Raw genomic sequence first — 56,142 nt, 5'->3', positions numbered from 1 at the left:
CCTCGGCCTCAACTGGGCCACCGGATCGGTCGCATTCCTCAAACGGCATATTCGTGCCATCAACCTGTTCGGCGGTGTTCTGCTCGTCGTCATCGGAGTACTCATGGTGAGTGGCATCTGGAACACCTGGCTCCTCGATTTGCAAGGGGTGATTGGCAACTTTGTCCCGGCCATCTGACCATTACGATTCCCGCCGCGAGGCGCCGCAGGCCGGTGTCGTGCAGCCCAAGCTCGGCCTGACCGGCTGGCTGCGCTGGTTCTGGCGTCAACTCACGAGCATGCGAACGGCCCTCTTTCTGCTGCTCATGCTCGCCATCGCGTCCATTCCAGGTTCGCTCGTGCCGCAACGCACGAGTGACCCGAACGGGGTCACCCAGTACTTCACCGACAACCCCGACCTGGCGCCGATTCTTGACAAACTGCAGGCTTTCGACGTCTACACCTCGGCCTGGTTCTCGTCGATCTACCTGCTCCTGTTCATCTCGCTTATCGGCTGCGTCATTCCGCGCACCAAACATCACTTTCAGGCCCTGCGCGCCAAGCCGCCGACCACGCCGGCTCGCCTCGGACGCCTGTTTGGTTTCACCACGCAAGACGCGCCGGCGCACACGGATGCCCGCGATGCCATCACGCACGCCCGCACCGTCCTGAAATCCAGCGGCTACCGCGTTGCGCGCTTTGATTCCGACACCGAGTCATCCGTTTCGGCCGAGCGTGGCTACCTGCGGGAGACCGGAAACCTTGTCTTTCACGCTGCGCTGGTGGGTATTCTGATCACCGTTGGATTCGGTGGCGGCTATGGTTTCAGCGGCCAGCGAGTGCTCGTCGAGGGCCAGACCTTCGTGAACACGCTGCTCGCCTACGACTCTTTCAACCCGGGACGATTCTTCGACGACACCACTCTCGACCCGTACACCCTGAGCCTGGATGACTTCTCGGTCTCCTACGAACAACGGAACCTGCAGGCCTACGGCCAGCCGATCGACTTTACCGCCGACGTGACCGTCACGCCCAAGGCCGAGGCGGCTGAGCCCGGCGCCGTCAAGGTCAACGGACCGCTACGCACCAACGGTACGAGCATCTACCTGCTCGGCAACGGGTACGCACCGACCATCCAGGTGACGGCCCCCGACGGTACCGTCGTCTTTTCAGACTCGGTGCCATTCTTGCCGCAGGACGCCAACCTCACCTCGCTCGGCATCGTGAAAGTACCCGACGGACTGGCGGAGCAGCTCGGCATGATCGGCTTCTTCTATCCCACTCAGGACAAAGCGGCCTCCGGCGCGAACTTCTCCAGCTACCCCGACCTCGAATACCCGCTGCTCACGCTGAACGTCTATACCGGCGACCTCGGTCTCAATGCCGGCGTGCCGACATCCGTTTATGCCCTCGACACCGACACCCTGACGCAGCAGACCGGCGGTAAGACCGATGTTGCCTCGATCGAGCTCAAGCCGGGAGAATCGGCCGCGCTGCCCGGTGACCTCGGCACCGTCAGCTTCATCGACAACAATCCGGCGTCCTCGGCGGCCGGCGATTTCACCCAGTCGGTCCCGCGCTTTGCGAGCTTCGACATTCACCACGACCCCACACAGATCTGGCTGATCTCCTTCTCCATGCTCGTATTGTTCGGCCTGTTCACCGGGCTGCTCGTGCCGCGTCGCCGTGTTTGGGTGAAGGCAACGACCCGAGCCGACGGAACCGTACACCTCGAATACGCGGGCCTCGCCCGTGGCGATGACCCGGCCCTCGAGGCCGCCGTCAGCGCGGTGGCCACGCGTCATCTCAAGCTGTTGAAGACCCACCAAACCGTCGTCGCCACCCCCGAATCGACTTAGGATTGCACTGTGAATCTGATTGACTCCGCGCTGCTCAACTCGTACTCGCTCTATGCGCTGTATTCGGCAATGGCCATCTACGCCCTCGCTTTCATCGCTTTCGCAGTCGACCTCGCGCGTCGTTCGAGCGCCGTGGGTGCGATTGAAGCCGCCGACCTGGGCGAAACAGATGCTGCCTCCTCGGCCGGGTTTGCCGCGTCCGCCGGCAGCACCGTCACCCTGAAGCGACCCGTGCTGTCGCGCATCAGCGCCCGCATGGACGACGACGCGGCGCTGCCGTACGGCCGCTCGTCGAGCCTGCGCGTGGGAGTTGCGCTCACCGTACTGGGCTGGGCGTTGCACCTCGCGGCTACCATCATGCGCGGCTTCGCGGCCGACCGGGTGCCGTGGGCGAACATGTACGAGTTCGCGCTGACGGGCACGCTGCTCATCATGACGGTGTTCCTGATCGTGCTGATCCGCGCCGACCTGCGTTTTCTCGGCACCTTCGTCACCGGTCTCGTGCTGGTACTGCTCGGCGTGGCAGCCCTGCAGTTCTATGTGGAAGTTGCTCCACTGCCGCCGGCACTGCAGTCGGCCTGGCTAGTCATCCACGTCTTCGTGGCGTCGTTGGCCACCGGGATGTTCGCGCTCGGCTTCGCGCTGTCGACCGTGCAACTGCTGCAGTTCCGTCGCGAAAACAGAACGCTCGAGGCCGCCGCGGCGCGCTCGGCTGTGGCATCCGGTCGGCGCCTGCGTTTTCTGGCCACCTTGCCGTCGTCGGCGACACTGGAAAACCTCGCCTACCGCATCAACATCATCGGCTTCATTCTGTGGACCTTCACCCTCATGGCTGGTTCGATTTGGGCCGAACAGGCCTGGGGGCGGTACTGGGGCTGGGACACCAAAGAGGTGTGGACCTTCATCATCTGGGTCATCTACGCCGGTTATATCCACGCTCGCGCAACCCGCGGCTGGCGCGGATCGCGTTCGGCCTGGCTGGCGATCATCGGTTTTTCCGCGGTCATGTTCAACTTCGGCATCGTCAATGTGTTCTTCAAGGGCCTGCACGCTTACTCGGGCCTGTAGCCCTTCGGTTGCCGCTACTCAGCAGCGAGCAGTGCGTGCGAGCGCGCGAGGCGCGCGAGCCACCAGTCGCGACGCTCAGGACTGGCCGCGTGCTGAGTGAGGAGAGCAGCGTCTGGCACGACGCGGCGTACCGGGATGGCCCCCGCGACCGGGAGCAGCGGATTGTCCGTGACATCCTCGGCGAGCAGTGAGGCGGTGCCGAGACCACAGTCGAAGTACAGCCCAGGAACGGATGCCGCGAGGTGCGCGCCCATCGAGAGTCCGATCGACGTGTCGAGGGCGCTGGAGACCACGACAGGCAGCCCGGTCTGACCGATGATCGACAGTGCGGCGCGGATGCCCCCAAGCGGCTGGGCCTTGATGACGAGAATGTCGGCGGCGCCGGCCCGCGCCACGGCGAGCGGGTCGCCGCTCTTGCGCACGCTCTCGTCGGCGGCGATCGGTACGCTCAGGTAGGTTGTGCGCTGGCGAATCTCGGCCAGTTCGGGCACGCTCATGCACGGCTGTTCGACGTATTCCAGGTCGAAAGCGCTCAGTGCGTGAATGGCGTGTTCGGCTTCGTCCACGTTCCACAGGCCGTTCGCATCGATGCGGATACGACCCTCCGGACCGAGCACGCGACGTACCTCGGCCACCCGGGCTACGTCGTCGGCCAGGGCTTGATCCGGGCTGGCGACCTTGACTTTTGCCGTGCGACAACCGGGAAAACGTGCGAGCACTTCGGCGACCTTGCCCGCTGGCACGGCCGGCACGGTGGCGTTGACTGGAATGCTCGTACGCAGGGCGTGCGGCGTGCTCTGCCAACCGAAGTCGATCGCGGCGCGCAACCAGTTGGCGGCCTCGGCATCATCGTATTCCACGAACGGGGAGAACTCAGTCCAGCCCTCCGGGCCTTCCAGCAGCAGTGCTTCCCGATTGTCCAGCCCGCGAAACCGGTCGAACAATTTCAGGGAGACGACGTGCGCGGAACCGAGTAACTCATCCAGTGAGGGCAACATGGACCCAGTGTGTCAGTCTCCGGCTGGGTAGACGGCCAGAGCCTCCTCATCCCGCCCGTACAGCTCGGCGCCATCGATCTCGATCTCGACCTGGATCGATTCGATGGAACGGTCGCTGGGCGAACATGATTTCTTGTCGCACACGGTGTCGATGCGGTCTAAGGCTCGTCCTTCACAACGCCCGGCTGCACTGCCGGAGAGCCGGATTCCGGAACGATTTGCAGCCCGCCGGAGGAATTTGCCGTCGCCATGAGCGCTTCGATCCACTCGCGGTTGAGCGTGGGCGCACGGCTGCCAAAATACTTGTAGGCGACGGGGATTCCTGGGTGAAGCCAAATCGTGATGCGTCCGTCGCCAACCTGCGGCTCGTCGCGCCACGTGAAGTAGAACGATTCCCCACGGCGCAGCTTGGCACCGATCACGACCTGTATATGGGCGAGCACGCGATCGTCAAAGTCTGCGGTAAGGGTCGAGTCGTAGGTTAGTTTTCCCATGTCGCGCTCCTGCTGGCGTGCAATCGATACGGTCGGCGCTTAGTCCCGCAGATAATGCTCCAACCGTGGCACGTGCAGCAGGGCGAGGGCACGCTTCTCAATCTGACGCACCCGTTCCCGGGTGACGCCCTCAGTGTGGGCGATCTGGTCGAGGGTGCGCGGTTCATTACCGTCGAGGCCGAACCTGGCGCGCAAAATAGAACGTTCCCGGGGCGGCAGCGTGTCGAGAAAGTAGCGGATGTCTGCCGCCCGCAGCGTCAGCGTGGCGTGTTCGTCGGGTTGGGGGAGGTCGTCATCAATGATCAGTTCGGCCATATCGCCGGCGCCATCACCGACCGGAGTATGCAGGGAGATCGGTTCGTTGTCGTATTGCAAGAGACGCAGCACGTCGCGAACGGGAAGCTGGGCGGCTTCGCCGATTTCACGTGCCGTGGGGTCACGGTCGAGCATGCTGGTCAGGTCGCGTCGGATGCGCTTGATTTTGTTGAGCTTTTCGGCGGTGTGCACCGGGATGCGGATCATGCGGGATTTGTCGGCCATGCCGCGGTGGATTGCCTGGCGAATCCACCAAGTGGCGTAGGTGGAGAATTTGTAGCCGGTCATGAAGTCGTACTTTTCGACGGCACGAACGAGCCCCATGTTGCCGTCCTGCACGAGGTCCATGATGGGCACTCCGCGGCCGGAATAGTGCTTGGCAATGCTCACGACCAAACGCAGGTTGGCCTCGATGAACTGATTTTTGGCGCGGCACCCGTCGTGCACAAGCCAGGACAGTTCGCGCTCTTCGGCCGAGTCACGAGTACTGGCACCGTCGCCCTGCAGCAGCCTGGCCTCAGCGAAGAGTCCGACCTCGATGCGGCGCGCCAGATCAACTTCCTGCTCGGCGTTGAGTAAGGCCCCCTTGCCGATGCGGCGCAGGTAGTCGCCGAAAGCATCCGTCGACGCGGCGGCGTAGTTTCCCGGCGAGGCTGATCGGCGAGGCGACGCGGGGGTCGTTCGTGGTTCCTGAGCGGTGGTAGTCATCGTTACGAGCCCCCGCATGTGGTTTTCGTACCTCGCGTGATGTTCATGGCGACCTCCCCGTACTTTCCAAGTCATTAGTACACCCCCGAACGGGGTGGACGACAAGGGGTTGACTTCTTGCTTATTCCACATTACCTGAGGTTTTTTCGTCTTCTCAATCCCCAATCTTACGAGTTGGAAAATTCGAAAAGTCAATGCTGGCGCCGCGTAGGCTGGCACTATGAGTGAACGGGTGCATGATTTCTCCTCCGGGCGCCCAAGCGACGCAGCAGCGCCGTGGTGAAGCCGCTGCGGGCTCTCGTGCCGGAGGATCCGCCCGCCTTTCTCGCGGCGCTGAGGGATGCACTCGCGGGCAACGGACCGGCACTGATGCCGATGCCGACAGGTGGTGGAATGGTTCTCGAAGACGTGCCGATACGGGTCGCGGTTGTGATCGAAACCTCCGGGTCGACCGGCACGCCGAAACGGGTCATGCTCGCCACCAACGCACTGCTGGCCAGCGCCGCAGCCTCGGCTGTTGCCCTCGGCGGGACCGGACAATGGCTGCTCGCTCTACCCGTGCACTACATCGCCGGGGTGCAGGTGCTCGTGCGCTCGATCGCCGCCGAAACCAATCCGCTCGTGCTTCCGCCGGGCCACTTCGATCCGGAGGACTTTCTTCGGCTAGCCGAGACCATGACCGAGCCCCTGCGCTTCACCGCGCTGGTGCCGGTGCAGCTGGCCCGCCTGCTTGACGCAGCGGATGACCCGGCACTGCTGGCTGTGCTGCGTCGCTTCACCGCTATTCTGGTCGGCGGGCAGGCGATCAGGCCCGATCTCATTGCGCGGGCAGCTGAGTTGAACGTGCCAGTCGTGCGCACTTACGGGTCGTCGGAGACCGCTGGCGGCTGTATCTACGATGGTATTCCGATCGGTGACACCCTCGTGCGGGTTGTCGACGGGCAGCTCGAACTATCGGGCTCCGTGCTCGCTGAGGGCTATCTCGGCGATGAAACGCGCACCGATGAGCGCTTTCTGGTGGAGCACGGTGTGCGCTGGTACCGCACCGGCGACCTCGGCGAAATCGACCCGATAACCGCTCGGGTCACGGTTCTGGGTCGCGCCGACAACGTGATCATTTCGGGCGGCGAGAAGGTGTCACTCGATGCCGTCGAAGGCATCGTGCGGTCCTGCGCCGGTTTCGAGCAGGCTGTCGTGATCGGGGCCGACGACGACGAGTGGGGGCAGGTTCCGGTCGTAGTGACCGGGGGCGACCCCTTGAACTTTTCCGACGTGGCGGCATCCGTTGTGGCGGCGCTCGGGCGTGCAGCCCGGCCTGCACGCGTCGTGCTGGTGGCGGCGATCCCGTTACTGACTTCGGGCAAGCCCGACCGGCGCACGCTGGCCAGTACTGCGCTGCCCAGTAACATGGGGGCGTGGCACAAGGAGCTCGGCCGGTCAGGCCCAAACAACAACGATTGAACCCCGCGGCGAAGCTGGCTGGTCTTGATCCCGCCAGAAAGACCAGCGGCAAATCGGGCCATCCGGCCATCAAAAACGGACCACCCCGCAAGGGACCGGCCGCGGTCAAACCGGCCACCGCCGCCGACTGGGTATCGGGCGCACGCCTGCGCACTCTGCCGCTCGCCGTTGCTCCGGTGCTGCTCGGTACCGGCGCCGCCATCGTGGCGAGCGGACCCGGCGTCTACCATCCGGTGCGCGCGCTGCTCGCACTCGCCGTGGCGCTGCTCCTGCAGATCGGCGTCAACTATGCCAATGACTATTCCGACGGCATTCGAGGCACCGACGCCTTTCGGGTCGGACCAGCCCGGCTCACCGGCGGCGGCGTCGCCAATCCGCGCACCGTGCTGCGCGTGGCCCTGATCTTCTTTGGCCTCGCTGCCGTGGCTGGCGTCACGCTCGTCATCCTGACCCAGTACTGGTGGCTATTGCTCGTTGGCGTCGTGGCCCTCGCCGCGGCGTGGTTCTATACCGGCGGCAAGAAGCCCTACGGCTACCAGGGTCTTGGTGAAGTGTTCGTGTTCGTGTTCTTCGGTCTCGTAGCCACCGCGGGTACGACCTATGTGCAGGTGGGCGACTTCACCACCGAGAGCGTTCTCGGTGGTGTGGCGATGGGGCTGATCGCCTGTGCCGTGCTCATGGTCAACAACCTGCGCGACATCGTGCCAGACAAGGCCGCCGGCAAGCGCACCCTCGCGGTGCGAATCGGAAGCACGGCCTCCCGGGTCGTCTTCTCCATTTTCTTGCTGCTGCCGTTCGTGATCGCGGGTCTTTTCAGCCTGATCTATCCGCTCGGAATCTTCACCTTCTTCGTGCTGCTGCTGGCTCTGCCGGCCTGCCTCATCACGATCACCGCCACGTCCGCGAAGGAATTCATCCTCGCCCTCAAGCTGACGAGCCTCGCGGCGCTGGCCTACGGCCTGCTACTGGGACTTGCCTTCGCGTTCTGACTTGACACGTTCCTGGGCGCTCATCAGCGAGTCCTCGATCTCAGAATCCGGGTTGGCGGTCTGCTTGTCGGGGTGTCGCGCGTGGTAGAGGTCGCGGGCAACACTTGCGCGGGACTTGCCCAGCAGAAGGTAGGACAAGCACAGGCCGACCAGCGCGGCGATCACAGCGGACGCCCAGGGCCAGAGCCCCAGGGCCAGGAGGATTGCGAGCGGTACGACAAACATTAGGACGCGCAATATGGAGTAGTGCAGCCAAGGGGGCAGGAATTTCATAGATCAAGCTTAGAATGCCGCGGCTGAGTAGGCGCACATGTCTCTCACGGTCAAGCGGCTTACAATCTAGGTATGCCCAAGCTCTTGATCGGACTAGGACTGGCCCTCGTCATCCTCACCGTCTATACCCTTGTGGACTGTGCAATGTTCGACCGCAAACGCATTCGCGGATTGCCGCGCTGGGTCTGGATCTTCGTCATTGTTCTCGTGCCGCTGATCGGCCCATTGCTGTGGCTCCTCGTCGGCCACGGACGCTCTACTCCTGTGACCCGGTCCTTTCGTTCGGTGGCGCCCGATGACGACCTAGAGTTTCTGCGCGGACTGAACAGCGATGGTCCTGACGGCGCCGGTCTCAACGGCGGCAACGCGAAATCCGACACCGGCCAAAACCGTCCCTTCAACGAGAAAGACCAGCAGGAACGCATTCGCCGTATGGAGCAGGACCTCGCGGACCTCGACAAGAACGACCCAACTCCCGGGGAAACGACGAAGAAGAAAAAGAAGAACGAACCGGGTGAAGGCGAGCAGCCTGGCCGGCGGGATGCCTGAAAGCCTCAAGAGCAGCCCGGCGACCGATTTCAGCTTCGCGCTTCTGGACGAATTCGTTCGGCTGGGGGTTCGTGATCTGGTGCTCTGTCCCGGAGCGCGCTCGCAGGCGCTCGCCTTGGCCGCGGCGGCGCTGGAACAGGCCGGGAGCATCCGCTTACACGTGCGCACCGACGAGCGCAGCGCGGGCTTTCTCAGCGTGGGCCTTGCCCTCGAAACCGGCCTGCCAGCGCTCGTTGTGGTGACGTCGGGCACGGCGGTCGCCAACCTGCACCCGGCCGTGCTCGAGGCGCACCATGCCGGGGTGCCCATGATTTTACTGACGGCCGACCGCCCGGCCGAGCTGCGTGGCATCCGCTCGAACCAGACCACCGTACAGTCAGGCCTGTTTGGGGTCGCCACCCGGCTGTGCCTCGATGTTCCGGCGCCGGTCGGTGAGCCCGATGAGGAGGGCATCGCCGTGGCGCTGGCACGGCAGGCAATGGATGCTGCAACCGGCGGTTCGACCGCAGCTCCCGGCCCGGCACAACTCAACCTGGCCTTTCGCGAGCCGCTGTCGGCTGCGCGGCCTGCCCGCCCTACCCTGATGGCACGCTCTATCCGCGTAACCCCGTCTACATCAAGTGATGGGCCGGCCATGCTCCTCGCGCCGGGACTACGCACGGTCGTCGTGGCCGGCGATGGTGCCGGACCTGAGGCCGAAGAGCTGGCCCACGCCGGTGGCTGGCCGTTGCTGGCCGAAGTATCGAGCGGCGCTCGGTTCGGCCGGAATTTGATCGTGCACTACCGGGAACTACTCGCTGCCGCCGATCTCGGCGGCCAGGTGGAACGGGTGGTCGTATTCGGCCATCCCACCCTCAGTCGGGAGATTCCGGCTCTCATCGCCCGTGACGGTGTCGAGACCATCATTGTCGCAACGACCGGACTCGAATGGTACAACCCGGCCCATGCTGCACGCGCTTTCACCCGTTCGATCGGCGCGGACGCTGAGTGTGTGCTGGCGGCCCAGACGCCCGCGGCACGGGAATGGCTCGGCCGCTGGGTCATGACCAACAGGGCTCTTGCAGAGGCCGCGGCTGATGAAGGCCGGGCACCGATCGATAAGCGCGGCATAACCCGCGCTGAATTGGCAATTTTGCGAGCCCCGCTGACGAGGACGCTGCTCGTCGACGCGGTCTGGCGTGCATCGTGGCCGCACGACCGGCTCGTGCTCGGCGCGTCCCGGCTGATCCGGGAGGCCGATAAGCGCGTCCCCGGCAAGAAGATCACCGTGCTGTCCAACCGTGGACTGGCCGGTATCGACGGCACGATTTCCACCGCGCTCGGGGTGGCGCTGGCCAGCCAGGCCGAGCCCGAGCCGCGTTCGGTCGGCGTGACCCGGGTTCTGATGGGCGACCTCACCTTTCTTCACGATGTCGGTTCGCTGCTGCTCGCCCCGGGCGAACCAGAACCCCGGCTGCAGGTCATCGTCGGCGTTGACGGTGGTGGCAGCATCTTCGACGGCCTGGAGGTCGCCGCGACGGCTTCGGCCGCCGCGATGGAGCGGGTGCTCTACACCCCGCGCAGCGTCGATCTGAAGGCGCTCGCCGCCGCCTACGGCTGGGACTATGAAATTGCTGCCACGAGAAGCGAGTTGGAGCGCGCCCTCACCGGCGCCCCTACCCGCCCCAGCATCCTCGAGGTTCCGCTAGTTCGTTAGCGGCTCGAATCAACCGAAGGCTTCGACGATGGGACGGAACTTCATTTTGGTCTCGGCGAGCTCCCGGTCGGGGTCGGAGTCCAGCACGATGCCGCAGCCGGCGTACGCGGTGATGCCGCCGGCGGGTACTACCTGCGCGCAGCGCAGCGCAATCGCCCACTCGCCGTCGCCGTCGGCGCCCACCCAGCCGACCGGTCCGGCGTAGCGGCCACGGTCGAACGGTTCAAGTTCGCGAATCAGGGCCAGAGCCGCGTCGGTCGGGGTTCCGGCGACTGCAGCAGTCGGGTGCAACGCTGCGATCAAATCGAGAGACGTCGACCCGTCGCTCAAGGTACCTTCCAGATCGGTCGCGAGGTGCCAGAGATTGGGGAGTTTCAGCGTGAACGGAATCTCGCTCGTGGCGAGCGCCGAGGTGTGCGGGCGGAGCGACTTGAGCACGCTCTGCACGGCAAATTCGTGCTCGTCACCGTCTTTCGAGGAGGTCGCCAGGGTGAGGGCCGCCTCGCGATCTTCCTCGGCATCCGCTCCCCGGGAGATCGTGCCGGCCAACACGCGGGCGTTGACCGAACCGTGGTCGGCGCGAATAAGAGTTTCGGGGCTCGACCCGATGAGGCCGTCGACGGCGTAGGTCCAGCAGTCCGGGTAACCCAGCGCGAGTTTGGTGATGGCGCGGCGCAGGTCGGACTCGGCCGGCACCCGCCCGACCAGGTCGCGAGCGAGCACGACCTTATTGACCCGTTGACTTTGAATCCGCGAGACGCCCGAGCTGACGGCTGTGCGAAAATCCTCGGGGGGCAGCGTGCCGGGCAGCAGGGCGATGCGGTACTCGTCGCCGAGTGGATGCAGCGTCAGCGGGTTTTCGGGAGCGCTCTGCCCGGTCTCCCAGATGCGCGTCACCCAGCAGTGGCCGTCTTGGCGGCCGACGATGATCTCGGGAACGATGAGCACGCTGGTCTCGGCAGACGTCTCATCGAAGGCGAAAGCACCGAAGGCGAGCAGCCCGCTCCCGGCGCGGGCGAGGGGGTCTGTCACGGTGGCCAAGGCGACGACCTGTTTCCAGGCGGCCGCGGCATCCGTCATGCGGGTCGGGCCGGAAAACTCGAGTCGCAGCGCGCAGCCGATGCCGGCCAGGCCCTGGTTGCGACGCATCCAGAGTAGGGGCGTACGGCGATCGAGTAGCAGGATCAGTTGGCGGATATCGGCCATCGGGGAGGTTTCGACCGTCAAGGCCCGCACATTCACTTCTGTAGCCTACGCCCGCACGCGTATGCCCCGGCAACCGTGCAGTTTCGGCGGGCCTATGCATCCTAGAATGATGGGGTGAATAGAGCAGACCTGAACAAACGGCCGGCGCAGGTGGCTGCCATGTTCGACGAGGTCGCCGCCCACTATGACCGCACGAACACGCTGCTGTCGGTCGGCAACGCGTCGCTCTGGCGCATGGCCACCACCAAGGCAGTCAACCCGCAACCGGGCGAACGCATCCTCGACATCGCGGCCGGTACGGGCACCTCGAGCGCGGCTCTCGCCCACAGCGGAGCCCACGTCGTCGCCGCCGACTTCTCGGCCGGGATGATCGAGGTCGGTCGGGCTCGCCACGCCCACAATGAACACATCGACTTCGTGCAGGCTGATGCGACCGCCCTTCCCTTCCAGGACAACGAGTTCGACGCCGTCACCATCTCGTTCGGACTGCGCAACGTGGTCGAGCCGAAGAAAGCCCTGGCCGAGTTTTACCGCGTGACCAAGCCCGGCGGGCGCGTCGTCATCTGCGAGTTCTCGACTCCACCATTGACGCTGGTTCGCCAGAGCTACTTTGCCTATCTCAATCACGTCATGCCGCGCGTCGTGCGCCTCGCGTCCTCCAACGCCGAAGCCTACGACTACCTCGGCGAGTCCATCGCGGCGTGGCCGACCCAGCGGGTGCTCAGCGGATGGCTGCGCTCAGCCGGATACTCTGCCGTCGCCTACCGCAACCTCACCCTCGGCATCGTGGCCCTGCACCGCGGAACCAAGCCCTGACCAAATCGATAGGCTGTCTTACGTGAAATCCAGAGTCCCCGTGATTCGACGCACCGCGTCGGTGACCAGCCAGGCGGGCCTCGGCGAACGTATTTTCTCGACTTCCGCCGACCGCGGCTTGGCGGCGAATATCGATGCCGGCATCGAAAAGGTCGAAGCGGCGCTCATTGATGAGCTCGTCTACGCCAACGAAATCGCTACCGTCACCAGCCGTTACCTGCTCAATGCCGGTGGAAAACGCGTGCGTCCCATGCTCGCGCTGCTCACCGCGCACCTGGGCGGGGGCGTTGTGCCCGACGTTGTCACCGCAGCCACAGCCATCGAACTGACCCATCTGGCCTCGCTCTATCACGACGATGTCATGGACGACGCGGATAAGCGCCGCGGCGTGCCGAGCGCGCAAACCGTCTGGGGCAACTCCATTGCCATTCTCACGGGTGACCTGCTGTTCGCCCGTGCCAGCCAGCTGATGGCCCGGCTCGGTGAACGCGCCATCAAACTGCAGGCGACCACGTTCGAGCGCCTTGTGCTCGGTCAGTTTCAGGAGACGGTGGGCCCGCGCGCTGGGGAAGATCCGGTCGCGCACTATATTCAGGTGCTCGCGGGAAAGACCGGTTCGCTCATCGCCGCGGCCGCCCAGGGCGGTGTGGTGTTCTCCAACGCCCCGGCCGAGTACGAGCAGCCGGTCGTGGACTTCGGTGAGAAGATCGGCGTTGCCTTTCAGCTCATCGACGATGTGCTCGATTTGTCACCGCAGCCGCAGGAGACGGGCAAAGTGCCGGGAACGGACTTGCGGGCCGGTGTGGTCACGCTTCCGGTGCTTCGATTGCGCGAACGTGCCGCGAGCGATGGGGCATCCGCTGATCTGCTGGAGCGGCTGGAACGTGACGTGATGACGGCCGGTGCGCAACAGGGCGCGGAAGCGGACGCGGCAATCACCGCGCTGCGCGAGCACGCTGTCACGGCCGAAACCCTGGCCGAGGCACACGGCTGGGCCCGCGACGCCGTTGCCGCCCTCGCTCCGCTGCCGAATGGTTCGGTCAAGAAAGCCCTCACCCGATTCGCCGAGTCCATCGTCGAGCGCTCCAGCTAGATCCATTCAAGAGCGGGCGTGGGCTTGGGCCCGGCCGGCCCGCGCAGTAAGGAATCTTCAGTGACCAAATTGAGACTGGCCATCGTCGGTGCAGGACCGGCGGGCATCTATGCCGCCGATATTCTGCTCAAAGCCGAGCGCAACTTCGAGGTCTCGATCGACCTGTTCGACCACCTGCCGGCGCCGTATGGCCTCGTGCGCTACGGCGTCGCCCCCGACCACCCCCGCATCAAGGGCATCATCACCGCTCTGCGGGGCGTGCTCGACAGTGGTGATATTCGCGTGTTCGGCAACGTGCGGTTCGGAGTGGACGTCACCCTCGACGACCTCAAGAAACACTACAACGCGGTCATCTTCGCGACCGGCGCCGTGCAGGATGCCGACCTCAATATTCCAGGCGCGTCCCTGATCGGTTCATACGGCGCCGCCGACTTCGTGAGCTGGTTCGATGGCCATCCCGACGTACCGCGCACCTGGCCGCTTCACGCACGCGAGATCGCCGTGATCGGCAACGGTAACGTGGCCCTCGACGTGTCGCGCATGCTCATCAAGCACGCCGACGACCTGCTTCCGACGGAGATCCCCGGAAACGTATACGACGGGTTGAAAGGGTCACCGGTGACCGACGTGCACGTATTCGGGCGGCGTGGGCCGACATCCGTTAAATTCACGCCGCTGGAACTGCGTGAGGTGGGCGAGCTGAATGATGTGGACATGATCGTCTACGACGAGGACTTTGAGTACGACGAGGCCGCCCAGTCCGCCGTCGCGAGCAACAAACAGGTCTTCGTGATCGATAAGACGCTGAACCAGTGGCGTGCCCGCGAGACCGGCGCCGCCAGCCGTCGTCTGCACATGCACTTCTTCGCCAAGCCGGTCGAGTTGGTCGACGACGGTACAGGCCGGGTCGGTGCGTTCCGATGGGAACGCACCGTAACGGATGGCGCTGGCGGCGTCGTCGGCACCGGCGAAATTCGCGAGATTCCGGTGCAGGCCGTCTACCGAGCCGTCGGCTACTTCGGGTCGGAATTGCCGGGCGTGCCGTTTGACAAGAAGCGCGGCATCATTCCCAACCGCGAGGGCCAGGTGCTGCGCCGTGACCCGTCGGCCGGCACCGGCGGGCTGTTCAACCAGCAGATGTACGGCGTCTACGCGACCGGCTGGATCAAACGCGGGCCGGTCGGTCTGATCGGCCACACCAAGAGCGACGCGATGGAAACGATTCGTCACCTGATCAATGACCTCGGGAACTGGTGGCGCCCCGAGTCGCCGTCGGAGGAGAGCATCGTGGACTTGCTCGATGCGCGCGGCGTGAAATACACCGGTCTAGACGGTTGGCACAATCTCGACCAGCACGAACTCGGGCTTGGTGAGGCTGTGGGCCGCACTCGCATCAAGGTTGTGGACCGCGATGAAATGGTGGCGGTGTCGCGCGCCGAGTAGCACTCCGAGTGCGCGCCTCTGCGAACGGGGCCCGGGCCCCGTCCGCAGGCCCAGTTTATAAACTGGGCCCCGGTTCACAAGGTGGGCCTGGCGGACAGAGGACGAGGGAGTTCCCTTGCCGGAGAGGTTCGCTAGCGAAAGTTTGTGAACTGCAGGGCCACGTCGAGGTCTTTACCCTTGAGCAGCGCCATCACGGCCTGCAAATCATCGCGACTCTTCGAGCTGACCCGCAGTTCGTCACCCTGAATTTGGCTCTTGACGCCCTTGGGGCCCTCGTCGCGAATGATCTTGCCGATCTTCTTCGCGTTCTCCTGGTCGATGCCGGCCTTCATGCTCGTCTCAATGCGATATTCCTTGCCGGAGGCGAACGGCTCGCCAGCGTCGAGGCTGCGCAGTGAGATGCCGCGCTTGATCAGCTTGGCCTCGAACACTTCGAGGATCGCTTTGACGCGCTCCTCGGTGTTCGCCTTCATGAGTACCTTGTCACCGCTCATCGCGATCGAAGCTCCTACGTTCTTGAAGTCGTAGCGCTGTGCGACTTCTTTGTGCGCCTGGTTGAGGGCGTTGTCGACCTCCATCGGGTCGACCTTGCTGACGATGTCGAACGTTGAATCTGCCATTCCCCCATGGTATCCGACCCGCGAGAGTGCAAAAAGTGCGCGGATAGAGACCGCACGCGAACACTCCTTTGAGGTCTCGGACAGCGGCAATGGGTAGGCGGCGGATACCGCCGACATCGCGGCCTCACCGGCATCGGCGGCGACATGTCGACCAAGATGCGCACCCCGCCGGCCAACCGGGGAGTGCTGCCCGCCGGGTGCCGGAAACGCCTCATCACGATTTCGACGCCCGTTGATTTCTCGGTGAGGCGTTTCGTCTTGTATTGTTAACTCCGCGTCTCCGGTCAAGTGATTACACCTGGTCGGGAGCGCCTGGCGAGTTACCCAAGCGGCCAAAGGGATCTGACTGTAAATCAGACGGCGTAGCCTTCGTGAGTTCGAACCTCGCACTCGCCACGAGTATCACCAGAACAGGCAGGCCCTCGGGCCTGCCTGTTCTGGTTAAGGCCTTGCCTGTAGCGTGTGGGGATGATGTATCCCGCCCCGACCGAGCTGCTCGACCTTGCACGCACCGTCGCCCTCACCGCAGGCGCGCTCGCCCATCGGCGTCGCACCGAGGGGGTCGAGATTGCAGCTTCGAAGTCGTCACCCGAAGACATCGTCACCGCGGCCGACCGCGAGGTCGAGTTGCTCATTCGCGGCCTGCTCGCAGACGCCCGACCGAACGACGGGTTTTACGGCGAAGAATCCGACGCATCCGCGCACACCAGCGGGCTCACTTGGGTGGTCGACCCCATCGACGGCACCGTCAACTACCTCTACGGCATTCCGTTCTACGCCGTCAGTATCGCCGTTGTGCAGGGTGATCCCGACCCGGCCAGCTGGAACACCCTCGCCGGCGCCGTCGTCAACCCTGCCCTCCGCGAGGTGTTCACCGCGTCGAAGGGCTCTGGCGCCTGGCTGGGCGACCAACGCCTGCATGTGAATCACGACGTTCCGCTCTCGCTCGCCCTGGCCGGCACCGGCTTCAGCTACGAGGCGGCCCGGCGGGTGTGGCAGGCGAAAGTCGTGGGTGGTCTCATTGGCCAGGTGCGGGACATCCGTCGTATCGGGTCGGCCGCACTCGACCTCTGCTCGGTCGCCTGCGGGCGTCTCGACGTCTATTTCGAACGCGGACTCAACCCCTGGGACCACGCCGCCGGTGCCCTGATCGCGCGGGAAGCCGGCGCTCGGGTCGGTGCTTTGCACGCGGATGCCGAGGGCCGCGACCTGCTCATCGCCGCAGATCCGGCCCTCTACGATCAGTTCTCACCGGTACTCGCCGCGCTCTTCGAATGCTTCCCGCCTGACGAGGGACCCCGCTGAAACTATGCCCACTACCCCCTTTTGGGTGTGATTGGTCGCTTTCCTCTGGTATTCTCAGGGTTGCGCGTTACCCTTGACTGATTCGTTATATTGATTTTCCGTCATTTGGCGTTATTCAGACTGAGCACAAGATCCCGTCCGCTACGCCGAAAGCTGCACTTTGTCACGTCACACTCCACCCATGGACACCACCGTGTCCGGTGACAGTGACGGCACCGCATTTCCCCCGGCAGAACCGGCAGCGCTTACCCGTCGGGAACGTCGCGAACGCGAGCGGGTAGCGTTCTCACAACTCGAATCACCGGTCACCGCACCATTCACGGAAACCGCCGATGACCTCGTGCGGCTCAGCCCTGCGGCCGATCTGATAGTCACGGCCGATCTGGCCGAGCCTGACCTTGAACCGGTTGTGGTCATCGAGACTGACCGCATTGTCGCGGCTCGACCGGTCGCCGACGCAGGACCCACCGACTACGAGACGTTGCTGGCTCCTGGCGTGACCCAATCGATCCCGACGGTTATTCCCGCCGCCGGTGAACGGCCACGTCGCCATCGCATCGAGCAGAAGTCGGGGGAGACGTTTGCCCCCGCACGCGATTTCGTTCCGGCCGGGGCGCTGCCCCGCCGCACCCCGCGTGCACGACCGCTCGGCAGCACCATGCGTAAGCGCGCGGCCAAAGGCGCTTCGGTTCTCGCGATGTCGTTCGTGGCTCTGATGGCCGTCGCCACCTCGATTCCGGCCGAAGCGTTACTGTCGTCACAAGACGTGCAGGCATCCGTTCTTGAATCGCAGCGTGGTCCGGCAACTGACGATATGCAGAGCATGGATCTGGCCGGCGGTGACACCGTTACCGTCGTGCGTGATGGCTACAAGTCGAGCACCATCGCCGAGGTTGCTGAAGCCAGCGGTATCCGCATGGAAGACACCTTCACTAACAATCCGAACGGAACTATTCAGTGGCCGTTCGCCGTTGGTGTTCATATCGGCGACCAGATCGGCTACCGCAATTGCGCCGGCTGTTCGGTGAACCACGGCGGCCAGGACTTCAACCCAGGCCTCGGCGCACCGATCCAGGCCATCGCCGACGGTGTGGTCAGGTACGCCGAAGACGGTGAAGCCAGCCTCGGCGTGCACATGATGATCGACCACATGATCAATGGCGAGCTCGTTACCAGCGTCTACGCGCACATGATCCACGGATCGATGCTTTTCGCGGAGGGTGACGTGGTCAAGGTTGGCCAAGTCATCGGCAAGACCGGCAGTACCGGGATGTCGACCGGCCCGCACCTGCACTTCGAGATTCGTCAGGGCGGAATCACCGGCACCAAGATCGACCCGCTCGCCTGGCTTTACGCCAACACCAACTAGCGCACCTCGGGTCAGTGCCGCCCGTTGGCGCGCGCACAACTCCTGCAATTTCTTGCGTCCGAACAGGGAAAGCGCGGAAAGTCGCGGGAGTTTTTCGGAACGCCCGCAAATTGCAGGAGTTATGGGCGGTAGGCGGGCAGCTCACGGCGCCGCCGCAGCCGGTTTAGCTCGGCTCGCTACGCCCGCGCAGGAAGGACTCGAGCAGGCCCTTCGGCAGCGGAAACGGTGGCACGCTGTCGAAGCTGAACAGATCGGCGTCATCGGTAACGGGTTCCAGTGCCACGACCTGGTCGTGCAGCAGTTCCATCTTCACATCAAGCCGGTTGGCGGCATCCGCTGCCTGCCGCAAGTCTTCTACCAGGGTGTCTGGCACGGCGCCGTTGTACTTGTAGTAAATCTTGTGTTCCAGGCTCGCCCAAAAGTCCATCGCGATCGTGCGGATCTGAATTTCGACGGTGACTGGCTGCACACGGTCGGACATGAATACCGGAATCGCGACGATGAGGTGCAGGCTCTGGTACCCGTTAGCCTTCGGTTCCCGGATATAGTCCTTGACTTGGAGCACCGTCACGTCGCGCTGCCCGGCGAGCATGTCGCGAACGCGGTAGGTGTCGGAGATGAAGCTGCAGGTGATGCGAATTCCGGCGATGTCCTGGATATTGTCGCGGATTCCGGTCAGCTCGAGCGGGTGCCCCTTGCGGATGGCCTTCTTGAGAATACCCTCCGGCGACTTGAGCCGAGAACTGACGTGCTCGATCGGGCTATAGTCGTGAATCGCACTGAATTCCTCCTTCAAAATATTGATCTTGGTCAGTATCTCGTCGGTCGCGAACTTGTACGACATCATGAACCGGGTCAGTTCGAGCTTCAACTCCCGCATGGCGGCGATGCTCGCAGAGGTACTAGGCGAGACGCTGCCGGAGTCGGGGGAGACGACGCTGCCTGCGCCGGCCGCGCTGCCGACGGGTGCATCGTCGAACGTGGTCATGGTTGAACGGTGCGCAACCAGGCCGTCGTATCGCCCGGCAGGGTGCGACTGACGAGCTCTTCGCTCGCCAGCAGAACCTCGCCAGCGGGCAACTGAATGGATGCCGACCCCGTATTCGCCACGACAATCACGTCGCCATTACGGTACGCCGCGACCTCGGGGCCGAAGCCGTCGATCCACTCGACCGTGCCGGAGGCGAGGGAGTGCTCCCGGCGCAGTCGCAACGCGAGCTTGTACAGCTCGAGGGTTGATCCGGCCACGCCGTTTTGCTGGTCGCGAGCGAGCCCGGCCCATTCGGCCGGCTGTGGCAGCCAACTCTTCTCTCCGGTGCTGAAGCCGAACGACTCGCCGGCGGCTTCCCACGGAATCGGCACGCGGCATCCGTCTCGCCCATAGCGTTCGCCGTTGGTGCGAAACCAGGTGGGGTCTTCGCGCGCATGGTCGGGCAGATCGACGGCCTCGGGCAAGCCGAGTTCCTCGCCCTGATACAGGTAGCTCGAGCCGGGCAGCGACAGCATTAAAGCCGATGCTGCCCGCGCGCGCCGCAGCCCCAGAACAGTGTCGGGCAAACCAACCGTCTTGGGGCCGATGCCGTGACCCTGCAGGTTATCGCCGGTGAGGGCGAGCCGGGAGGCGTGGCGCACGACGTCGTGGTTGGAGAGCACCCAGGTGCTCGGCGCCCCGACGTTGCCGAAAGCTTCAAGCGACTCGTCGATGACGCTCTTCAGCTGCGGCGCGTTCCACGGGGTCTCCAGGTAGGCGAAGTTGAAGGCCTGGTGCATCTCGTCTGGGCGTACCCACTTGGCCATCTGGCTGAGCGGATCAACCCAGGCTTCGGCCGCGAGAACGCGGTCGCCGGGGTAAGCGGCGAGCACCTGGTGCCAGTCGCGATAAATCTCGTGCACGCCGTCCTGCGCCCAATAGGGGGCCGTCAGCGGCGTCTCGGCGCTGATCCCCGGTTCGAGAGCGGATGCCGGTGCCCCGCCCATGCTGCCGCCCTCGGCGGGAGGCGTGTAATCGGGGAGGCCGGGAGCCTTGATCATGCCGTGCGCAACATCCACTCGAAAGCCGTCGACGCCGCGGTCGAGCCAGAAGCGCAGCACCGCACGGAACTGCTCGCGCACCCACTCGCTGTCCCAGTCGAAGTCGGGCTGACTGCTGTCGAACAGGTGCAGGTACCACTGGCCGGGGGTGCCGTCCGGATCGGTCGTGCGGGTCCAGGCGAGGCCGCCGAAGACGGACTCCCAATTGTTCGGCGGTAGCTCGCCGTTTTTGCCCTTGCCGTCGCGGAAGGTGTAGCGGGCGCGCTCCTCGCTGCCAGGGCCGGCGGCGAGGGCAGCTTGGAACCAGCCGTGGTCACTCGAGGAGTGATTGGGCACGATGTCGACGATGACTCGGATTCCGAGGTCGTGGGCGGTGCGCTGCAGCACTTCGAAGTCGTCGAGGGTGCCGAACAATGGGTCGACGTTGCAGTAGTCGGAGACGTCGTAACCTGCGTCGCGTTGCGGCGAGGTATAGAAAGGTGACAGCCAAATGGCATCAATGCCGAGGTCTTTGAGCTGCGGCAGTCGCGCACTGATGCCGGCGAGGTCTCCCATGCCATCACCGTTCGCGTCGGCGAACGAGCGGGGGTAGATCTGATAGATGACGGCGGTGCGCCACCATTCGGTGCCAGGGGTCAGTTCGGTGCCAGTCATCCTAAAATGCTACGGCATTGGCGCTGTATGCCTGTAGCGTGGGGAGTGGTCTAGAGCGCCCTGTCGGGGTGATAAAGTTTCTAGGTTGCCAAAAACGCGGCGTTGCAACTGTTTTTTGGTTGCTCTGCCCCCTTAGCTCATTGGTAGAGCACTTCCTTGGTAAGGAAGAGGTAGTGGGTCCGATTCCCACAGGGGGCTCAGGCTTGGAAGCGAACAGCCGACAAGTCGCGGCGGGGTAGCTCAGTTGGTTAGAGCACACGGCTCATAATCGTGGTGTCGCGGGTTCAATTCCCGCTCCCGCTACACAGTACATACTAAATTCGCCCCGGACTTCTGCGGAAGTCCGGGGTATTTTTTCGCCGATTTCGGGCCAACCCCGCATAAACCCCGCAGATTTAAACTGGCGAGCAGGGAATTCATCGTTTCAGCCGCGCGAATACCGCCCGTGTTCTTAGCCATGTAGACGTCCTGGGTCAGGGACGAGTTCGCGTGCCCGAGGTATTCGGCAATCTCCCGAGCGCTTAATCCTGACTGGTCCAAAGTCGTGACCACCGTCTTGCGGAAGCTATGGGTCGTGACCGTCGGATATCCGATCCGGTCGCGAGCCATCCGCCAGTCGCGCGAGGTATTACGAGGATCTCGAATGTTGCCACGCATGGTCGGAACGACCAAGTCATGGTCGTTTCACCAAGTGCGCCGGCTTGTCCTGCTGTCGGCCCGGTGCAACGAGGCCGCGTGGTGCTTCTAACCGGAGACCGCGGCGTGTTGCCGCAACGGGCCTGCGGCACGAAGCATCAGTGGCTCACTCAGGACGGAACTGTTCGGAACCGCCGTGACGGCGGCAGCGGCGGTCGGGGCCGGTGTCACCGGAGGGGTCTACTTTACGTTCACCACAATCGTGTCTCCGACCCTGCGACTGCGTTCCGCCCCTGAGGCCGTGGCCGTAATGCAACGAGTCAACGAAAATGCCGTCCGTGCCCCCTTCATGATCGTCTTCTTCGGGGGTGCCCTGGCCGCGTGCGCGGCAGCCGTCACCGCTCTGCTTCAGGACGCTGGCGCCGAAATGGTCCCCGTTCGCGTCATCGGCGCAGGCCTGACAGTGGCGTCCTTCGCCACGACAATGTTGTTCAACGTGCCGCGGAACAACGCGCTGGCCCGGATCAGGCCATCCAATGCGGACTCCGCTGACGCGTGGGGATCTTTTGACGCAGGTTGGAGTCGTGCAAATACGACTCGAGCCGTGCTGGCGATCGCCGGCTCGGCGTTTCTCGCCTCGTCGCTGGTCTAACGCCTCTAACTAGAGCGCGAACCCTCATGACGGCATCATTGGGCGCACGGTCACGATGAAAATTACCGATCCGGTTGAGCAAATACGAACGATTGAGGCGCGACGAGTGCCGGGGTTTTATTCGGAGCTGAGGGTGCGCATAACTTCAAGCGCGGCCGTGAAGATAATCGTGCGGTGGGTGGCCCCGGATGCTTGGAGGAGTGCAAGTTCTTGACCGCGCGTGCGGCTACTCATGAAGACCACGATGGCTGCAGCAACGGCCGCGAGTACGAGGGGACCACCGAGAAGGAGGGTGACCTCGTTATCGTGCAAAGCCGCGCTTCCTCCGGTTCCTTGAATTCGGAACGCGTCGTTGAGTGTGGCGGCCGCTGTATAGAGACCAGCCGAGAGGCTGATGCCTACCAAAAGTGGCGTGATGGCGGCCGTGCTATACGCGAGATGGTGACGAGCCTGATTTCGCGCGAGGAACCATGCCGACGAGACCCGGGCCGGCAGCACCGCTGTCCACGCCATCAACACTGCGGGATACAGCAGCGGAGCGATCGCAACGGTGAAAATGGTGAGCACCGGAGTGATCACCACGCTGGTTCAAAGAGCATCCGCCGCCTCAGAAGGATGTGCGTACTTCACGGTCAGCGAGGCGATCACGAATGCGGTGAAACACTCCTCCGCGACAATAATTCACATAGCCGCGCAGACCACCGCCCATGAACTCATCGTGACCGTGACCGACAATGGTCACGGTGGTGCTGACGAGACGCTGGGAACGGGTATCCGCGGGTTGAAAGAGCGCGCGGAAACGCTCGGCGGAGCACTGAACATCGACAGCCCTCCTGGCGGTCCGACGATGCTCCGACTGCGCCTGCCCGCGGCTACTACCCTGACCGCGATCGCCGCGGGCTGACGAGAACAAGGCCCCCATGCGTATCATCCTGGCCGAAGACTCCACACTGCTACGAGAAAGCCTGACCAGTCTGCTTGAGAAACTGGGACACACCGTCATCGCTACCGCGACCGATGCGCCAGGACTCGTCGACGCCGTTGCACTCGCGGCGCACGAAAACCGCTTGCCCGACCTGGTGATCACCGACGTGCGGATGCCACCGAACAACCAGGATGACGGCCTGCGTGCGGCACTTCAGATCCGTCGATCACACGGAACGGTGCCGATCCTCGTCCTTTCGCAATACGTCGCCGATGCATATGCCGCCCAGCTTCTCTCCGAAAACGATGGAGCGGTCGGCTATCTTCTCAAAGACCGGATCGGCCGAATCTCCGATTTCTCCCGCGCCCTCGAAACGGTCGCGGCAGGCGGAACCATCATCGACCCGGAAATGGTGCGTCATCTCCTCGCCAGAAAGACCGGAAGTCCGATCGAATCTCTGACCCCGCGTGAACGGGATGTTCTTACCCTCATGGCAGAAGGATTAGCAAACCAAGCCATCGCCAGCCAACTTGTTGTCAGTACAGCCGCCGTCGCCAAACACATCGGAAGCATTTTCACGAAACTCGATCTGACGCCCGACGACGGCCACCGCCGCGTCAAAGCCGTGCTGCTCTATTTCAATACCTGATCAGGCAGTCCAGGTGCGCGCTCCCCAGCGCTCTCCCGTGTTACACGGTTCTCATGGCTGGTGACCGAACAATCTAAGCGCGTGAGCGGCTGCCCTTGCGCGGCTCGGGATCACAGCCGGCACCGACTTCGGAGGAAGGGCGGTACTACTTGTCGGTGGGCGACGTTGTGTCAGTGGCGTCTGCTTGACCTCTCGCAAAATTCAGCTCGCAGCCTTGTGCATTGATGCAGATAGTCTCTGCATGAATCGTCGTTGTGTGATGTTGACGGCACGGCAATACTTTCAATGATTCATTGATGGTTTTGTCGTCGCATTTATAGAGTTGGATGCGCTATTCCGCGCAGTGTCAGAGCTGACACCGAAGGAGATTCAATTGAGCACGCAAGTTCCCACAAGCCAGAGTGGTACAGAGAAAAAACCGACAGGATTGAAGAAAGTGGTGGCGGCCTCAATGGCCGGCACCATCGTTGAATGGTATGAATTCTTTCTGTATGGCTCGCTGGCGACTTTGGTGTTTGGCCAAGTGTTCTTTCCCAATGCCGGCTCGCAACTTGACGGTATCCTTGCGGCCTTTCTGACCTATGCCGTCGGCTTTCTCGCTCGTCCCATTGGTGGAATCGTCTTTGGCCACTTTGGTGACAAGTTTGGACGCAAGCGATTGCTTCAGGTTGCCATTGTTTTGGTCGGCGTATCCTCGTTCCTAATGGGATGTTTGCCAACGTTTGATCAGGTTGGCTATTGGGCGCCGGCGCTTTTGGTGTTCTTGCGATTCGCTCAGGGCTTCGCGGTTGGCGGCGAATGGGGTGGCGCGGTATTGCTGGTAGCGGAGCACAGTCCTAACAAATCCCGTGGGTTCTGGGCCAGCTGGCCGCAGGCAGCCGTTCCGGGAGGAAACTTGCTGGCCACCGTCGTTCTCCTCGGGCTTTCTGCAACCCTGCCCGAGGAAGCGTTCCTGAGTTGGGGCTGGCGGGTCGCATTTTGGCTCTCAGCGGTAATCGTCATTGTCGGGTACTACATTCGCACGAAGGTTCAGGATGCCCCGATCTTCGAAGAATCACGTTTGAAGGCTGAAGCTGCACCCACGCCGGGCTACGGCGCCATTGAAGTATTTCGACGCTACCCGCGCGGTGTCTTCACCGCCATGGGACTGCGATTTGCAGAAAACGTGCTGTATTACCTCGTCGTCACCTTCTCGATCACGTACCTGGTGGTGGTGGTCAAAATGGACACGGCCAAGATCTTGTTGCTGATGCTCATCGCGCATGCAATTGAGTTCTGTCTTATTCCGCTGGTCGGAAAACTCTCCGACGCGGTTGGCCGGAAACCCGTCTACTTGACCGGCGCGGTGTTGGGCTCGACCTGGGGATTCTTTGCCTTCCCCATGATGGAGACCGCGGATGAACTGATCATTATGATCGCCGTCACGATTGGCCTCGTGTTCCACGCACTGATGTATGCCGGGCAGCCCTCAATCATGTCGGAAATGTTTCCCACCCGCATGCGGTATTCCGGTGTTTCACTCGGGTACCAGGTCACGTCGATCGTGGCTGGTTCGCTCGCCCCGATTATCGCCACCGCTTTGCTGAGGGGCACCGGGTCATCGGTGCCGATTGCCGTTTATCTGTTGGTTGCCTGTGCGGTGACGGTGGTCGCTGTGGTGTCCATGAAAGAAACGAGAGGAATCTCGCTTCACGATGTCGATGCAGCCGACCTAGAAAAAACGGCGGCGCTGCGAGAACGCACCGATGCACGGTAAAGCGTCAGATAGACGGGCCCGGGGTTGCGGACACACTGATCTGGTGCAGGCAGATCTGTAAAACCACAGACCGGGTGGGGCCGCCGTGCGAGCTAGGCCGCCAGTTCGTTCCGGCGCTCGGAGATCTCCTGCTGGATGGCCTCAATTGCTGCCTTCACGGCCATGGATCGAAGAGACTCGGCGCGGGCGGCAGCCCAAATAGGCAGCTCTCGGTGAAAAGAGTCCGGTAACACGGGGACAAAATCCGGCCGCCCCGACACCATGAAAGATGGAAGCAATCCGATGCCGCTGTGGCGTCGCACGGCTTCGACCTGGGCGAAAATACTGGTGGATTGAAAGCTCGCGGCTGGATTTGGTAACTGTGACGAGCGATGCCCCAGCTCGGCGACCTGGAGGGATGACTCGACATAGGACACAAAGTTGTGGTCCTTGATGTCATCAATAGTCTGTGGAGTTCCTGTCATGGCGAGGTATTTGGGGCTGGCATACAGCCGGATGAAATAGTTCGTCAGAAAGATCGTCTGCGCTCTACTCGAGTCGATTGGGCCGACCACGACTTCCAGGTCGACGCCGGAGCGGTTCTGGTTGATCTTTCTCGTCGCGCTGAGCATCTCTACATTCAGCTTGGGATGTTGCTGTTGAAGCTTGACCAAGGCGGGGGTGACAAAAGCTGCGCCGAAGCCGTCGGGCGTGCTGATGCGTACGAGTCCGAAAAGCGGATCCGCGTCATGCGCGAGTGTTGAAGTGAGAGCGCCCAGGCTGGTCTCGATAATCTCCGCTGCACGGACTGCCTGGTTTCCGAGCTCCGTGAGTTCCCATCCGTGCGGGCTTCGCTCGAGGGTACGCCCACCCAGCCGCTTGTCCAGCGCCAGAATCCGGCGGGAAATGGTGGTGTGGGTGGTTTCCAGCGCCTCGGCCACGGCGGTGAAGCGGCCCAAGCGCGCCACGGTGAGCAGGATGAGCAGATCATCCGGGCTCGGGAACCGCTTGAAATCAACCATCACGCGCCGGCCTTCTGCCAATGGGTACATCAGCGTATTTGTGCATGAATGCACAGGGTGTCTGTATTTTTTTATCTTGATTGCACCGTAACACGGTGTGAGGGTGGTCATACAGAAAGTGTGTTCTCGCTGGAAAAGAGCAAAGGAGCTTGCGAATGGCTGTAATTGGATGGATCGGTCTGGGCAATATGGGTGGCCCGATGACGGCAAACCTGGTGAAGGACGGGCACGAAGTGCGCGGTTTCGACCTGAGTCCGCAGGCGCTCGCGGCCGCGGCCGCCAATGGCCTCACACCGGCAAGCAGCATCGCGGATGCTGTCTCTGGCGCCGAGGTCGTCTTCACCATGCTGCCCAAAGGTGAGCACGCCATTGCCGTGTATCTGGGTGAAGGCGGCGTGCTGGCCTCGGTGAGTCCCGGCACCCTTCTTATCGATTCCTCCACCATTGACGTCGAATCCGCGCAGAGGCTCCACGATGCGGCAGCCGAGGCTGGATTCCGTTTTGTTGACGCTCCCGTTTCCGGCGGGATCAGCGGTGCTCAGGCTGGAACATTGACGTTCATGATCGGCGGGGAACCCGACGCCGTCTCTGCTGCCAGCACGTTCATCGAGTCGATGTCTGCCAACATCATTCCGACCGGCGGTGCTACCACAGGCCAGGCCGCGAAGATCTGCAACAATCTCATGCTGTTCATCAATCTCGCGGGGGCCGCTGAAGGTGCCGTTCTGGCCGATCGTCTCGGTCTTGACAAGCAGGTGTTCTGGGACATCGCGTCGGTTTCTTCCGGTGACAGTTGGGCCCTGCGCACCTGGTATCCAATTGCCGGAGTCGTCGCATCCTCCGCCGCTAACACTGCTTTTGCACCGACGTTCACGACGGAGTTGGCTAATAAAGATATCGGCCTGGCTATCGCCGCCGCGCGGGCAACGAATACACCACTGGAGATTGGGGAGCATGTGCAGCAATTGTTCCAGCGCGTTCTCGATGCTGAACAGGGCCGTAAAGACTGCTCCATAATCGTCAAGCTCGTCGACGGAACCCTGGCTCCTGAACCCGAACCGGAACAGATTCCGGCGCTAGCCCAAGCGCAGGTCCGCTGATGACAACGGTCGTGACCTCATCCACTGACCCGCGTCCCGCAGCTACAGAGAGCACCCCCATGCAGCGAATTCCGCACTACATCAATGGTCGAAAGATCACCGACGCCGAACGTTTTGCCCCCGTCTACAATCCCGCCACCGGAGAGCAAAACAAAGAGGTCGCTTTGGCTTCAGCATCCCGGGTCGAGGAAGCTATCGGGGCCGCCAGTGCGGCGCTGCCGGGGTGGCGGGCCACCAGCCTGGCCAAACGCACCAACATCTTTTTCAAGGTTCGAGAGCTCCTCAGCGAGCGCAAGTCGGAGCTGGCGGCCATTCTCACCAGCGAACACGGCAAGGTGCTTTCTGATGCGGAGGGCGAGATTACCCGGGGCCTGGAGAATATCGAGTTCGCCACCGGACTCTCCCACATGCTCAAGGGGGAGCACTCAGAGCAGGTGTCGACCGGCGTCGATGTTCACTCGGTGCGCCAGCCGGTTGGCGTAGTGGCCTGCGTTACTCCGTTCAATTTTCCGGCCATGGTGCCGTTGTGGATGATTGGCAGTGCGCTGGCCTGTGGCAACACCGTTCTGCTCAAGCCCAGCGAGAAAGACCCATCTACGGCCATTTTCATTGCCGAGATTTTCTCCGAGGCAGGGCTCCCTGACGGCGTGCTGAACGTTATCCAGGGCGACAAGGAAGCCGTGGATGCGCTGTTGGAACATCCTCAGGTGAAGGCCATCAGCTTCGTCGGATCCACGCCTGTTGCCAAATCCATCTATAAGCGGGCCGCCGAAAACGGCAAGCGCGTGCAGGCGCTGGGCGGCGCTAAGAACCACATGGTGGTACTCCCGGATGCTGATCTGAACATGGCTGCAGATGCGGCGGTGTCGGCGGCGTACGGCTCAGCGGGGGAACGCTGCATGGCGGTCAGTGTGCTCGTGGCCGTTGGCGGTATTGCTGATGAACTCGTCGATGCCATCAAGCAGCGGATGACCGGACTGACGATCGGCGCGGGAACGGATGTTGCTTCAGAGATGGGCCCGCTGATCACCGCTGCGCACCGCGACAAGGTTGCATCGTATGTTGCCGGGGCAGCGGATGAAGGTGCCACTGTTGTTGTGGACGGTCGCCAGCACCAGTTTGATTCAGATGGCTTCTTCATCGGTGTCAGCCTGATCGACCACGTGAAGCCAGGCATGAAGGTATACGACGACGAGATCTTCGGCCCCGTACTGTCGGTCGTCCGCGTGGATACCTTTGAAGAAGCCATTCAGTTGACCAACGCGAACGAGTTCGGCAACGGGGCAGCCATTTTCACGCGCGACGGCGGTGCCGCGCGGCAATTCGAATTTGAGATTGAGGCCGGAATGGTCGGGGTCAACCTGCCCATACCGGTGCCCGTTGGGTCGTTCTCCTTCGGCGGCTGGAAGTCATCACTGTTCGGTGATACCCACATGTACGGGCCGGACAGCATCCGTTTCTACACCCGTAACAAGGTGGTGACCACCCGTTGGCCCGACCCAACGACGAGTGAGATCAACCTCGGGTTCCCGCAAGTCAGCTGATCTCCAGCCCCAGCGGCGAACCATCGAATACTCCGGGATCGCGGCATCCGTGCCGTGGTCCCGGAGCGAGCGGATCAGATCATGAGGCGTAAACGACGGTGCAGCAGGGTGGGGGAACTGAGAAACACTCTGACGGCTACCGGAGTAGATCGGCAAGAGAGCCGGACGGGAGCAAGATCCAGCCTTCCCGCCGGGCGCGATCACGCATGGATGGTTCAGGCGGCTCGTAGAATCCCCGGGCGGCACTGCGGGCGGCGAGTGCGGCGACCACGGCGTCGAAGGCATCCGCTGAGGTGATCATCTGTGGCGCGAACGGGCCGAGATCGAGCCAGGGCGCGACATCCTGAATGTGTTGGAGAAGCTGCTTTCGAATGGTGGGCTCCGTTCGGTAGCCCGTCGTGGAGAAACCCCACAGTCGTAGCGATGCTCCCGGGTAGATTTCTGCGACGACTCCAGAACCTGACCTGTCGACGTTGATGCCGGTCTCGGAGATCCTGGCCAGCAGCCCGGCGCACCGCATAGCGGTGAGTCCGAGCCGGTCGGTGGACACGCTGAGCGGCCATCGTCCGGTTCTTTTTCGTACGTCACGATCGGTCTCGCGGTAGGCCAGAGTACGGCGCCAGTCCATTCCGCCGTCGACTCCGGGCCGGCTCTGGTCGCCGCTGGAGTGTGCGACCACAAAATGCACGAACTCGTCCGGCCAACCGAACGCGCAGTCGATGCCGAGTTTCTCAACGGTGCCCGCCGTGCGGGCGATGATGTTGTCAGCGACGCCGAGCTGGAGCTCACACAGTGATGCTCGGCTGTCGGCCCAGTCGATGACGGCCAGGGCGGTGCCTTTGGGCTCGGCGGCGAGATCCACTCCGGCAGTGCGCATGCCCTCAGTTTAGGAGGGGTGGACACCCGTTGGGATAGCGCAGTGTGCACGTGTCGGTGGCCCGTGCGGTGATTCTGCTCCACTGCTGGATCGGATAACTAGCGACGTCCGCGAATGTCGGGGCGAAGCGCCGCCGTTGAGTGCCCGCGAAGCGCGCCGAGCCAGAGGCCTGCCCCGTAGGCGAGGTCGTCGGCTCGGCGTGCGATCCCGAAACGCACGACGTCGAGTTGCGGTTTCGTGCGTCGGTAGTCGAGGACGACGTCGAGAATGGCAGCGGCGATCGTTGCCCGGCGTACCCGTCGGGAGACGATGCTGCCGAGCACCGCGAGTGGCCACCAGTGCCGCGTGAGCAGGGCCATCGTCTGCGAAACCGATGCGGCAACGCCGGTGGCCGTCAGCTCGATACCGATACGCAGCGGATGCTCGTGGCGGGATAGCTTGCGCGAGATGCGCACGGCGGCAACGGCTGAAATGGCGAGGGCGAGGGGAACCGACCAAACCCGCTGGGCGAGCAACGCCACCATGACGCTGACGCTCCAGGGCGCGAGGATCGCCGGGGCGATGTTGCCGGGATGTCGGAGTGCCAATGCATGGCCGCCCGTGCCGTAGAACGCTTTGCGTTTGGCCCAGTCAGACAACGTGACTCGGTGTTCGTGGGCGCTCGTCGCGGCCGGTTCGTAGCGCACCCTCCACCCCCTTTCGACGAGTGTCCACACGAGGTCGACGTCTTCGCCGACTCGCATACCATCGCTGAACCCGGCGCCGAGGGCTTCGACCCGGGCCACGACGAAAGCCGTCGACACCCACGACACTCGCGCGCGCGGGCGTATCGTGGCGGGAGTCGGTCCGAGGTCGAGCGATGACCGCGCGTCCTCGTAACGAGAGATCCAGTTGACTCGGGTCGACAGCTGGAGCCCGATCACTCGCGGGGCGACGAGGGCAACCCTCGGATCAACGAAGTGCCGAAGCAATGTTGCGACAGCCCCGTCGGTGACGACCATGTCGTTGTCGACGAATACCACATAGGTCGTGTGCACCAATCGCAGCCCAGCATTGCGGGCCCCAGCCGGACCCAGGTTCTCGGGCAGGCCGATGAAACGGGCTCCGGCGGCGGCGGCGATCCGTTTCGCCTCACTAGGATCGGGCGAAGCATCATCGACCACGATGACTGATTTGTGTGGCCCGATACTCGTGAGAAGACGGTCGAGGGATTGCGGCCGGCCGTAGGTTGGAATCACGTAGGTGACGTCGCTCTCATCCGCTGCCGGAAGCGTATCGAGTACCGGATCGGCCATACCAATTTCGAGCAGCTTGTCCACGAGGGCGCCCGAGCCGGCACCGTCGACGGCCAAGCGGCGCCCGGCGAACATGCTGGCGGCGGCCCGGGAGAGATAGATTGCGCGGGTCGGGGAACCTCCGACCAAGGATCGGCCTTGGTCACGGACCGTGACCGTGCGGTTGAGTTCGACCGTGAAACCGGGTGGGAGCACAGCAGCGGGCGGCTTCATGTTCTATCTTCCCTAGCGGCTGGTGCTGGTGCTGGTGCTGGTGCTGGTGTTGTGCTCCGAGCGAGGTCGCGGAGGCATCCGCGCGGGTCGATGGACTCGTCGAGGATCCGGCGCTGCACACCCTCGCACATCTCGGACATGAACGCAGCGCCGGTCGTGGCGGTAGCTCCGGTCGGGTCGCCCAGAATCCCGGTCGGCGATACCGCCCGCACGCCCTCCGACTTGAGCCGGCCCAAAAGGGCAGACATCGGCGTCGTCGCGCCCGGCACCACCGATGCCAGGTCGACCAACTTCGCGTCGAGATGCAGCAGAATCGATGTCTCGGTGAGTCCGGCATGGGCATCTCCCCGGGCAACCGTGCAAGGAGCCCAGGCGACAGCGTGCCCCTCGCCCCGGAGCAGGGAAACGGATGCGGTGAGCGCAGCAAGGTTTCCGCCGTGGCCGTTGACGAGCACAATGCGACCAGCCCAGGTCGACAGGGAGCGCACCAGCTCGATGATTACCATCGCGAGCGCTTCGGTGCCGATCGACACGGTTCCTGGAAAATTCTGATGCTCACCGCTCGCCCCGTACGGCAGGGCGGGGGCGACCACGACGCAATGCCCCCTGATGCTCAGATCAGTGGCGACTCGCTGTGCCACCGCCGAGGCGATTATGGTGTCGGTGGAGAACGGCAGATGTGGCCCGTGCTGCTCCGTCGAGCCGAGGGGCACGAGCACGACTGGGGTAGGCGGCAGCGCTGGCCAGGTGCTGTACGCCAATTCACCGTGCATTCGTGCCCCCTCATTCGATTTCTAGTCTGGCCCCAAAAAGTGCCGGGTGCCGCCGCAGCGCGGTGACGTGGCGGTGACGTGGTTGATGGTGACGTGATTAGTGCCGGGTCGTAGCTTCGATTGTGCTCAGTGTCGCGCCGAGGGTGCGCGAGAACGTCGGCGGGATGTAGAAGTCTGCGGGTGATAGCTCGTGGATTGAATCATGGCCGAGGCCGAGCACCGCAGAGTCCAGTCCGCCACGCAGAATGTCGAGTACGTTCTCGACTCCGGCCTGGCCGTTTGCAGCGAGGCCCCAGAGGTAAGCGCGGCCGATCATGACCGCGCGTGCACCGAGTGCGAGGGCCTTGGCGACGTCGCTGCCTCGACGGATGCCACCGTCGAGCACGATTTCCACGTCGCCGTTCACTGCCTCGGCCACCGAGGCCAGCATGCGGATCGATGCCGGTGTTCCGTCGAGGTTGTTGCCGCCGTGATTGGACACGGAAATAGCCGTCACACCCGCGTCGACGGCCCGGCGGGCATCGTCGATTCGGGTGACGCCCTTGAGCATGAAGGGTCCTCCCCAGGTTTCGCGCATCCATGCCACGTCCTCCCAGGAGGGTGGCGGCGTCTGCATCCACTCGTAGTAAGCGCCGAAGAATGTCGGTGCCGTGCCGCCGGGGGGAGTGAGATTGGGAGCGGTGAGGTCGGGGATACGACCGGACTTCGCGAAACGCAGAAGCCATTGTGGGTGGGGGAGCACGTTGGGCGCGAAGTTGATCATTGTCTTCAGGCTCATCTTCTCCGGAATCTGCGGGCTGCCCCAGTCGCGACCGTTGGAGAATGACCAATCGAGGGTGGCGATGAGTCCCTTGGCTCCGGCGGCCCGCGCCCGGTCCATTCGCTGCACCATCGATTCCCGCGAGCCCGACCAGTACATTTGGAAAAGCGTGTTCGGGTTGGCAGCAATTACGTCTTCGACAGGTTTGCTGGCGAACGAACTCAGACCCATGATGGTGCCGCGATTAGCGGCTGCCCGGGCAACGGCCACTTCGCCGTCGGGGTGCACAGCCTGCACACCTGTGGGAGAGATGATGACCGGCAAAGAAATGGGTATGCCCATCACGGTTGTCGTGAGGTCGCGCACCGCCTGATGCCCGGCGACATGCGGTGAGAAGCCCAGTTCACCAAACGCTGCCATGTTGTCGTCGATGGTCAGCCCGCGCTCGGAACCGGCAACGAGAGCCCCGTACACAGACGAGGGGAGGGCTTTCTTGGCTCGTCGTTGTGCCTCGGCTACGGTTTCAAACCATGCATTTTTCGCCATGGCAATTCCTGCTTTCTTGTTATCGGTCAGGTTCTACAAGGTGGCCGCGAACCCTACCGATATCACGGTGGGCAGGCTTGAGATGGGCGGTTCCGAGCCCGGTTGTCGCGAGCTGACGCACCGCTGACTTCACCTCTTCCCTCAGCGCATTGTCCTGAGCGAATCGTGCTCAGGGGAGAAGCGGATGCCGTGCAGGGCGTGACACCCGCTTCTCCGGACTATCTGTTCGTACTACTTGATAACTGCGCTGGCCTGCGCTTCGGTGTGCCTAGACCCCGACGGTCGCCGCTTCGCGCGCGACCGCGGGTGACTCCACAGCCACCGGTGAGAGCAGGATGACGCCTCGAATGTTCCGTCCGTCCCGCATATCTTGGTACGCGTCATTGATCTGGTCGAGCGTGTACCGGTTGGTGACGAGTTCGTCGAGCTTGAGCTTGCCCTGCTTATACAAGCCGAGCAGTGTCGGGATGGCGTAACGCGGAGACCAGGAGCCATAGAGGGCACCCTGGATGCGCTTCTGGTTCATGACCAGACTGAACAGGTCCGTCGGAATGCCCACCTCGCCGAGCGGTGACATCGACGTGACGACGACGATTCCACCCTTTCGGATGGCATCCGTCGCCGTGTTGACGATGTCACCGTGCAACACGCCCGGTGTGCAGATTGCGGCGTCTGCGCCCTGCCCGTTCGTGATGCTGCGCACAAAATCAACAGCGGCTTGCGCCTCGGCGAAGACCTCCGTCGCTCCGAACTCGGGTGCTTTCTCCCGTTTGAACGGTGCCGGGTCGACCACGACGATGTGCGAAGCGCCGGCTGCGGCCGCGCCCTGGACGGCGTTCATGCCGATGCCGCCCACACCGAAAATGATCACCACGTCACCGTTGTGAATGTCGGCCGAGTTCACGGCCGAGCCGTACCCGGTCGGCACACCGCAGGCGACCAGTGCGGCGACATCCAGGGGGATGTCGGGATCGATCTTGACGATGGATGCCTCGTCGAAGACCTGCCATTCGGCGAACGTTCCCAACGCGGCCATCGTGGCGAGATCTTCGCCGTTGGAGTGCATGCGGTAGCCGCCGGAGGGCTGGTTCCCGATCAGGGTATTTGCGCCGAAGTCGCAGAGATTCTGCAGCCCCATCGCGCACCACCGGCACTTTCCGCAGGAGGGGATGAATGACGTGACGATGTGATCGCCCACCGCGTAGTCCGTGACCTGGCTGCCGATGGCGCGGATGATGCCAGCACCTTCGTGTCCGCCGACGATGGGAAGGTTGATCGGCATGTCTCCGCTCGCGGCATGGTCGTCGCTGTGGCACAACCCGGTGGCGACCAGTTCTACCAGCACTTCGGTGGGACCCGGGTCGTCCAGATCCACCTCTTCGATCTGCCACTGTCCCGGTTGTTCACGAAGTATGGCTGCATGGGTTTTCATCATGTTCTCCTTTTTGTGATGCGTTCGATCCACGTCATCGTGGACCGCGTTTCAACTGCAGCTGCACGCGCCTTTCCTGCCGCATGCGCAGCCGGAATGCGAACTCGCGAGCAGATTTACTCCGGTCAGGCGGGTCTCATTCAAGGCCCCTGCCGGTGGTTTTTCGGGCGTGAACCCGACAAGGGGGCCGACTTCGCAGTCGCTGGCGTTCACCGGAGCTATCCCGGCGCGACGGCTGAGCGTGAGCTGTATCGGTCCCATTCCTTCGCGACCGGCCCGGGTAGTGCGGTGGGAGTGGTCGACGATTGATGATTTTGGAAGCTCCACCGTCTTGCCCGTGCGGTTTTTCAGCAGCTCTTCGCCGTAGCCCTGGACGCATTCCGGGTCGGGACCGTCCAGCGGCAGCCCGGTGAAGAATTTGGCGGCCATGCAGCCGCCCTTGCAGGTGTCGAAGAATGTGCACGAGGTGCACGCTCCACCTGACTGCGGTTCGCGAAGTTTGAGAAAGAGTTCCGAGTGTTTCCAGACCTCCTGGAACCCGCCCTCTGAGCGCACGTTGCCGGCGAGGAACTCTTCGTGGATGGCGAAGGGGCAGGCGTAGACGTCGCCGATGGGGTCGATGAGGCAGACGACACGGCCCGCGCCGCAGAGGTTGAGCCCGGGCAGGGCGTCTCCAAAAGCGGAGAGGTGGAAGAACGAGTCGCCGGTGAGCACACCATCTCCGTGAGCGACGAGCCAGTCGTAGAGTTCGCGCTGCTGTTTTTGGGTCGGGTGCAGTTCGTCCCAGACGTCCGCTCCGCGACCGGAGGGGCGCAGGCGGGTGAGCCGCAATTGGGCATCAAATGTGTCGGCGATGGCTTTGAAGTCGTCGAGCTGGCTGATGTTCTGGCTCGTGCAGACGACCGATATCTTGAATCCCTTGAAGCCGGCGTCATACATGTTCTGCATGGCTTTCATGGCCGTGGCGTAGGAGCCGGGGCCGCGCACATGATCGTTGACTTCGGCTGTGGCGCCGTCGAGCGAGATCTGCACGTCGACGTAGTCGCTTCTCACGAGGCGCTGGGCAATTTCCGGGGAGATTTTCACGCCGTTGGTGGAGAATTTGACTCCGACGTGGTGTTCGGAGGCGTAGTCGACGAGTTCCCAGAAATCGGGACGCACGGTCGGTTCACCGCCGCCGATGTTGACGTAGAAGACCTGCATCCGCTCGAACTCATCGATGACGGCCTTCGCCTCTGCCGTCGTCAGCTCGCGAGGATCGCGGCGCCCGGAACTGGAGAGACAGTGCACGCAGGACAGATTGCACGCATACGTTAATTCCCAGGTCAGACAGATGGGGGCGTCGAGGCCGTATTCGAAGAGATCGACAAGGCGCTCGGTTTTGCGGGGAGTGTCTTTCGGGGCAAGAACGAAGGGGGATGTTGGGGGTGCATCGAGAAGTGTCACGAGGCCCTTTCGATGACCATGGAGGATTTCGCGAGTGTGCTGAGGGCGCGCTGGTAGCGGGGAAGATCGCTCTCAGCGATACCAGCGGCCGTGCAGGCTGCACGGGCAGTTGGGGCTTCTGCGAGAGTTCTCACGACGGCGAGAAGCGTCGTGTCCTTCAGGAACGAGAGCTTGCGGGTGCCGAAATGGTAGAGCAACGCGCCGAACGGCTCCGGGCGAACGGAGACCTGGGGATGAAGATCCCATCCCCGGTCAAGATTCAGGTCGGGCATGTCGGCGATTTAGTAGACGCCGCACATGCCATCGATCGAGATCTCCTCGACCAGAGTGTCGGATTCGAGATCGAACCCGACAGATTGTTCCGGGGCGGCGGGTGCAGACTCGGTGGGGCTGGTCTTTTTTGCGGAAACCATGTGGTTCTCCTTGTGCTAGAAATCGACATCGGTGGCGAAAGCTTGGTGCATGCATCAGACTAGTGGCACTCAGTGCCGAAAGAGAAGGGGTGCATGCAGATGAATGAGCGCTCTGTGGCACCGCGGATGGGCCGGCAGCCGCTGACGACTCGCGCCGCCCTGAGCCACGTCGCGCTTCAACTTTTTCTTGATCGCGGTTTCGAACAAACGACCGTCGATGACATTGCCACCGCCGCTGGAATTGGGCGTCGGACCCTGTTTCGATATTTTCCCTCCAAGAACGATCTGCCCTGGGGGGACTTCGAAGCGGAACTCGCACGTATGCGAGTGTTCCTGGCCGCCACCGATGCGACCGTGTCCGTCGTTGATGCGCTCGCAGCGGCGGTCATTGAATTCAACCGATTCCCGCCCGAGGAAGTTCCGTATCATCGCGAGCGGATGAACCTGCTGTTGAACGTTCCGGCGCTGGTGGCGCACTCCACGCTCCGTTACGCCGAGTGGCGGCGGGTTGTGTCGGATTTCGCGGCTGGCCGCTTGGGAGTCGTCGTCGACGCGATCGAACCGACGGTGATCGGTTGGGTATTCCTCGGTGCATCGCTTGCGGCGTACGAGCAGTGGCTCAGAACTGACGACTCAGATCTCATCGAGCTGCTGGAGTCGGCCCTTGTGCTGCTTCGGGAGGGGTTTGCACCGGGTCACGCACCAACCGTTCAACCCGGCGGACGGGCGTGAATTTCACGGAGCCAGTGTCGGACCTGAACTATGACGTGATCGTGGTCGGCGCCGGCGCGGCCGGAGCCCCGCTCGCAGCCCGACTGAGCGAAGACCCCGACAGGCGGGTTCTGCTCCTCGAGGCGGGACCGGTGCCGTCGTCTCCCGGCGGGTTCCCGCCCGAGTTGCTCGATGCTGGAACCGTGCAGGGAGCGATGCCGGGGCATCCGCAGAATTGGTCGTTCACCGGTCACCTCACCCCAAAACTTGCCTACTCGATCGCGCGCGGCCGGATCCTCGGCGGATCATCGACGATCAACGGCTCGTACTTCATTCGTGCCAGAACAGCCGACTTCGATTCTTGGTCAATCGGGTCACCCGAGTGGGCCTGGGAGAAGGTGTTGCCGTTCTATCGCAGGATCGAAACCGACCTGCAGTATGGCGAAACGGCCGTTCACGGTGGCGCGGGGCCGATGGTCGTCGGTCGGCCCCCGCAGGGCCATCCGGTGACCGTCGCCTTTCGCGCGGCGGCTTCGGAGCTGGGCTTCGCCGAAGAACCCGACAAGAATGACCAGGCTCTGCCGGGACACGGGCCGCTGCCGATGAACACCCGCGATGGAGTGCGTCAGAACACCGGGATCGCCTACCTGAATCCGGTGCGACATCGCGCCAACCTCACTGTGTGGGGTGACAGCTATGTTCGCCGCGTGCTGTTCGCGGGAACGAGGGCTATCGGTGTCGAGGTCGCGCGCGGCGGCGGGATCGTTCAGTTGCACGGCCGGGAGATCGTGCTCTCGGCGGGTGCGATCAAGTCACCTCACCTGCTGCTGGTTTCCGGGGTGGGCCCCCGGGAACAGCTGGAACAATTCGGAATTCCGGTCGTGCGCGACCTGCCCGGGGTCGGGGCGAATTTTAGCGATCACCCGGACATTGCCGTGCTGTGGCAGCCGCGCCGACAGATCGTCGACTACCGCACGTCGCAGTCGATGGCGGCCTGCCTGAACTTCACGGCGACCGGTTCCACGGCGCCGGGGGATCTGGAGATTCTCCCGATGCTTAAACCCATGGAGTATCTGTTGACCGGCAGCGCGCGCGGCATCATGGTCGGGGTGTGGGCCGCAGCGCGGCATCCGCTTCAATCACTTCGGGCGATGCGCGGGGTATCGATGCGGCGCTTCGCGAAACAGATCGCCCACCGGGGGGACCTCGCGCTGCTCGTCGCCGTGCAGTCAGAGACCTCGCGCGGACGCATCAGCCTGGAGTCGGACGACCCCGCCAGGCAACCGCGCATCGACTACAACTACCTGTCGACCGAATGCGACCTCGAACGCATGCGCGAAGTTGTGCGGGTGGCGGTACGTTTGTTGCGAACGGATGCTTACAAACACCTGTTTAGGCGATTGACCGAACTGACCGACATCGTTCTCGAGAACGATGACCTGCTCGATGCCTGGCTACGCTCCCACCTCGGCACCGCTATTCACCTGTGCGGCAGTGCGCGGTTCGGGCCAGCAGATGATCCGGGAGCCGTCGTCGATCAATATGGGCGCGTGCACGGTGTCGAGGGGCTGCGCGTCGCCGACACCTCGATTCTGCCGACCACGCCTGTGCGCGGACCGGCCGCGACCGCCGTTCTCGTGGGGGAGCGAGTGGCCGACTTCATTCGCCGCGGAATGTAGGCGTACCTGCTACTGCCTCTACCCCGATGACTGCCCGGGCCGCGGCTTCAGCGCAACCTCCGCAACGAAGGACCGGCTAGCCGAGATTTTCAACCTCGGCCAGTGGGGCCCGAAGAAGAACGGTGATCAAAGCTAGCCAGGAAGCTCCCGCTAGGCGGCCGGGTCAGTGATGAAACCTTCGTCGATCATCCAGGTGTAGGCCACATCGGCGGGTTCGGCACCGTCGACGTCAACTTGACGGTTCATGCCACGCAGAACCTCGTCGGTGAGTTTGGGTGATATCGCGGCGAAGATCTTTTCCAGGCCGGGGTGCGCCGTGAGCGTTTCGGTGAAGAAGATCGGTGCCACGTTGTACGCCGGAAAAAACGCGAGGTCATCGGTCAGGACGGTGAGGTCGAGCGCGTCGATGCGACCGTCGGTTGTAAAGACTTCACCGAAGTTGCAGGCCCCGTCGTTGGTCGCGCTGTAGATCGCACCGGTGTCGTAGACGCCGATGTTGCTGTCGGGCACGCTGTCGGCGGCGCCACGTTCCAGCCCATAGTGGGCGAGCATGGGGTTCATGCCGTCCGGTCGGGAGTTGAATTCGGCTTCAACGCAGAAGGTGCGGTCCTCGACGGGCAGTGCGGCGAGTTCGGACATGGCGGTGATGCCGCCGAGTTCGGCGACCGCCTCACTGCGTACCGCTAGGGCGTAGGTGTTGTTCATCGGTGCCGGCGCGCCCCAGGTGACCCCATTGGTGAGGTCGATGTCGTGCACGGCTTGCCACATTTCGTTCTGGTTGGTGATCACCTCTGTCTGGCCAAGATAGGTCAGCCACGCGGTGCCGGTGTATTCCCAGAGCACGTCGGCCTGGCCCGAAAGAATGAGTTCGCGGGCGGGCTGGCTGCCGGGCACATTGCTGAGGTCAGTGACGTCGAATCCTGCGGCGGTCCCGGCGAGCACCGCGATCTTGCCGAGCAGTAGCTGCTCGGTATAGTTTTTGGACGTGACCGTGAGGTTGACGCCCTCGGCACCGTCGAGCGGGGTGATCGACCCGGGTCCAACCGCGGGAACGTATGAGGTCGCCGGCTGCAGACCGCAGCCGGTCAGGGCGAGGGCAGTCACGGTGAGCACACTCGCTGTCAGGCCCCAGCGGCCGAGGTGTCCGCGACGGGCGTGAAAAGCGGGGCGGTGCATCTAGAGTCCCTTCGGGCGGGCGACGTGTTCTACGACGCGGCCGATCCAGTCGATGAGGAGGGCCAGTAGAGCCACGAGCAGGGCTCCGGTGACGAGCACGGGGGTGAGGCTGAGATTGACGCCGGTGGTGATGAGGATGCCGAGTCCGCCGCCGTTGACGAACGTAGCGAGGGCTGCGGTGCCGACCAGTAGCACGAGGGCGGTACGCACGCCCGACAGCATGACCGGCACGGCGAGAGGTAGTTCCACGCGAAAGAGCACGGCGGTAGAACTCATGCCCATGCCGCGTCCGGCTTCGATGAGGCGGGCGTCGACTTGCTGCAGGCCGACCATGGTGTTTCGCAGCACCGGGAGCACCGCATAAAGCACGAGGCTCAGCGTCGCCGCCCAAAAGCCGAAGCCGACCCAGAATGCGAGGAGTACGACGACGCCGATCGCGGGGGCGGCCTGCCCGATGTTGGCGATCGCGAGCACCGGAGCGGTCAGAAACCGCAGGGGTCGTCGGGTCAGGGCGATTCCCAAAGGAATTGCGATGACCAATACGATCGCCGCAGCGAGGAGGGTGAGCTGGATGTGCTCCACGGTGTAAATCCAGAGCGCGTCCGGGGCGAGGGTGGTGAGTTCGATCGCTGAGAGGTTGGCCGTCAGCAGCCAGATGACGAGCGCGGCGAACGCGAGCAGGATGCCGGCCAGCTGGTAGACCAGTCCCCGCCAGGATTGCCAGGCCGCGCGAGCCGGACTGACCGGTACGGCCCGCGAGGCCGGGTCGCCGGGTGTTTCGACGGCGGAGTCGCCGCCGGCAATGCCGGCTTCTCTAGCCAGGGCGCGGGTGCTCATTGATTGGCCCGCGCGTCGGCGCCATCGCTCTCGGTCTCGTACAGTTCGGCGGCAGGCGCCTGCGCTTGGAACACGCCGGTGTTCAGTCCAACGGGCGCTTGGTCCGACGCGAGTACGGCAGCGGTCTGCGACCGGGTAATGGCATCCATGACGGTCTGTACGTCGATGACGCCCTTGAACATGTCGCGGCGGCCGGTGACGAGCGCGGCCCCGGCGCTGGAGACGAGCATTGTGTCGAGTGCGTCATTGAGCGTGGCACGATAGCCGACGACCGGAAGTTTCGGGTCGGGAACGTTGCTGATGACCTCGAGGCGGCCGAGCTTGCGCTGGGAGAGCCACTGGATGGGACGGTGACGCTCATCGACGATGACCGCGTGGCCGTGGCCGGCGTCGATGAGGCGGGCCAGGACATCCGCTGCCCGTTCGCCGGGGCTACCCACGACGGCGTCGCCGAACCCGACCTCTGCCACCCGGGTCAAAGTGAGCTGTTTGAGACCGGCGCCGGACCCGATGAAGTTTTCGACGAACTCGTTGGCCGGGTCGCCGAGGATGCGTTCCGGGGTATCGTACTGTTCGAGCTGGGCGCCCTCGTTGAAGATGGCGATCCAGTCGCCGAGCTTGACAGCTTCGTCGAAGTCGTGCGTGACGCAGACGATGGTCTTCTGCAGTTCTTCCTGGATGTTGAGCAGTTCGTCCTGCAGGCGTAGGCGGGTGATCGGGTCGACGGCGCCGAACGGCTCGTCCATGAGCAGCACGGGCGGGTCGGCCGCGAGGGCACGCGCCACCCCGACGCGTTGCTGCTGACCGCCGGAAAGTTCCTTGGGGTACCGATTTCGGTAGAGCGCCGGGTCGAGGGAGACGAGCTCGAGGAGTTCGTCGACGCGGGCCGTGATGCGGGCCTTGTCCCAGCCGAGCATTTTCGGCACGAGGCCGATGTTGGTGGCCACCGTCATGTGCGGGAAGAGTCCGCCGGCCTGAATGACATAGCCGATGCCTCGGCGCAGGGTATCGCCATTCATATTGGTGACATCGTCACCGTCGACGACGATGCGGCCTTCGGAGGGTTCGATGAGTCGGTTGATCATCTTGAGGGTAGTGGTCTTGCCGCAGCCCGAGGGGCCGACGAGCATGACGATCTTGCCGGCCGGGATCTCCATGGTGAGACCGTCGACGGCGGGGCGTGCCTGGCCGGGGAAACGCTTGGTGACGTGGTCCAGCAGGATGTTCGCACCGGTGATGCCGGTCGGGGTGGTGGAACCTTCGGTGCTCATGGATTCAGCGCTGTTGGATGTAGTGAGTTCAGACACGGATACCTCGGGGTGTGGTCAGGCGGCCCAGGCCGACGAGAAGGAGATCAAGAATAAGGGCGAGCACGACAACGCCGATGACGCCCGTCAGCACCGACTCGAGGGAGTTGGCACCGCCGAGTCGGGAGAGGCCGGAGAAGATGAATCCGCCGAGGCCCGGGCCGAGGGAATATGCGGCGATCGCGGCGATTCCCATGACCATTTGAGCGGATACCCGAATGCCGGTGAGGATGATCGGCCACGCCATCGGCAGTTCCACCTGCAGGAGCGTGCGGAACCTGCTCATGCCGATGCCGCGGGCGGATTCCACGATCGACGGTGCGATACCCGACAGGCCCACGACCGCGTTGCGCAGAATAGGCAGAGTAGCGAAGAACGCCACGACAATGACGGCCGGAACGACGCCGAAGCCAAGCGGCGCGATGAGCAGCCCGATGAACGCAAACGACGGGATAGTCAAGCCAATGGCTGACACCGAGTTAGCGATCCCGGTAAGCGCGGAACTGCGGTAGACGACGGCGGCCAGCACGACGGCGAGGACCGTCGCCAGGATCAAGCATTGCACGACGAGACTGAAGTGCTGCCAGCTGTTGAACAGGATCTGCTCATACTGACCCCCTAAAAAATCCCACACATCAAAACCCCTTTGCTTCGATCACGCACACACTGATTTACCGCCACCGGCACGGGCACAACTGGAGGCGCCGATGCGGAGCTGGATAGGGACGCGGGCTGAAAGCCATAGGCCAAGACTCTAGTGCAGTCTTGCACGGCCATCCCCCGATGGGCGCAGCGAGACCTTACGGTTCGATCACGTGCTCCGACTCTCCCACGGGGAAACCTTCACGCGCTCAGCGGATTCAACCAGGCCGGGTTGTGACGGCGTACACACCGACCCCGTGGTCGTCGACGCTGTACATTTTCTGGTCTTTTTCTAAAAGTCTCAGTCCTGTTACATTCCTAGAGTAAATCTGGACAGCAATTAGTTCATCCGTTGTATGTATGGAATACGCAGAATCACCGGCAATGATGCCGAGGAGCACAGCGTCAGGGACTCAGGCAATTCATGAAAAAGTCACATGCTTTCGCCGTCGCACTCGCGGCCATGGCAGTATTCGTCGTGTCCGGCTGTTCAGCGAGCGGCGATAAGGCAGCCTCGGAATCGACCACGATCACGGTGGCCTCCCCAAAGTTCGCTCTACGTCTTCGTGTCGCGTGTTCTCGGCGGATCCTCGGCCATGGCCGGTGCCGTCACGCTCTGACCCCTCCAGCGCAAGGAGCACCACGTGCACGACAATTCCACCCTCATTCGCGCCCGCATCCGTCGTTTCGTCAGCGAGCGGGTCACCCCGTCGCTGTACCGGGTTTCGTCACCGTTGACCATCAGCGCGTGGGAAGTGCCCGACGAACCCGTGCCGTTTTCTGAGGCGCAAGGCCAGGATTTCACCCCGTTCAGCATCGGCCAGCATTGGGGCAAGCCCTGGGGCACGACGTGGTTCCACATCACAGGTATGGTTCCCTCCGACTGGTCTCGGTTTCACGACCTCCACACGCGCACGGAAGTCATCGTGGACCTCGGTTTTCTGTCTGGTCAGGCCGGGTTCCAGGCGGAAGGTCTGGTCTTCACCCCGCAGGGGCACATCGTGAAAGCGGTGGAGCCGTTCAATAACTATGTGCCGCTGATCGCCCAGCCGGGAGAGCAGGTTGATATCTACATTGAAGCCGCGTCCAACCCCGACGTGGGAAGTGACTGGGGCTTTCAGCCGACACTCGTGGGTGACAAGGCTACGGCGGGTATCGAACCGATCTACCGCCTGCGCCGCATGGACGTTGCTTTGCTCGACACCCAAGTGTGGAAACTGGACCAAGACGTGTGGACACTGTTTGGACTCATGGAACAGCTGAGCCCTGACCTACCGCGTACCGCTGAGATTCTTCGGGCGCTGGAAAAAATGACCGACCAAATGGACCCCGAGGATGTGAGTGGCACGGCATCCCGTGGCCGCGCTTTACTGGCGCCCCTTCTGGCGCAACCCGCCTACGCCAGCGCCCACCGAGTCATCGCTGTCGGGCACGCCCACATCGACTCGGCCTGGCTCTGGCCGGTGCGTGAAACCATTCGCAAGTGTGCGCGCACGTTTTCAAACGTGTTGCACCTGATGGATGAAGACCCCGACTTCATCTTCGCCTGTTCGTCGGCGCAACAGTATTCATGGATGAAGCAGCACTATCCGGAACTGTTTGAACGCATCCGGACGCGCGCACTCGAGGGCCGCTTCGTTCCGGTGGGCGGTATGTGGGTCGAATCCGACACCAACATGCCCAGCGGGGAATCGCTGGCTCGGCAGCTGCTCGTGGGCAAGGCTTTCTTCATGCAGGAGTTCGGCATCGAACCCCTCGAAATCTGGCTGCCGGACTCGTTTGGATACACGGCGGCATTCCCGCAAATCGTGACCGCGGCGGGATCGAAATACTTCCTCACCCAAAAAATCAGTTGGAACGAAACCAACACCATGCCTCACCACACCTTTGCTTGGGAGGGAATTGACGGCACCCAGGTCTTCACCCACTTTCCTCCGGTCGATACCTATAACTCATTGTTATCGGGGGAAGAATTGGCCCGGGCTCAACGCCAATACTCCGAGAAGGGTGCGTCAAACGTGTCGCTGGTACCGTTCGGTTTTGGAGACGGTGGCGGTGGGCCCAATCGGGAGATGCTCGCAGCGGCGGAGCGCACGCGTTCGCTCGAGGGTTCACCGACCGTGCGTATGGCCAGCCCGCGGGCGTTCTTCGAGGAGGCGGAGGCGACGTATGCCAACCCGCCCGTGTGGTCGGGGGAGCTCTACCTGGAATTTCACCGTGGTACCTACACATCGCAGTCCAGGACCAAATCCGGAAACCGTCGCAGCGAGCACCTGCTTCGGGAGGCCGAGCTCTGGGCATCAACGGCGTACTTTTATATGGGCGCTGACTATCCCTACGAACGACTGGCTGCTGCCTGGCAGACCGTGTTGCTCAATCAATTTCACGATATTCTGCCCGGAAGCTCTATCGCGTGGGTGCATCAGGTTGCCGAAGCGGCCTACGAGACCGTGCGAATCGATCTCGAAGACCTGATCGCGACATCCGTGGCGGCGCTCGCTTCCTCGGCGCAAACGGATGCGACGCCGGTGAGCTTCAATGCGTCACCGTTCCCGGTGGCGGGAGTGCCTGCCCTGTCTGCTGCGTCGCGGATACCAACCGGAGCCGTGCGCCTTCATCAGGCCGATGGGGCGTTCGTGCTCGAGAACGACGTCGTGCGGGCATCCATCGATGCACGTGGGCTCCTCATTTCCTTGGTAGACCGCGTGAGCGGAAGAGAAGCCGTGCCCGCGGGGCAAGCGGGCAATGTGCTCCAACTTTTTCGGGATACCCCGACGCAGTGGGACGCGTGGGACATCGACGAGCACTACGACCGGAACGGCGTGGAACTTCTGGAAGCAGAAGAAGTCAAGGTACTCGTGCAGAGTGCAGGGCTGGTCACGGTGCGCGTGACGCGGCGCTTCGGGGGGTCATCCGTTCAGCAGGATCTGACCGTACTCGGTGACCAGCCGAGCCTGGACATCGTGACGACGGTTGACTGGCATGAGCGTCAAAAATTGTTGAAGTTGGCTTTTCCGCTCGACGTGCACGCTGACCGCGCTGCGTCTGAAATACAGTTTGGCCACATTTATCGGCCGACCCACGTCAACACGTCCTGGGATGCTGCTCGCTTCGAGACCTGCGCACACCGGTGGGTTTTCGTCGGGGAGCCGGGCTTCGGGATTGCGATTGCCAACGACTCAACCTATGGGCATGACATCAGCCGCACTACTCGAGTCGGGGGAGGGACGACCACGACTGTGCGGGAATCACTGCTGCGTGCGCCGACGTTCCCTGACCCAACTGCGGATCAAGGAGTGCACACGCTTCGCACCTCGATCAGTCTGACGCCAGACGTACTCGAAGCTGCGGCGCAGGGCTACCGGATCAACCTGCCGCTGCGCGATGTGGTCGGCGCGGCCGTAACGCCGGTAGTCGTGAGCGAGTGCCCATCGATCGTGGTCGAAGCCGTAAAACTGGCCGAAGATCGTTCCGGTGACCTTATCGTGCGACTGTACGAGGCGAGCGGTTCGCGCTCCACGGGCACTGTCAGCTTCGGCTTCACTGTCTCAGAAATCGTCGAGACCGATCTGCTCGAACGCACTGTCGCCTCTGTAGCAGTGCAGTCGACAACCGATGCTGGTGGTCGATTGGTGCTGCGCGCTTTCCAGATCATCACCCTGCGAGTTGCCCGTTCTGCCAAAGAGGGCGAGGGGAGCCTGCGCCACCATTCGTAGGCAGGCTCCCGTCGTTGGCGTGACTATCTGCGGAATACTTTGTGCAGCCAGTCGTTGAGCGGTCGCAGAGCCGACGGCGCATAGGCCTGCTCCAGGGTGATCGCGTGCGCGGTTGTGCGCTGAATGCGCGCGCGTATAGGGTGATCCTTGACACGGGGTGCCGCACATAGTGTGCGTGCTGAGATCAATACCCGTCGAACCTGTCTAGTTAGTACTAGCGAAGGAATGTCACGGATGACTGGTCAAACCTCCCAGCTCGCGCTGCGGCAAACGCCTCGAATTCTCAGTATCGCCGGAACCGATCCGACCGGCGGCGCCGGGATTCAAGCCGACCTGAAGAGCATTGCGGCCAACGGCGGCTACGGCATGGCGGTCATCAGTGCTCTGGTCGCGCAGAATACGCGCGGGGTGCGCTCGGTGCACACCCCGCCTGTGGCTTTTCTGCGCGCACAATTGAACGCCGTGAGCGACGATGTAACCATCGATGCCGTCAAGATCGGCATGCTCGCGCAACTCGACGTCATTACCGAGGTGCGCTCCTGGCTCATGGAGTGTCGACCGCCCGTGGTGGTGCTCGACCCGGTGATGGTGGCAACGAGTGGTGACCGGCTACTTGACCGCTCAGCCGAGCAAGCGCTGCGCGACCTGATCCCTCAGGTCGATCTCGTCACGCCCAATGTTCCCGAGCTGGCTGTTCTGCTTGCAGAGCACCCGGCGGCCACCTGGGCGGAGGCCCTGGAGCAGGGCGGAAGGTTGTCTGCTCGCACCGGTGTCACCGTTCTGGTCAAGGGCGGCCATCTCAACGAAACCAGCTGCCCGGATGCCCTGGTCAACACCCAGGGGTTACTGTCGCACAGCGTGGTCGAGGTCGCGTTGCCACGTATCCGCACCAGGAACACGCACGGCACCGGATGCTCGCTCTCCTCGGCCATGGCCACGGTGCAGGCGAGAACCGGTGACTGGGCGCAGTCCCTCGTCGAGGTCAAAGACTGGCTCCAGGACGCCCTGGCCCACGCCGACGACCTCGAGGTCGGCCAGGGAAATGGCCCGATTCACCACTTTCATCAGCTGTTCGCCCGTGCAACAGCAGTATCCACTCTGACCGCAGGCGTGCGATGAACGCGGTACGGTCGGTGGGACTAGCCGAGTGGCGGGAGGCTGGCGAGCAGACGCTGAGCGGCATCCGTCGGGTCGTCGGCGTCGGTGATCGCGCGCACCACCACTACCCGGGTGGCGCCGGCGTCGACGACTTGGTCGATGTTGCCGAGGTCGATGCCGCCGATGGCGAACCAGGGGCGCAGGCTGCCGACGGTAGCGCTCTGCGCGGCCGCATAACGCAGCAGGTCTATTCCGACCGCAGCGCGGCCAGGTTTCGTTGGCGTAGCCCAGACCGGACCGACACAGAAATAGTCGAGGTTATCGGCGGTGACGGCGGCATCCACCTGCTCGATGGTGTGGGTGGACAGGCCGATCCGCGCAGCCGTGCCGAGCAGTGTGCGGGCGGCAGGCAGCGGCAGGTCAGTCTGGCCGACATGAAAAACCGGCGCGCCGGAGAGGCCGGCGATATCCGCTCGGTCGTTGACCGCCCAGAGCCGGGCGTGACGGTCGGCGACCGTGTGCAGAACCTCGAGATAGTGAAGTTCCTCGGCCGCGTCGATGTTCTTATCGCGCAGTTGGATGATGTCGACCCCGCCGGCGAAGGCGGCATCCACGAAGTCGGCGAAATCGCCGCGATCTTTTCTGGCATCGGTGCAGAGATACAGCCGGGCGGTGATGGGGTCCATGCGACCAACCCTAAGGGGCGCTGCCGTGGCATCGGTGCACACCATGAGTGAGCGGGAAGCGCAGCGAACAGTTGATGTTGCCGTCATTGGCGGCGGCGTCATCGGGCTCGGCATCGCCTGGACGCTGGCGCATTCCGGCCGTAGCGTGGTCGTCATCGACCCCGACCCGGCCGGCGGCGCCACCTTCGCTGCAGCCGGAATGCTCGCCGCGGTGAGCGAACTGCACTATCGGGAAGAGGCATTGCTTGATCTCATGCTCGCGTCCTCGAAGTTGTATCCCGACTTCATCGACTCGCTCGGAACCGATAGCGACGCTACCGGATACCAGCGAACGACAACGCTGAACGTGGGCGCGGACGCGGCCGACCGGCAAGCCCTCGTCGACCTGCGTGCTGTGCAGGTGGCCAATGGATTGGGTGTCGAGCCCCTCACCGTGCGCGAAGCGCGGGTGCTTGAACCGCTGCTGAGCCCCCAGGTCTCCGGCGCTTTTTTGGTGGAACAAGATCACCAGGTCGACCCGCGACGGCTCACCGAGCGCATCCAGCTCGCGCTCGCCGCCCTCGCGCCCAACGGCCAGGACGCCGTGATTCGGGTGCGTGCGCGTGGATTACTGCACGCCGATGCAACGGATGCCTCCTCGCGCGTTACCGGCGTCGCCCTGGCTGACGGCAGCTCGATCCAGGCCGATGAGGTGGTCGTGGCCAATGGGCTCTGGGCGGGCGAGTTGGACGGGCTCCCCGAGCACCTGCGCCTGCCGCTGCGCCCGGTGTACGGGGACGTACTTCGATTGCGGGTGCCCGAGCACCTTCGGCCGCTACTCACCTGCACGGTGCGCGGGTTGGTGCACGGGGTGCCGGTCTACCTGGTTCCGCGCACCGACGGAACGCTCGTGATCGGAGCCACCCAGCGCGAAGACGGCTCGGGCGTGGTCTCGGCCGGCGGCGTCTACCAGCTGTTGCGTGATGCACAGGCCCTGGTGCCGGCGGTCAGCGAGCTGGAGCTGATCGAAACGACCGCTCGGGCTCGTCCGGGAACGCCGGACAATGCACCGTTCCTCGGCCGCGTCGGGTGTTCAAACGGTGACATCGCCGGCCTCATCATTGCCACCGGATTCTTTCGTCACGGTGTACTGCTCACCCCGGTCGCAGCCCAGTACTGCCTGCAGCTCATCGAGGGCATTGCAGACGATCGGTGGCGAAATTTTCGGCCCGATCGGTTCTCGGCGAGCCGAGAGCCCGCATCCGCTTCACTGAAAGGAGGCCTATCGTGGCTGTAATAATTTCCGTCAATGGCCAGAAACGAACCGTATCCGGCGGCACCGTGACCGACCTCGTAGCCGAGATCACCGGGCGACGCATCGAAACAGGCGGCCATGCAGCCGACGGCGGCCGCCTCGGAGTAGCCGTGGCACGAAACGCCGCGGTCGTTCCCCGCAGCCTGTGGTCGACTACCGGGCTGACGGCGGGCGATGAGATTGAAATTGTTTCTGCAGTCCAGGGAGGTTGACCGTGCAGACCGCACACTTCACGAACACTGACAGCCTGGTGATTGACGGCGTGGCGTTGACCTCCCGCCTGATCATGGGCACCGGGGGAGCACCGAGTCTCGATGGCCTCGGTGAAGCACTGCGAGCGTCGGGAACCGAACTCACCACGGTCGCCATGCGGCGGCACAGCGCAGCGACCACCGGTTCACTCTTCGAGCTGCTGGTCGAGAATTCCATCCGGGTGCTGCCGAACACCGCCGGCTGTTTCACCGCGCGCGATGCGGTGATGACCGCCGAGCTGGCTCGGGAAGCCCTAGAAACCGACTGGATCAAGCTCGAGGTCATCGCCGACGAGCAGACCCTGCTGCCCGATGCAGTCGAACTGGTGGAGGCCACCGAACAGCTCGTTGCGCGGGGCTTCAAGGTGTTCGCGTACACCAATGACGACCCGGTGCTCGCGCTCCGGCTCGAATACCTGGGCGCTGTGGCCGTGATGCCGCTCGGGGCGCCGATCGGCACCGGGCTCGGCATTCTCAACCCGCACAATATCGAGCTGATCGTGGCCCGCGCCGGTGTTCCCGTGGTGCTCGATGCCGGAATCGGTACCGCCTCTGACGCTGCGCTGGCGATGGAATTGGGCTGTGATGCAGTGCTGCTGGCCACCGCTGTGACGCGCGCGCAGAACCCGCCGCTCATGGCCGATGCGTTCAAGCACGCCGTGCTGGCAGGCCGCAGGGCAGCCCAGGCCGGCCGCATTCCGCGGCGCCAGCACGCGCTGGCGTCGTCATCGATGGCCGGGCGGCCCGACCTGTGACGCGGATACCGGTGCTCGCGCCGCTCGTCGAACCCGGCGAGGAGCTCACCATAGCCGAGCGCGAGCGGTATTCGCGCCACATTCTTATTCCCGAAATCGGAATGCTCAGCCAGCGACGGCTGAAAAATGCGCGCGTTCTCGTAATCGGCGCCGGCGGACTCGGCTCGCCGGTGCTGCTCTACCTCGCGGCCGCCGGGGTGGGCACGCTCGGCATCGTCGATCACGACACCGTGGACCTCAGTAACCTGCAGCGCCAGATCATCCACGGTACCTCGGGCCTCGGCCACTCGAAACTAAAATCGGCAGCGGCCGCGGTCGCCGAGCTCAATCCGCTCGTCACGGTGCACCAGCACGACGTCTGGCTTAGTGCGGCGAATGCCCTCGACCTGTTCGCCCAGTACGACCTGATCGTCGACGGCGCCGACACCTTCGCCACGCGTTACCTGGTCAGCGACGCTGCCGCGATGCTCGGTAAACCCTGCGTCTGGGGATCCATCCTGCGCTTCGACGGGCAGGTCAGCGTGTTCTGGAACCGGCACGGACCCACCTACCGAGACCTGTATCCGGAAGCCCCGCCAGCGGGCTCAGTGCCCAGCTGTGGCGAGGGTGGAGTGTTTGGAATGCTGTGCGGAACGATCGGCTCGACGATGGTGGCCGAAGCCGTGAAGTTGATCACCGGGGTCGGGCGCACACTGCTTGGCCGGGTCGTGCTGTTCAATGCGCTCGAAGCGACCTGGCGCGAAATCAGCATTGCGCGCGACCCTGCGGCCGAAGCGATCACCGCGCTGATGGACTACGAGGCGTTGTGCGGGACATCGAGCCTGAATGGCGATGCGATTTCCGTGCAGGAACTCGCCGTCATGCTCCAGGCTCGGCAGCGGGGCGAGATCGACTTCGACCTCATCGACGTTCGGGAACCAGAGGAGTACGAGATCGTACACATTGCCGGGGCGCTACTCGTGCCGCAGGGCACCATCCTCTCCGGAGAGGCGTGCCTTGCCCGGGACCGCGACGTTGTCGTGCACTGCAAGGCTGGCCCGCGCTCGGCTGCCGTCTGCGCCGAGCTGCGGCGGCAAGGCTATGAGCATGTGCGTCAGGTTGAGGGCGGCGTTCTGGCCTGGGTGAAAGAGATCGAGCCCACGCTTTCGACATACTAAAGCGCGCGATGGCGACACGAAAGCAGAGGCCACACGCGGCATCTGTTTTCCACCCCCATAAGGGGGTAGTATCGCCGCAATCGGGGATTTCCCGCGCATGAAATGAAAGGTCGGACTATGAACCCGTTACTCATCATTGTGGCCGTTATCGCGGTGGTGCTGCTCATTACCGGAGGTCTGGTGCAGTCGCTTCAATTTCTGCTCTGGGTCGGTATCGTACTGGCGATCATCGCCGTGATCATGTTCCTGATGCGATCAATGTCCGGACGCAAGAGCGCCTGACGCGACACGGTGCCAGAGCAGTCGGTAGAAGGAGAATAAACTCCTTCTACCGGCTTTTTCTCTGCCTAAACAAGCTGTTGCCGAGTTGATACAGCTGACAACAGATGCAGCCCTGACAACGATGGCGGTGCTTTCCTGAGACCACGCTTACTGTAGTGTCGAGGCGCTTGATCGAGTTGGAGATCAATCGTTGCGCCGTGCGCCCGGCCGACCATGCGGCAGGTCGCCGCACTCGCCGGTGTCACCCCTACATCGTGCCGGCCGAGCTCATCGCTCGCGGCTCCGAAGAGATTGGACCCCATGCCTGAACTCAATGCCCCTTCCCGTGTCGTCGTCGTCGGTGACGCCCTGATCGATGTGCTGCGTGACGGTGAGGCGAGCCGGGAATTCGCCGGCGGTGCAGCCCTGAACGTGGCGGTGGGCCTGGCCATACTCGGGGTGCCGACGACCCTGATCGCGATGGTCGGTGACGACGCTGACGGCGCGGTGCTTCGGTCCTTCCTCGACCAGTACGGCGTGCAGCTGATCGCGACACCGGGCCCGCTCGGGTCTTCCCGGGCGGTGTCGGATCGCACCGATGGCGAACCCCGCTACTTCTTCAACGACGCCGCTAAAGCGCGCCGGATCGAGTTCGGCGCGGCCGAGAGGGCGGCGCTGGCCGCCGCTGCCATCGTCGTCGTGAGTTGTTTTCCGTTCGACGACACCGCGCAAACCGAGGCATTCATCGCCTGCGTCACCGACCCGGAGCACCGCCTCGTGATCGACCCGAACCCGCGGGCCGGCATGCTGCACGACGGACCGCGGTTCGTACGCAACTTTGAGGCGCTCGCCGCGCGCAGTCTGCTCGTGAAAGTCGGCGACGAAGACGCCGACCTTCTCTACGACAGCACGCTCGACGAGCTGCGCGAACGACTCGTCGATGGGGGCGCGCAGACCGTGCTGGCGACTGCCGGTCGGCTCGGTGCTTCAGTCTCGTTCGAAAACAATGGGCTGGTCAGCGTCCCGATCGCCGCGCTTGACGGCCCGATCGTCGACACGATGGGGGCGGGGGACGCAACACTGGCGGCATCCGTTTGCACCATCATGAACGACGGGGTGCCGCAGGACTCCACGGCGTGGGAGGCGCTGCTGGCCGACGCCATGCTCACCGCCGCGGCGACCTGCCGGCACGAGGGAGCGCTGCTCCGCCGGCCGTAGCGAGCGGATGCCCGGGTCGGGTTAGGCCCCGGGTTAGGCCTCGGTTTCGGCCTCGGTCAGGTCGAGACGGGAGCGAATGGCGTCGCGGGCCTGCTGGGCGGCGCGGCGCACCTCCTTGTCGGAGTCGCGCAGGCGCACCTCGATCGTCGCGATGTTGTCGGCGGTGCCCTGGTCGGCGAGGGCGTGCAGCGCGGCGGAACGCACGCGCGGGTTCTCGTCGGTCGTGAGACGCACGAGCTTGGGTACCACCTGCAGGCCGCGCAGCAGCACAACCTTGGCGCACATTTCGCGCACGCGCCACGCCTGATTGTTCAGACCGACGACGATGTACGGCGCGGCCTGCTCTCCCCAGACGTGCAGCAGCGCGCGGGCGCCCCACAGTTCGGGCCAGTACAGGGCGGGTGCACCCTCGAGGATACCGAGCGCGTGGCGTCCGCCGGCGTAAAGCAGAAAGTCTTTTCCGGCGTTCTTGGCGCGCAACAGGGCCACGGCATTGTCGATGACGACGTTCTCGCCGTAGTGCACGACGGCGGCGCGAATGCGCTCATCGGTCGGCAGATCGATCGGAAGGTCGGGGTGCGGAATCAATTTGTTTTGCATAGCCCTCTAACGCTACCTCCCCTCCGCAGTTTCCAGCCCGCGAGAGCGCAAAAAGTGCCCGATTACGAGTGTCAAACAGGCACTTTTTGCGCTGTCGCGAGCTATTAGGAGAGGAGCAGCTCGAAACCGGAGGCCTGCTCGTAAATGCCGTAGTTGCCGATGTCGACGAAACCGAGACTGCGGTAGAGGGCGAGTGCTTCGGGCTGCGCGTAGCCGGTTTCCAAACGCATCCGCTCGTAGCCGAGATCTCGGGCGAGGGATTCCAGCTCGCGCAGAATCGTCTTCGCGTGGCCCTGGCGGCGATAATCGGGGTTGGTCCACATGCGCTTGACCTCGGCGGTGGTGGCGTCGTACTGGCGGAGGCCGCCGCCGGCGACCGTGGTGTCACCGTCGACGAGCACGAGAAATCCTCCGCCGGGCGGATCAAACTCGGCCCCATCAACGTCGTGCACAGAATCGCCATCGCCGTATCGGGTTTCGTATTCACGGTGCAGGTCAAGCAGAAGAGGGGCTACTGCGGGGTCACCGAAGCGCACGGATACACATTTCACGCTTAATAGTGTGCGCCTTGTCCCGGTGCGCTCCTGACAATCGGCGGGAGCTCTCTGAGTAGACTCGATGGGTGTCAGTGAACCCAGAGTTGCAGGGGCGGGTCTTTCCGCCGGTCGCCCCGTATCTAGTCGGTCGTGAAAAGGTGCGCGAATTCTCCCGCGCCGTGTTCGCGACCAACCCGATCAACCACGATCCCGAAGCGGCCCGCGCGGCCGGCCACCACGACCTCGTCGCCCCGCCCACCTTTGCCGTGGTCGTGCAGGAGGCCACCCTGGCCCAACTTCTGGCCGAACCGGATGGCGGCATCGACTTCACCCGCGTCGTGCACGGTGACCAACGCTTCAGCTATACCCGGCCGATCATCGCCGGCGATGAGCTCACGGCAACTCTCGCGGTGACGAGCATCAAGAGCCTCGGTGGCCACTCGATGGTGACCGCCGAGTCCACCATCGTCGACGCCGCGGGCGCCCACGTCGTCACCGCCATCTCCACCCTCGTCGTCAGGGGAGACGAATGATCCCCGCTGTGACCGACCTCACGGTCGGCGACGTCGTCGCCGAGGCGAGTTTCGCCCTGACGCGCGATTCTCTCGTGCGCTATGCCGGGGCATCCGGTGATTTCAATCCCATTCACTACCGCGATGATGTCGCGCAGTCGGTGGGATTGTCGGGTGTGCTCGCCCACGGCATGCTCACTATGGGGCTGGCCGTGCAACCCGTCGTCGACTGGGCGGGCGACCCGGCCCGGGTTCTCGACTACCAGGTGCGGTTTACCCGCCCGGTCTTCGTCGACGCCACTGCTGGCGCAACCGTGGCGGTCGTCGCCAAGGTCGGCGCCGTCGACCCCGAAGCCCTCATCGCCCGCATTGACCTGACCGTGACGTTCAACGGTGCAACGGTTCTCGGCAAGGCGCAGGCGCGCGTCAACCTGGCCTGAAACATGATCGAACCCGTCGCGCTCAGCACCCTCACCACCTTTCAAATCGGTGGGCCACCAGTTGCACGGGTGGCACCGGTCACGGAGCATGACCTCATCAACGAGACCCTCGTGGTCTGGGGCATGGCTGAGAACTGGTTGCTGCTCGGCGGCGGCTCCAACACCGTCGTCGCTGACGAAGGCTTCGACGGCATCGTCATCCACGTGGTGACGCGCGGTATCGAAGTGCTCCGCAGTGAAACCACCAGCGAAGCGGATGCCGTCACCGGGCCGACCGGTGGGGTGCGACTGCGCGTACAGGCCGGCGAACCGTGGGACGACC

The 56,142-nt window shown here is 63.5% G+C and carries 57 protein-coding genes, 3 tRNA genes, 1 pseudogene and 1 riboswitch (2 of these 62 only partly in view); of the genes and pseudogenes, 34 read left to right on the top strand and 27 right to left on the bottom strand.

Features of this window, described 5'->3' with window-relative positions; genetic code table 11:
• The 3 genes in view from CXY83_RS08340 to ccsB are tightly spaced (at most 18 nt apart) and all read left to right on the top strand, a layout consistent with a single transcriptional unit that may run on beyond the window.
• A protein-coding gene (locus CXY83_RS08340; RefSeq protein ID WP_104196896.1) for a cytochrome c biogenesis CcdA family protein crosses the window boundary here: on the top strand, positions 1–178 show its 3' portion. Its footprint begins 584 nt before the window's first position; only the last 178 of its 762 coding nucleotides appear in the window; the start codon falls outside the window, past its left edge; it ends in the stop codon at positions 176–178.
• On the top strand, positions 162–1,838 hold the full coding sequence (locus tag CXY83_RS08335; protein ID WP_104196895.1) for a cytochrome c biogenesis protein ResB: 1,677 nt from the start codon (positions 162–164) through the stop codon (positions 1,836–1,838). Before CXY83_RS08340 ends, CXY83_RS08335 begins: the two co-directional genes overlap by 17 nt.
• Before the next feature lie 18 nt (positions 1,839–1,856).
• On the top strand, positions 1,857–2,906 hold the full coding sequence (gene ccsB, locus CXY83_RS08330) for a c-type cytochrome biogenesis protein CcsB (RefSeq protein ID WP_104196949.1): 1,050 nt from the start codon (positions 1,857–1,859) through the stop codon (positions 2,904–2,906).
• A 14-nt stretch (positions 2,907–2,920) separates the two neighbouring features.
• Here the strand turns inward: ccsB and CXY83_RS08325 are convergent, their stop codons facing one another.
• Genes CXY83_RS08325 through CXY83_RS08315 form a run of 4 tightly spaced genes read right to left on the bottom strand, consistent with a single transcriptional unit; the run spans position 2,921 to position 5,421 of the window.
• Positions 2,921–3,904, bottom strand: a complete 984-nt coding sequence (locus CXY83_RS08325) for an o-succinylbenzoate synthase (protein WP_104196894.1) — start codon at positions 3,902–3,904, stop codon at positions 2,921–2,923.
• 12 nt (positions 3,905–3,916) lie between these two features.
• Positions 3,917–4,048 (bottom strand): hypothetical protein, encoded by a 132-nt coding sequence (locus CXY83_RS18355; protein WP_255408746.1) that lies wholly within the window; start codon positions 4,046–4,048, stop codon positions 3,917–3,919.
• A gap of 14 nt (positions 4,049–4,062) precedes the next feature.
• Positions 4,063–4,398, bottom strand: coding sequence for an ATP-dependent DNA ligase (locus tag CXY83_RS08320; RefSeq protein WP_104196893.1), 336 nt, complete (start codon positions 4,396–4,398; stop codon positions 4,063–4,065).
• A gap of 39 nt (positions 4,399–4,437) precedes the next feature.
• Positions 4,438–5,421, bottom strand: a complete 984-nt coding sequence (locus tag CXY83_RS08315; RefSeq protein ID WP_158251866.1) for an RNA polymerase sigma factor RpoD/SigA — start codon at positions 5,419–5,421, stop codon at positions 4,438–4,440.
• Positions 5,422–5,697: 276 nt separating this feature from the next.
• On the opposite strand from CXY83_RS08315, the gene CXY83_RS08310 reads away from it, so the two are divergent.
• Together CXY83_RS08310 and CXY83_RS08305 are read left to right on the top strand one after the other, a co-directional pair.
• Positions 5,698–6,882 carry an AMP-binding protein gene (locus tag CXY83_RS08310; RefSeq protein WP_369831139.1) on the top strand — a complete coding sequence of 395 codons (1,185 nt, stop codon included), beginning with the start codon at positions 5,698–5,700 and terminating at the stop codon, positions 6,880–6,882.
• A gap of 68 nt (positions 6,883–6,950) precedes the next feature.
• Positions 6,951–7,871 (top strand): 1,4-dihydroxy-2-naphthoate polyprenyltransferase, encoded by a 921-nt coding sequence (locus tag CXY83_RS08305; RefSeq protein WP_233200718.1) that lies wholly within the window; start codon positions 6,951–6,953, stop codon positions 7,869–7,871.
• Here CXY83_RS08305 and CXY83_RS08300 read toward each other — a convergent pair.
• Positions 7,845–8,144 carry a DUF4229 domain-containing protein gene (locus tag CXY83_RS08300; protein WP_104196891.1) on the bottom strand — a complete coding sequence of 100 codons (300 nt, stop codon included), beginning with the start codon at positions 8,142–8,144 and terminating at the stop codon, positions 7,845–7,847. The genes CXY83_RS08305 and CXY83_RS08300 overlap by 27 nt on opposite strands.
• A 72-nt stretch (positions 8,145–8,216) precedes the next feature.
• Between CXY83_RS08300 and CXY83_RS08295 the strand changes: the two genes are divergently transcribed.
• A complete protein-coding gene (locus CXY83_RS08295; RefSeq protein ID WP_104196890.1) occupies positions 8,217–8,693 on the top strand; it encodes a PLD nuclease N-terminal domain-containing protein in 477 nt (158 codons plus the stop codon).
• A complete protein-coding gene (menD, locus tag CXY83_RS08290; protein ID WP_104196946.1) occupies positions 8,686–10,389 on the top strand; it encodes a 2-succinyl-5-enolpyruvyl-6-hydroxy-3-cyclohexene-1-carboxylic-acid synthase in 1,704 nt (567 codons plus the stop codon). Before CXY83_RS08295 ends, menD begins: the two co-directional genes overlap by 8 nt.
• A gap of 9 nt (positions 10,390–10,398) precedes the next feature.
• Here menD and CXY83_RS08285 read toward each other — a convergent pair whose 3' ends face one another.
• A complete protein-coding gene (locus CXY83_RS08285) occupies positions 10,399–11,595 on the bottom strand; it encodes an isochorismate synthase (RefSeq protein WP_104196945.1) in 1,197 nt (398 codons plus the stop codon).
• Positions 11,596–11,709: 114 nt separating this feature from the next.
• Between CXY83_RS08285 and CXY83_RS08280 the strand changes: the two genes are divergently transcribed.
• Genes CXY83_RS08280 through CXY83_RS08270 form a run of 3 tightly spaced genes read left to right on the top strand, consistent with a single transcriptional unit; the run spans position 11,710 to position 14,947 of the window.
• The gene (locus tag CXY83_RS08280) at positions 11,710–12,411 is read left to right on the top strand and encodes a demethylmenaquinone methyltransferase (RefSeq protein ID WP_104196889.1); all 702 of its coding nucleotides are present in this window, start codon (positions 11,710–11,712) and stop codon (positions 12,409–12,411) included.
• A 22-nt stretch (positions 12,412–12,433) separates the two neighbouring features.
• Positions 12,434–13,504 (top strand): polyprenyl synthetase family protein, encoded by a 1,071-nt coding sequence (locus CXY83_RS08275; RefSeq protein WP_104196888.1) that lies wholly within the window; start codon positions 12,434–12,436, stop codon positions 13,502–13,504.
• 60 nt (positions 13,505–13,564) lie between these two features.
• Positions 13,565–14,947 carry an FAD-dependent oxidoreductase gene (locus tag CXY83_RS08270; protein ID WP_104196887.1) on the top strand — a complete coding sequence of 461 codons (1,383 nt, stop codon included), beginning with the start codon at positions 13,565–13,567 and terminating at the stop codon, positions 14,945–14,947.
• Between the two features lie 131 nt (positions 14,948–15,078).
• Here CXY83_RS08270 and CXY83_RS08265 read toward each other — a convergent pair whose 3' ends face one another.
• Positions 15,079–15,567, bottom strand: coding sequence for a YajQ family cyclic di-GMP-binding protein (locus CXY83_RS08265; protein ID WP_104126358.1), 489 nt, complete (start codon positions 15,565–15,567; stop codon positions 15,079–15,081).
• Positions 15,568–15,881: 314 nt separating this feature from the next.
• Between CXY83_RS08265 and CXY83_RS08260 the strand changes: the two genes are divergently transcribed.
• The 3 genes from CXY83_RS08260 to CXY83_RS18420 all read left to right on the top strand — a co-directional run bounded on the left by CXY83_RS08260 (position 15,882) and on the right by CXY83_RS18420 (position 18,241).
• Positions 15,882–15,963: transfer RNA gene (locus tag CXY83_RS08260), tRNA-Tyr, on the top strand.
• Between the two features lie 72 nt (positions 15,964–16,035).
• Positions 16,036–16,872: an inositol monophosphatase family protein gene (locus CXY83_RS08255; protein WP_233200698.1), complete on the top strand. Its 837-nt coding sequence runs from the start codon at positions 16,036–16,038 to the stop codon at positions 16,870–16,872.
• A 181-nt stretch (positions 16,873–17,053) separates the two neighbouring features.
• On the top strand, positions 17,054–18,241 hold the full coding sequence (locus CXY83_RS18420) for a M23 family metallopeptidase (RefSeq protein WP_104196885.1): 1,188 nt from the start codon (positions 17,054–17,056) through the stop codon (positions 18,239–18,241).
• Between the two features lie 163 nt (positions 18,242–18,404).
• Here the strand turns inward: CXY83_RS18420 and CXY83_RS08245 are convergent, their stop codons facing one another.
• Together CXY83_RS08245 and CXY83_RS08240 are read right to left on the bottom strand one after the other, a co-directional pair.
• Complete coding sequence (locus CXY83_RS08245; protein WP_199184926.1) at positions 18,405–19,229, bottom strand: GTP pyrophosphokinase family protein; 825 nt, start codon at positions 19,227–19,229, stop codon at positions 18,405–18,407.
• Positions 19,226–20,926 carry a glycoside hydrolase family 13 protein gene (locus CXY83_RS08240; RefSeq protein ID WP_104196884.1) on the bottom strand — a complete coding sequence of 567 codons (1,701 nt, stop codon included), beginning with the start codon at positions 20,924–20,926 and terminating at the stop codon, positions 19,226–19,228. The genes CXY83_RS08245 and CXY83_RS08240 overlap by 4 nt, the downstream gene beginning before the upstream one ends.
• A gap of 126 nt (positions 20,927–21,052) precedes the next feature.
• On the opposite strand from CXY83_RS08240, the gene CXY83_RS08235 reads away from it, so the two are divergent.
• A tRNA-Thr gene (locus CXY83_RS08235) sits at positions 21,053–21,124 on the top strand.
• Between the two features lie 31 nt (positions 21,125–21,155).
• Positions 21,156–21,229: transfer RNA gene (locus CXY83_RS08230), tRNA-Met, on the top strand.
• On the opposite strand, the gene CXY83_RS08225 is transcribed toward CXY83_RS08230, so the two are convergent.
• On the bottom strand, positions 21,227–21,598 hold the full coding sequence (locus CXY83_RS08225; RefSeq protein WP_233200697.1) for a tyrosine-type recombinase/integrase: 372 nt from the start codon (positions 21,596–21,598) through the stop codon (positions 21,227–21,229). The genes CXY83_RS08230 and CXY83_RS08225 overlap by 3 nt on opposite strands.
• A 160-nt stretch (positions 21,599–21,758) precedes the next feature.
• Here CXY83_RS08225 and CXY83_RS08220 point away from each other — a divergent pair, with 160 nt between their 5' ends.
• Complete coding sequence (locus CXY83_RS08220) at positions 21,759–22,214, top strand: anthrone oxygenase family protein (protein ID WP_158251865.1); 456 nt, start codon at positions 21,759–21,761, stop codon at positions 22,212–22,214.
• 117 nt (positions 22,215–22,331) lie between these two features.
• Here CXY83_RS08220 and CXY83_RS08215 read toward each other — a convergent pair whose 3' ends face one another.
• Positions 22,332–22,793: a hypothetical protein gene (locus tag CXY83_RS08215; protein WP_158251864.1), complete on the bottom strand. Its 462-nt coding sequence runs from the start codon at positions 22,791–22,793 to the stop codon at positions 22,332–22,334.
• Here CXY83_RS08215 and CXY83_RS08210 point away from each other — a divergent pair.
• The 3 genes from CXY83_RS08210 (at position 22,786) to CXY83_RS08200 (ending at position 25,544) form a co-directional block, all read left to right on the top strand.
• On the top strand, positions 22,786–23,118 hold the full coding sequence (locus tag CXY83_RS08210) for a sensor histidine kinase (protein ID WP_104196880.1): 333 nt from the start codon (positions 22,786–22,788) through the stop codon (positions 23,116–23,118). The genes CXY83_RS08215 and CXY83_RS08210 overlap by 8 nt on opposite strands.
• 16 nt (positions 23,119–23,134) lie before the next feature.
• The gene (locus CXY83_RS08205; RefSeq protein WP_104196879.1) at positions 23,135–23,788 is read left to right on the top strand and encodes a response regulator transcription factor; all 654 of its coding nucleotides are present in this window, start codon (positions 23,135–23,137) and stop codon (positions 23,786–23,788) included.
• A 373-nt stretch (positions 23,789–24,161) separates the two neighbouring features.
• On the top strand, positions 24,162–25,544 hold the full coding sequence (locus tag CXY83_RS08200; RefSeq protein WP_304466232.1) for an MFS transporter: 1,383 nt from the start codon (positions 24,162–24,164) through the stop codon (positions 25,542–25,544).
• Between the two features lie 92 nt (positions 25,545–25,636).
• Here CXY83_RS08200 and CXY83_RS08195 read toward each other — a convergent pair whose 3' ends face one another.
• The gene (locus CXY83_RS08195) at positions 25,637–26,656 is read right to left on the bottom strand and encodes a LysR family transcriptional regulator (protein ID WP_369831138.1); all 1,020 of its coding nucleotides are present in this window, start codon (positions 26,654–26,656) and stop codon (positions 25,637–25,639) included.
• Between the two features lie 44 nt (positions 26,657–26,700).
• Here CXY83_RS08195 and mmsB point away from each other — a divergent pair, with 44 nt between their 5' ends.
• A complete protein-coding gene (gene mmsB, locus CXY83_RS08190) occupies positions 26,701–27,645 on the top strand; it encodes a 3-hydroxyisobutyrate dehydrogenase (protein WP_104196876.1) in 945 nt (314 codons plus the stop codon).
• A gap of 59 nt (positions 27,646–27,704) precedes the next feature.
• Positions 27,705–29,189 carry a CoA-acylating methylmalonate-semialdehyde dehydrogenase gene (locus CXY83_RS08185; RefSeq protein ID WP_104196875.1) on the top strand — a complete coding sequence of 495 codons (1,485 nt, stop codon included), beginning with the start codon at positions 27,705–27,707 and terminating at the stop codon, positions 29,187–29,189.
• Between the two features lie 136 nt (positions 29,190–29,325).
• Here CXY83_RS08185 and CXY83_RS08180 read toward each other — a convergent pair whose 3' ends face one another.
• The 8 genes from CXY83_RS08180 to mftA form a co-directional block, all read right to left on the bottom strand.
• Positions 29,326–30,066, bottom strand: a complete 741-nt coding sequence (locus tag CXY83_RS08180) for a DUF429 domain-containing protein (protein WP_104196874.1) — start codon at positions 30,064–30,066, stop codon at positions 29,326–29,328.
• A gap of 98 nt (positions 30,067–30,164) precedes the next feature.
• Positions 30,165–31,574 (bottom strand): mycofactocin biosynthesis glycosyltransferase MftF, encoded by a 1,410-nt coding sequence (mftF, locus tag CXY83_RS08175; protein ID WP_104196873.1) that lies wholly within the window; start codon positions 31,572–31,574, stop codon positions 30,165–30,167.
• Complete coding sequence (mftE, locus tag CXY83_RS08170; protein ID WP_104196872.1) at positions 31,571–32,347, bottom strand: mycofactocin biosynthesis peptidyl-dipeptidase MftE; 777 nt, start codon at positions 32,345–32,347, stop codon at positions 31,571–31,573. Before mftE ends, mftF begins: the two co-directional genes overlap by 4 nt.
• A gap of 97 nt (positions 32,348–32,444) precedes the next feature.
• Positions 32,445–33,653 (bottom strand): pre-mycofactocin synthase MftD, encoded by a 1,209-nt coding sequence (gene mftD / locus CXY83_RS08165; protein WP_104196871.1) that lies wholly within the window; start codon positions 33,651–33,653, stop codon positions 32,445–32,447.
• Between the two features lie 268 nt (positions 33,654–33,921).
• Positions 33,922–35,085, bottom strand: a complete 1,164-nt coding sequence (locus CXY83_RS08160) for an NDMA-dependent alcohol dehydrogenase (protein ID WP_104196870.1) — start codon at positions 35,083–35,085, stop codon at positions 33,922–33,924.
• Positions 35,086–35,136: 51 nt separating this feature from the next.
• Positions 35,137–36,531, bottom strand: a complete 1,395-nt coding sequence (gene mftC, locus CXY83_RS08155) for a mycofactocin radical SAM maturase (protein ID WP_104196869.1) — start codon at positions 36,529–36,531, stop codon at positions 35,137–35,139.
• Entirely contained in the window at positions 36,528–36,803 is a 276-nt protein-coding gene (mftB, locus tag CXY83_RS08150; RefSeq protein WP_104196868.1) for a mycofactocin biosynthesis chaperone MftB, read from the bottom strand. Before mftB ends, mftC begins: the two co-directional genes overlap by 4 nt.
• Positions 36,804–36,812: 9 nt before the next feature.
• Positions 36,813–36,944 (bottom strand): mycofactocin precursor MftA, encoded by a 132-nt coding sequence (gene mftA / locus CXY83_RS08145; RefSeq protein WP_104127194.1) that lies wholly within the window; start codon positions 36,942–36,944, stop codon positions 36,813–36,815.
• Positions 36,945–37,037: 93 nt separating this feature from the next.
• Between mftA and mftR the strand changes: the two genes are divergently transcribed.
• Positions 37,038–37,676, top strand: a complete 639-nt coding sequence (mftR, locus tag CXY83_RS08140; protein ID WP_233200695.1) for a mycofactocin system transcriptional regulator — start codon at positions 37,038–37,040, stop codon at positions 37,674–37,676.
• 14 nt (positions 37,677–37,690) lie between these two features.
• The gene (gene mftG, locus CXY83_RS08135; protein WP_199184925.1) at positions 37,691–39,334 is read left to right on the top strand and encodes a mycofactocin system GMC family oxidoreductase MftG; all 1,644 of its coding nucleotides are present in this window, start codon (positions 37,691–37,693) and stop codon (positions 39,332–39,334) included.
• A gap of 150 nt (positions 39,335–39,484) precedes the next feature.
• Here mftG and CXY83_RS08130 read toward each other — a convergent pair whose 3' ends face one another.
• From CXY83_RS08130 to CXY83_RS08115, 4 genes are read right to left on the bottom strand one after another with little or no spacing between them, the layout of a single operon-like run.
• Positions 39,485–40,510, bottom strand: coding sequence for a glycine betaine ABC transporter substrate-binding protein (locus tag CXY83_RS08130; protein WP_104196867.1), 1,026 nt, complete (start codon positions 40,508–40,510; stop codon positions 39,485–39,487).
• Positions 40,511–41,347, bottom strand: a complete 837-nt coding sequence (locus CXY83_RS08125) for an ABC transporter permease (protein ID WP_104196866.1) — start codon at positions 41,345–41,347, stop codon at positions 40,511–40,513.
• On the bottom strand, positions 41,344–42,618 hold the full coding sequence (locus tag CXY83_RS08120; protein WP_104196865.1) for an ATP-binding cassette domain-containing protein: 1,275 nt from the start codon (positions 42,616–42,618) through the stop codon (positions 41,344–41,346). Before CXY83_RS08120 ends, CXY83_RS08125 begins: the two co-directional genes overlap by 4 nt.
• A 28-nt stretch (positions 42,619–42,646) precedes the next feature.
• On the bottom strand, positions 42,647–43,288 hold the full coding sequence (locus tag CXY83_RS08115; RefSeq protein ID WP_104196864.1) for an ABC transporter permease: 642 nt from the start codon (positions 43,286–43,288) through the stop codon (positions 42,647–42,649).
• 652 nt (positions 43,289–43,940) lie between these two features.
• On the opposite strand from CXY83_RS08115, the gene CXY83_RS08110 reads away from it, so the two are divergent.
• Complete coding sequence (locus CXY83_RS08110) at positions 43,941–47,012, top strand: glycoside hydrolase family 38 C-terminal domain-containing protein (protein WP_104196863.1); 3,072 nt, start codon at positions 43,941–43,943, stop codon at positions 47,010–47,012.
• Positions 47,013–47,155: 143 nt separating this feature from the next.
• A riboswitch (TPP riboswitch) is annotated at positions 47,156–47,255 on the top strand.
• Positions 47,238–48,083: pseudogene (gene thiD, locus CXY83_RS08105) on the top strand (bifunctional hydroxymethylpyrimidine kinase/phosphomethylpyrimidine kinase); the annotation flags it as partial. It overlaps the preceding riboswitch by 18 nt.
• 68 nt (positions 48,084–48,151) lie before the next feature.
• Here thiD and thiE read toward each other — a convergent pair.
• Positions 48,152–48,796: a thiamine phosphate synthase gene (gene thiE, locus CXY83_RS08100; protein WP_104196861.1), complete on the bottom strand. Its 645-nt coding sequence runs from the start codon at positions 48,794–48,796 to the stop codon at positions 48,152–48,154.
• A 43-nt stretch (positions 48,797–48,839) separates the two neighbouring features.
• Here thiE and thiO point away from each other — a divergent pair, with 43 nt between their 5' ends.
• From thiO to CXY83_RS08075, 6 genes are all read left to right on the top strand, one after another.
• Positions 48,840–50,072: a glycine oxidase ThiO gene (gene thiO / locus CXY83_RS08095; RefSeq protein ID WP_104196941.1), complete on the top strand. Its 1,233-nt coding sequence runs from the start codon at positions 48,840–48,842 to the stop codon at positions 50,070–50,072.
• A complete protein-coding gene (gene thiS / locus CXY83_RS08090) occupies positions 50,063–50,302 on the top strand; it encodes a sulfur carrier protein ThiS (RefSeq protein ID WP_104196860.1) in 240 nt (79 codons plus the stop codon). Before thiO ends, thiS begins: the two co-directional genes overlap by 10 nt.
• Before the next feature lie 2 nt (positions 50,303–50,304).
• A complete protein-coding gene (locus tag CXY83_RS08085) occupies positions 50,305–51,096 on the top strand; it encodes a thiazole synthase (protein WP_304466231.1) in 792 nt (263 codons plus the stop codon).
• Positions 51,093–52,253: a molybdopterin-synthase adenylyltransferase MoeB gene (gene moeB, locus CXY83_RS08080; RefSeq protein WP_233200694.1), complete on the top strand. Its 1,161-nt coding sequence runs from the start codon at positions 51,093–51,095 to the stop codon at positions 52,251–52,253. Before CXY83_RS08085 ends, moeB begins: the two co-directional genes overlap by 4 nt.
• Before the next feature lie 117 nt (positions 52,254–52,370).
• On the top strand, positions 52,371–52,535 hold the full coding sequence (locus CXY83_RS17845; protein WP_146069887.1) for a DUF2207 domain-containing protein: 165 nt from the start codon (positions 52,371–52,373) through the stop codon (positions 52,533–52,535).
• Between the two features lie 300 nt (positions 52,536–52,835).
• The gene (locus CXY83_RS08075; protein ID WP_104196858.1) at positions 52,836–53,732 is read left to right on the top strand and encodes a PfkB family carbohydrate kinase; all 897 of its coding nucleotides are present in this window, start codon (positions 52,836–52,838) and stop codon (positions 53,730–53,732) included.
• 33 nt (positions 53,733–53,765) lie between these two features.
• On the opposite strand, the gene CXY83_RS08070 is transcribed toward CXY83_RS08075, so the two are convergent.
• Both CXY83_RS08070 and CXY83_RS08065 read right to left on the bottom strand, forming a co-directional pair.
• A complete protein-coding gene (locus CXY83_RS08070; protein ID WP_104196857.1) occupies positions 53,766–54,332 on the bottom strand; it encodes a HEAT repeat domain-containing protein in 567 nt (188 codons plus the stop codon).
• Between the two features lie 104 nt (positions 54,333–54,436).
• Positions 54,437–54,883, bottom strand: a complete 447-nt coding sequence (locus tag CXY83_RS08065; protein ID WP_158251862.1) for a GNAT family N-acetyltransferase — start codon at positions 54,881–54,883, stop codon at positions 54,437–54,439.
• 71 nt (positions 54,884–54,954) lie between these two features.
• Here CXY83_RS08065 and CXY83_RS08060 point away from each other — a divergent pair, with 71 nt between their 5' ends.
• The 3 genes in view from CXY83_RS08060 to CXY83_RS08050 are tightly spaced (at most 3 nt apart) and all read left to right on the top strand, a layout consistent with a single transcriptional unit that may run on beyond the window.
• A complete protein-coding gene (locus CXY83_RS08060) occupies positions 54,955–55,401 on the top strand; it encodes a MaoC family dehydratase N-terminal domain-containing protein (RefSeq protein ID WP_104196855.1) in 447 nt (148 codons plus the stop codon).
• Positions 55,398–55,820 (top strand): MaoC/PaaZ C-terminal domain-containing protein, encoded by a 423-nt coding sequence (locus CXY83_RS08055; RefSeq protein WP_104196854.1) that lies wholly within the window; start codon positions 55,398–55,400, stop codon positions 55,818–55,820. Before CXY83_RS08060 ends, CXY83_RS08055 begins: the two co-directional genes overlap by 4 nt.
• Before the next feature lie 3 nt (positions 55,821–55,823).
• Positions 55,824–56,142, top strand: the 5' portion of a protein-coding gene (locus CXY83_RS08050) for a UDP-N-acetylmuramate dehydrogenase (RefSeq protein WP_104196853.1). The gene runs 848 nt beyond the window's last position; 319 of the gene's 1,167 nt are visible here — the first part of the coding sequence; the start codon lies at positions 55,824–55,826; its stop codon lies beyond the right edge, outside the window.

Source organism: Cryobacterium sp. M15 (assembly GCF_002929675.1).
Lineage (GTDB): Bacteria > Actinomycetota > Actinomycetes > Actinomycetales > Microbacteriaceae > Cryobacterium > Cryobacterium lyxosi.
The sequence above is the reverse complement of the archived record's forward strand: the minus strand, read 5'-3'. Positions and strand labels throughout refer to the sequence as shown.

Coding starts and splice junctions, on each gene's coding strand:
- CXY83_RS08295 (WP_104196890.1), top strand. CDS start 8,217: ATGCCCAAGCTCTTGATCGGACTAGGACTGGCCCTCGTCATCCTCACC.
- CXY83_RS08320 (WP_104196893.1), bottom strand. CDS start 4,398: ATGGGAAAACTAACCTACGACTCGACCCTTACCGCAGACTTTGACGAT.
- CXY83_RS08185 (WP_104196875.1), top strand. CDS start 27,705: ATGCAGCGAATTCCGCACTACATCAATGGTCGAAAGATCACCGACGCC.
- menD (WP_104196946.1), top strand. CDS start 8,686: ATGCCTGAAAGCCTCAAGAGCAGCCCGGCGACCGATTTCAGCTTCGCG.
- CXY83_RS08205 (WP_104196879.1), top strand. CDS start 23,135: ATGCGTATCATCCTGGCCGAAGACTCCACACTGCTACGAGAAAGCCTG.
- CXY83_RS08055 (WP_104196854.1), top strand. CDS start 55,398: ATGATCCCCGCTGTGACCGACCTCACGGTCGGCGACGTCGTCGCCGAG.
- CXY83_RS08195 (WP_369831138.1), bottom strand. CDS start 26,656: ATGACCACCCTCACACCGTGTTACGGTGCAATCAAGATAAAAAAATAC.
- CXY83_RS08315 (WP_158251866.1), bottom strand. CDS start 5,421: ATGACTACCACCGCTCAGGAACCACGAACGACCCCCGCGTCGCCTCGC.
- CXY83_RS08325 (WP_104196894.1), bottom strand. CDS start 3,904: ATGTTGCCCTCACTGGATGAGTTACTCGGTTCCGCGCACGTCGTCTCC.
- mftF (WP_104196873.1), bottom strand. CDS start 31,574: ATGAAGCCGCCCGCTGCTGTGCTCCCACCCGGTTTCACGGTCGAACTC.
- CXY83_RS08300 (WP_104196891.1), bottom strand. CDS start 8,144: ATGAAATTCCTGCCCCCTTGGCTGCACTACTCCATATTGCGCGTCCTA.
- CXY83_RS18420 (WP_104196885.1), top strand. CDS start 17,054: ATGGACACCACCGTGTCCGGTGACAGTGACGGCACCGCATTTCCCCCG.
- mftE (WP_104196872.1), bottom strand. CDS start 32,347: ATGCACGGTGAATTGGCGTACAGCACCTGGCCAGCGCTGCCGCCTACC.
- CXY83_RS17845 (WP_146069887.1), top strand. CDS start 52,371: ATGAACCCGTTACTCATCATTGTGGCCGTTATCGCGGTGGTGCTGCTC.
- thiE (WP_104196861.1), bottom strand. CDS start 48,796: ATGGACCCCATCACCGCCCGGCTGTATCTCTGCACCGATGCCAGAAAA.
- mftB (WP_104196868.1), bottom strand. CDS start 36,803: ATGCCCGACCTGAATCTTGACCGGGGATGGGATCTTCATCCCCAGGTC.
- CXY83_RS08160 (WP_104196870.1), bottom strand. CDS start 35,085: ATGAAAACCCATGCAGCCATACTTCGTGAACAACCGGGACAGTGGCAG.
- CXY83_RS08125 (WP_104196866.1), bottom strand. CDS start 41,347: ATGAGCACCCGCGCCCTGGCTAGAGAAGCCGGCATTGCCGGCGGCGAC.
- mftR (WP_233200695.1), top strand. CDS start 37,038: ATGCAGATGAATGAGCGCTCTGTGGCACCGCGGATGGGCCGGCAGCCG.
- CXY83_RS08070 (WP_104196857.1), bottom strand. CDS start 54,332: ATGCAAAACAAATTGATTCCGCACCCCGACCTTCCGATCGATCTGCCG.
- CXY83_RS08245 (WP_199184926.1), bottom strand. CDS start 19,229: ATGACCACGTTCGACGATGCACCCGTCGGCAGCGCGGCCGGCGCAGGC.
- thiO (WP_104196941.1), top strand. CDS start 48,840: ATGAGTGAGCGGGAAGCGCAGCGAACAGTTGATGTTGCCGTCATTGGC.
- mmsB (WP_104196876.1), top strand. CDS start 26,701: ATGGCTGTAATTGGATGGATCGGTCTGGGCAATATGGGTGGCCCGATG.
- CXY83_RS08180 (WP_104196874.1), bottom strand. CDS start 30,066: ATGCGCACTGCCGGAGTGGATCTCGCCGCCGAGCCCAAAGGCACCGCC.
- CXY83_RS08240 (WP_104196884.1), bottom strand. CDS start 20,926: ATGACTGGCACCGAACTGACCCCTGGCACCGAATGGTGGCGCACCGCC.
- CXY83_RS08075 (WP_104196858.1), top strand. CDS start 52,836: ATGCCTGAACTCAATGCCCCTTCCCGTGTCGTCGTCGTCGGTGACGCC.
- mftD (WP_104196871.1), bottom strand. CDS start 33,653: ATGGCGAAAAATGCATGGTTTGAAACCGTAGCCGAGGCACAACGACGA.
- CXY83_RS08255 (WP_233200698.1), top strand. CDS start 16,036: ATGATGTATCCCGCCCCGACCGAGCTGCTCGACCTTGCACGCACCGTC.
- CXY83_RS08130 (WP_104196867.1), bottom strand. CDS start 40,510: ATGCACCGCCCCGCTTTTCACGCCCGTCGCGGACACCTCGGCCGCTGG.
- CXY83_RS08285 (WP_104196945.1), bottom strand. CDS start 11,595: ATGGCCGATATCCGCCAACTGATCCTGCTACTCGATCGCCGTACGCCC.
- CXY83_RS08265 (WP_104126358.1), bottom strand. CDS start 15,567: ATGGCAGATTCAACGTTCGACATCGTCAGCAAGGTCGACCCGATGGAG.
- mftA (WP_104127194.1), bottom strand. CDS start 36,944: ATGGTTTCCGCAAAAAAGACCAGCCCCACCGAGTCTGCACCCGCCGCC.
- CXY83_RS08120 (WP_104196865.1), bottom strand. CDS start 42,618: ATGAGCACCGAAGGTTCCACCACCCCGACCGGCATCACCGGTGCGAAC.